Source organism: Mycobacterium asiaticum, assembly GCF_001668675.1.
Classification (GTDB): domain Bacteria; phylum Actinomycetota; class Actinomycetes; order Mycobacteriales; family Mycobacteriaceae; genus Mycobacterium; species Mycobacterium asiaticum_D.
In genome coordinates, this window is sequence record NZ_LZKQ01000037.1 from 1 (window position 1) to 40,653 (window position 40,653).

Consider the following 40,653-nt stretch of genomic DNA (forward strand, 5'->3'; position numbering starts at 1 on the left):
CCCGCCTACCACAGCGAGGTCCACCACGTCACCGGCTGGACCACCACCGGGCGCACCGACATCACCGACCTCACCCTCGCGTGTGGACCGGACAACCGACTGGCCGAAAAAGGCTGGACCACCCGCAAAACCGCCCGCGGCTACACCGAATGGCTCCCACCGGCCCACCTCGACCACGGCCAACCCCGCATCAACACCTTCCACCACCCGGAGAAACTGTTCGCCCCCGAGGACGACGACGACGGGGACGCAGCTTGATTTCGCCCGGCGCCGCAAATTAGCCATTCGGCGCCGGGGGGATAACGGCGCATGGCAGGATCGAGCGGTCCTGACGGGGGTGACGTGCGCCAAGGAGTTGTCCATTGAATTTTGCGGTCCTGCCGCCGGAGATCAACTCGCTGCGCATGTTTCTCGGCGCGGGCTCCGGCCCGATGCTGCAGGCCGCGACCGCATGGGCAGGCCTGTCCGACGAGCTTGCCGGGGCGGCGAACACGTTCGCGTCGGTGACCGCCGGGTTGACGGGCCAAGCGTGGCAGGGCCCAGCCGCGAAAGCGATGACAGCCGCGGCCGCGCCGTACGTGGGGTTCCTGAATGCCGCTGCCGCACGAGCAGCCGACGCCGCCGGCCAGGCCGAAATTGCAGCCGGCGCCTTCGAAGCCGCCAAGGCGGCGACCATCCATCCGCAAGCGGTCGCGCTCAACCGCACCGCATTCGCACGGCTCATAAGGTCTAACTGGTTGGGCCTCAACGCCCCTGCGATCGCGGCGGCCGAAAGCGTCTACGAACAAATGTGGGCCGCCGACGTCGCGGCAATGGCCGCCTATCACGCCGGCGCGTCCGCGGCCGCGGCGCAGCTACGACCCTGGGCGGCAGCCATCGAAGGCCTCCCGGTCAACCTTGGCCTGGGCAACCGAGGCAATCTCAACGTCGGCTTCGGCAACCGGGGCGACACCAACTTGGGCAGCGGAAATACCAGCAGTGCCAACCTCGGCAGCGGCAACAACGGAAATGGCAATGCCGGTAGCGGCAACACGGGCAATCAGAACTTCGGCTCAGGAAACACCGGCAGCGGCAACATCGGCTCGGGCAATCAAGGCAGCACCAACTTCGGCTTCGGCAACACCGGCCACTTCAACTTCGGTAGCGGCAACTCGGGTAGCGACAATTTCGGCAACGGCAACATCGGCAGCGGCAATATCGGCAGCGGCAACTCCGGTGCCGGTGGCGTGCCGGGCAACAACAACGTCGGCTTCGGCAACACCGGGAACGGCAACGTCGGCTTCGGTAACACCGGAAACAACAACTTCGGCATCGGACTTACCGGCGACAACCAAGTAGGCATCGGACCGCTGAACTCGGGCAGCGGCAATATCGGCCTGTTCAATTCGGGCAGCGGCAACATCGGGTTCTTCAACTCCGGCAGCGGCAATGTCGGCATCGCGAACTCCGGCGTCGGAAACTTCGGCTTCGCCAACTCCGGCGACATCAACACCGGCTTCGCCAACTCCAGCCCGCTGAACTTCGGCGCGTTCAACTCGGGCACCGGCAGCAACATGGGCACGTTCAATTCCGGTGGGGGACACAATTTCGGTGACTTCAACTCCGGTGCCGGCTTCAATTTCGGAAGCGGAAACACCGGCGCCGGAGCCAACTTCGGCAGCTTCAACTCCGGTGCTGGATTAGGCGGCAACACAGGGCTTTTCAACTCGGGCAACGTCAACACCGGCTTCGGCAACGCCGGCGACACGAACACCGGTGCCTTCAACGCGGGCAACGTCAACACCGGCATCGGGATCGGGACCGACAGCGGCCAGCCCAATTCCGGCTTCGGCAACACCGGCACCGGCAACTCCGGGTTCAACAACACCAGCGCGGGCGGAAACAACTCTGGCGCCAACAACTCCGGTCCGGGCGGCCGCAACGCGGGCCTCTTCAACTACACCGGCAAGATCGGCAATGTGGGACTGCTGAACACGGGCTTGCGTAGCGTGGGCATTCTCAACCAGGGCTTCGAGCTGACCGGTCTGCGCAACTACGGTGGCCCCTTGACCGGCGACGGCAGCACGGTGGGGATCCTCAACACCGGATTGTTCAGTTCCGGGATCGCGAATTCCGGTGACTTCGTCTCGGGCATCAATCTCGCGAATCTGTTTGCGAGCCTGCTCCCTTAGGCAACGACAGCGGCGGCAGGTAGCTGCCGATCAGGGTGCGGTGCCACCACGCGTGGTCACGCCGCAATTCGGCCGGAGTAGTGAAACGGTATTCGTACAGCTGCGCCCGCACCTGTTGCGGCGGAGCATCGGGAAAAGGATTGTGCCGCAACAGCCGTAGCGTCGGCGCGTCATTGCGCAGCAGCCGGTGCAGGAACGGTGTCATCCAGCCCAGCGCGTAGCCGGGCGAGATCGCGGCGAACCACATCAGCCAATCAAGCCGCAGATGGTAGGGCGCCCACTGCCGCGGCATGCGACGCAGGCCGGTGGGCTTGCCCTTGAATTCGTACTCCTTCCACTCCGCAGGCTCGACATCGGCGGTGCCCTCGATCACCACCTCCCAGCGGGTGCGCGAGATGCTGCCGAAGGCGCCGTAGGTGTTGCACAGATGGAATGAGTTGAACGACGCGTTCATTCGCTGGTGCGGCGACAACATGTTGCGTGCCGGCCAGAAACTCAACACCACCATAACGGCCGCAAACAGCAGCACGACACCGACAAACCACAGCGGCGGAGATCCCGGGTGGGGCGTATCGATGCCCAGCCACGACTGGTCGACGGCGCTGAACGCCAACAGAATTGTCACCCAGTTCAGCCAGGCGAAATTCCCTGACAACACCAGCCACAGTTGCGTGACGATGATGATGCCGGCGGCGATCCCGGCCACCGGTTGCGGCGCGAACAGTCCGAACGGCACCACCAATTGCGCGAAATGGTTGCCCGCCACTTCAACCCGGTGCAGCGGTGTGGGCAGATGATGGAAGAACCAGCTCAGCGGGCCCGGCATCGGCTGCGTCTCGTGGTGGTAGTTCAGACAAGTCAGGTCCCGCCAGCAGCGATCACCGCGCATCTTGATCAGCCCGGCACCGAACTCGACCCGGAAAAGCAGCCAGCGCACCAACCACAACGTCAACACTGGCGGTGCCACCCGCGCGTTGCCGAGAAACACCATCAGGAACCCCGTCTCCAAAAGCAGGGATTCCCAGCCGAACCCGTACCACGTCTGACCCACATTGACGATCGAGAGGTAAAGGACCCACAACGACAGCCATATCAGCATGGCAACCCACAGCGGCACCAGATCTGCCGCTCCCGCCACTAACGCGGCCGACAGCGCCGCGCCGAACCAGCTGACGGCAGCGAACATCCGGTCCGAATAGTGGAGGTGAAAGATGCTCGGCGACCGCCAGAATGATCGCTTCGCCAGAAAACCAGGCACCGGCAGCATGCCGCGTTCTCCGATCAGGGGCCGGAATTGGCGCGCGGCCGCGACGAACGCAATCAGATAGATGAGCGCCACGCCACGCTCGAGCACGATTCTGCCGAGCCAGTATTCGGGTGCCGAAAACCATGCCATGGCGGTCAACTCCTCAGTAGCCAGTCAACCAGCCTCGGGCAGAACAGCCAACTACCGTTCTCCGTCCGACCGGGCCACCGCCCCGAACGCGACCACCGAGGCGCTCACCGCGGCAACCGAAATCAGCGCGAACAGTTGCACGCTTGCCGAATGCCCGGCATAGCCGTCCACCGAACGCCACGGATGCCGCGACAGCAGGGCACCGGCCAGGATCAAGCCGCCGGCACCCAAACCGACTGTCATCCGGTCCAGCAAGCGCGCACGGTCCCGCAGCGCGTACCGCAACCCCAACGCGGCCCCGACCACCACCAAACCGGGTGCACCCGCGATCAGCGCTCCGGCGCCCAGCACCGGCATCGCCACCCACGGCCCGGCCGGCCAGGCGACGGCGGCCGGATCGTCGCCGGCCACCCGGCGACGCCGCCAGAACGCGAGGAACGCCAGCAGCGGCAGCAGACAGAGCCCCACGGCCAGACCGGCCCGGTACACCGAGTTGGACGCAAACGTGAGCGTGATGGTGCCGGGGTCCCCGGCCGGCACGACGAACCCCTGCTGCCAACCGTTGACTGCTACCGGCGTCAGCCGGGTGCCGTCGCGGGCGCGTGCCACCCAGCCGGGGTTGATGCTCTCCGGTATCACCAGCAGTCGCGGGGTCGGCGATGAGGACGCGCGGACCTCGCGCCGGTCCGGCCCCCACATCCCGATATCCGCGGAAGTCATTCCCGCACTTGGCAATTCAGGTGTCGCGGAGAGTTGGGCGCCGTCCACGACGAACGCGGCGCCGGGGCTGATCAGCAACTCCTGCTGTCCCGCGGGCAGCGCGATCGGCTCGGCCTCGCACGGCATCGCCGGAATCGGCAAGCCGTCCAGCAGCGCACCCGCCGTCGTCCGGATCGCGGTGTGTACGAACCGACCCGCCACCGCGATCACCGGACCGCGGTCGCAGTCGATGGTGACCTCCCGACTGCGATTACGCGCTGCGTCGGCCGCCGCGATCGGGTTGCCGTCGGCACCCAGCGCCACGATCTCCGCCAGCCCTGGCGGCTTGAGCTGGTCGAAGCCCAGCGCGTTGCGGTCGATGATGTCCTGCCAGTCGAGCAGGCTGACCGTGACGGTGTCGGTCACACGCGGATGCAGGGGCAGCGTCTGCGCCTCCGAATCCGGCCGCACCGCCTGCACCTGCGGGCCGTCGCCCAAGTCCACCGCCACCATGGTCGGATGCGCGGGCAGCGACGAACGGCTGGGTGACAGCCGCAACCCGGCCACCTCGGTGGCGCGCGGCAGGTTCAGCGTGATCGTCGGCGGATCCTTGTGCTGCACCACCCGCTGCGGCGCCGTCCACGCGGTGGCCGGGTCACCGTCGCTAACCGCGAACGCCGAGCCGAGCACCTCGACCAGGTCCGCATCGCCGCGTGCCCGGGTGGTGCCCGGCTCGGCGATCAAATCCGCCAGCTTGGGACCCTGCCGCGGGCGGACCCATACCGCGGGGGTGACCGAGACCGGCGTCGGCACGGTCAGGGTGCGGCTGAGATTGACCGGCTCCTCCGGCGTGAGCGCCATCGAAGCCGCGCAGCGCACGTTGTTCGGCCCCTGCGCGCAGCCCGGCCGGCCCAGCAGTTCGGCCCCCAAGTCCCAGCGCGCGATCGCGGTGCCCGGCGGCGGACCCGGCACCGACACGGTGTGCCGCAGCTGCACGGGATGGGCGAACCCGGACGCGTCGTACTGGGTGACCGAGAGGTCGGTGATGCCGAATTGCACACCGGCCGAACCGTCGTCCGTGCCGGCCGCGGTGATCCGAACCCACGGCGATTCGCCGTACGGCAGGGCGGCGCTGAGGGGTTTGCCGTCCTCGTCGAACCGCAGCGTGGTGCTGCCGTTGACGGTTTCGATCAGGATGCGCCTGATCTGGGCGCCGACCGCGGTGGCACTGGGAGTCAGGGTCAGCACGGCGTTGGTGACCGGATGGTCGAAGTCCACTTGGAGCCACTGCCCGACGGCGGCCTGCAGCGCGTTGGACACCCACGCGGTGGCCGGGTCACCGTCGATCGCGGCAGCGGGCGACGTGGCCGGGGCGACGTCGGGCAGCGCGGTCGAGTCCGACGACGAACTCGAGACCGTGACCCGGCCGCCGGTCCAGCCGCCGTACACCAGGTCGGCGCCGGGCACGGGGTAATCGGCCACCCGGTTGTAGGTGTGCCGGGCGTCGCCGGGCGCGCGGATCGCCGACGAATGGTTGTCGACGCGCCCGTAGTCCGTTTCCCGCGCCAGCGGGGTGTCGGTGACGGTCACCAGCGGGGCCGGCAGTCCGGCGGCCAACGCGTCCTGGGTCATCAGCGCCGGCCCCAGCGCCGGTTGGTTCAGCAAACGTCGGCGTTCGTCGAGGCGCAGCAGCACCTCGGGTCCGCCGTCGACCCGCGTCATGCGGTCGGCGTCGACGAAGTACGGCGTTCCCGGGTCGGCGGCCTGGCCGACGTGATAGATCTCCACCGCCGGATACCGCGGCCGCAGGCCGCTGTCGTTGACGAAGCCCTCCAGTGAACCCGGGCCCACCGGCTCGCCGAACTCGGCGACCTTGGCCAGCCCGGGTGAGCCGGCGACGGTTCGGTGCACCAGGATCGGCCGCGCCGAACGCGACGTCTCGGGGTCCAGGTCATTGCGCACCACCAGATACGAAATGCCTTGTCGAGCAAGGGTATCGGCGAGGCCGGCGGACGGGCGGCCGGCCGCGAACAGCCGTTGGACCGAGTCCAGCGCACGGATGGTCTGGGGCGGCGTCAGCGGGATGGAGTCGCGCACACCCCACGGGCTGCTGCCCAGCACCTGTAGCGGTTCGTCGTGGCTGGTGCCCCACACCTGGGTCGCGAACGGCGCGCCCGGCACCACCAGCACCCGCCCATGCTGGTGCGCGCTCAGCCAGTCGGCCGCCTCGTGCCAGTAATCCGGAATCGCGCGGAACGTGCCGGGTGGGGTCAGCCGCGCGGTCCACGCCAACGACGTGCTCACCAGCAGCGCGGTGAGCGCGACGATCCCCACCGCGATCCGCCGGTCCCGCTCGGGATGGGTAAAGGCCTTCAGCCACAACGTCTTCGGCGCACTTCCCGGTAGCGGGATCCGGCCCAGCACATGTGCGAAGCCGAGCACCAGCGGAATCCGGATGACCGGTCCCAGCTTGTGCACGTTGCGCAGCGGGGTGCCGCCCGCGTCCAGGAACGCCTGCACCTGGTGGGCCACCGGTGAGCCCAGCCCGCCGCTATAGCCCACGGCCAGCAGCGTCACCCCGACCAGCAGCATGGTTGTCAACCGGCCCCGCGCCGGCATCGCGGCACTGGCCAGCCCGGCCAGACCCGTCGCGGCCACCAGGCAGGTGCCCAGGATTGCGACCGTCCCGGTGACCAGCGGCGCACCCGCGGTCGCGTTGGGCGCGACGAATGGCGTCCAACTATCGGTGCCGCGCAGCATCTCCACCAGCGACGACCATTGCGTTGTCACCCCGGAGGATTCGATGAAGTCCAGGAACGGCGGACTGACGTCGCGTAACTGGGCCAGCGCCACCACCCACCACAGCACCGCCACCACCGCGGCCACCAGCAGCCAGCCGGCGTATCGCAGCCACCGTCGATTGGGCCGGTGACAGGCCAGCCAGATGGCGGCGGGAAGGCAACCGGCGAGCGTCGCGATGGCGTTGACCGCGCCCATCAGCGCCGCCGCCAGCCCGGCCTGGCCGGCCAGCACCCGCACCGACCGGTCCGATGTGCCGCGCAACGCAAGGATCGTCGGCAGCAGCACCCACGGCGCCAGCATCATCGGCAGGGTTTCCGACGAGATCGACCCGAGCGTCGTCAGCACCCGCGGCGACAACGCGAATGCCACGGCCCCGAGCACCCGGGAGGTTGGGGTGCCGATACCCAATGCCTCGGCGACCCGCAGCAACCCCCAGAAACCGACCGTGAGCAGCACCGCCCACCACAGCCGTTGGGTGATCCAGCCGGGCACCCCGAGCAGGTGGCCGGCCAGGAAGAACGTGCCGTGCGGGAACAGGTAGCCGTAAGCCTGATTCTGCGACTGGCCGAACGGCAGCTCGCTGTTCCACAGGTTGGTGGCCCGGGCCAGGAAACGCAGCGGGTTCGCGGTCAGGTCGAGCTTGGTGTCCGGCGAGACCTGCCCGGGTGCCTGGACGAACGCCAGGACCAGCGAGACCGCGCCGACCAGCATCAACCAGCGGCGCGAGAGCGGTGTCACCAACGAATGCACGGCGGGTCTTGCGGGTCCGGCGGTCCGGACCGGCGTCTGGCTAGCTACGGTTGCCGTACTCGACCCGGTTGAGCACCGACGATCCCGGATCGCCCCCGGGCAGCGCCGGCTTGGTGTCCTGTTGAACCATCAGGGTGATCCCGAAGATCGCGGCCGCACCAAGCAACAGGCCGACGACGACACTCGCGGCGGCGGGCGCGACGATCCGGTTCATAGTCGCCCAACCTAGCAGAACGACGGCACCCGGCTTGAGTAGGTGTTTGGTCGGGCGAGGGTGAGCCAACCTAGCAGAACGAGCGTTAGGGCTTCAGGGAGTGCGGCTCGGGACCGAGCCGGTCGCCGTACTGCACCACGGTGGAGACCACCACCGGCGCCGGAGCTTTCCGCATCGCCGGCGGGGCACCCTGCGCCAGCAGCGTTGCCCCTACGGTCGCCACGGCGCCCAGCGATAGGCCGGCAACAATGCTGGCCGCGACGGCCGTCAGCGTAAACCCGGGCATGGAATGGGACATGGCAAGGGATTTGCCCCCCGAACCCAGGGCTGAAACGCCCCGTGACAGCATGTCCGGATGGCTTTAGCGCGCACACTGGCCGTCCTTGCCGCTGCATCGGCGCTGGTGGCGGGCTGTCACGGCGGCACCAAACCGGGCCCGTCGACGACCACGACCCCCAGCTCGTCGGCACCCACCTCCGCCCCCGCCGCGGCGACCGGCCCCCGTGTGTGCGCCGATCCGCCCGCGGTCCCGGCGGCCATCCCGAACCTGCGCGACAAGCTGGCCCAGCTGTTGATGGTCGGGGTGAAGAACGCTGACGACGCCCGAGCCGTCGTCACCGACTTTCACGTCGGCGGCATCATCATCGACAGCGACACCGACCTCACCATGCTGCCCGGTCCGCTGAGCGACATCGCGCACGCGGCCACGCCGCTGCCGCTCGCGGTGGGCGTCGACGAGGAGGGCGGCCGGGTGTCCCGCCTGCGCACCCTGCTGGGCGGTCGGGGACCCACCGCCAAGGAGATGGGTCAGACGATGACACCGACCCAGGTCCACGACCTGGTGGCCGAGCGCGGTCGCAAGATGAAGGACCTGGGCATCACCGTCGATTTCGCGCCCGTCGTCGATGTCACCGACGCGCCCGACGACACGGTGATCGGTGACCGTTCGTTCGGCCCCGATCCCGTCAAGGTGACGGCGTGGGCCGGCGCCTATGCGCAAGGCCTGCGCGATGCCGGCGTGTTGCCGGTGCTCAAGCACTTCCCCGGCCACGGCCACGGATCGGGCGACTCCCACACCGGTGGCGTCACCACGCCGCCGCTGTCCGAGCTTGTCGGCAACGACCTGGTGCCCTACCGCACCCTGCTGCAGACGGCACCGGTGGCGGTGATGATCGGCCACATGCAGGTGCCCGGGTTGACCGGCACCGATCCCGCCAGCCTGAGTCCCCAAGCAGTCGAGCTCCTGCGAACCGGAACCGGTTACGGCGGGCCGGCGTTCGACGGCGCGGTATTCAGCGACGACCTGTCCAGCATGGCCGCGATCTCCGACCGGTTCGGCGTGCCCGAGGCCGTGCTGAAAACCCTGCAGGCAGGCACCGATATCGCCTTATGGATCACCACCAAGGAAGTGCCGGCCGTCCTGGACCGGCTCGAGCAGGCGGTGAACGCCGGCGAGTTGCCGGTGCAGCGGGTCGACGAGTCGCTGGTGCGGGTCGCGGCGATGAAGCGGGTCAACGCGACTTGTGGCCGCTAGCCCCTTCCTTACCTTAGAGTCAGATAGACAGGCTAAGGGAGGCACACGATGGCTGGTGGTACCAAGCGGCTGCCGCGTGCTGTCCGGGAACAGCAGATGCTCGACGCCGCCGTACAGATGTTCTCGGTCAACGGTTATCACGAGACCTCGATGGACGCTATTGCCGCCGAGGCGCAGATTTCGAAGCCGATGCTGTACCTCTATTACGGCTCGAAGGAGGATCTGTTCGGTGCGTGCCTGAACCGGGAGATGAACCGGTTCATCGATGGGGTGCGCGCCGAGATCGACTTCACCCAGAGTCCGAAAGACATGCTGCGCAACACCATTGGTGGGTTCCTGCGGTACATCGACGAGAACCGGGCATCGTGGATCGTGATGTACACCCAGGCCACCAGTTCGCAGGCCTTCGCCCACACGGTTCGTGAAGGCCGCGAACAGATCATCGACCTGGTGGCCGGTCTGGTGCGGGCCGGCACCCGCAGCCCCCGGTCGGACGCCGAAATCGAAATCATGGCAGTGGCTTTGGTGGGCGCGGGCGAGGCGGTGGCCACCCGGCTGTCCGCCGGTGACATCGGGGTCGACGCGGCGGCCGAGATGATGATCGACCTGTTCTGGGTGGGTTTGCGGGGAGTGCCCGGAAGATAGCGGTGGGCCGCCCCGACGCCGTAAGGTCGGCAGGTGCGGCGCAACCCCAACCTCGACTTCTTTTGCGCCGTCGTCATCGTCGGTCTGCTGGCCGGTCTGGCCGGGTTGTGCACCACACTGGTGCTGCGGTCGGTCGAACACCTCACGTACCACTACAGTTTCGGCTCGCTGCTGGCCGGTGTGACCGGCGCCAGCCCGCTGCGGCGCGCGTTGGCGCCGGCCGTGGGTGCCGCGCTGGCCGGCGTGGGCTGGTGGCTGCTGCGACGCCGGACCGAGGTGCCGCCGTTGGCCGGGACCATCGCCCGACACGAACGCATACCGCGACTGGCGTGGAGCATCGACGCCCTGCTGCAGATCGTGCTGGTCGGCTCGGGCGCATCACTGGGACGAGAAGGCGCGCCTCGCCAATTCGCTGCTGTGCTAGGCGATTTCAGCACTGGATGGCTCCGGCGGCTCTCCCCGGCCGAACGGGAGATCCTGCTCGCCAGCGCGGCCGGCGCCGGGCTGGGTGCCGTCTACGCGGTCCCGCTGGCCGGTGCCATGTTCACGCTGCGGATTCTGCTGAACACCTGGCAGCCGCGCGCGGTGGGGGCGGCGTTGATCACCTCGAGTCTGGCGGTTGCCGTCGGTTCGGCGGTCACCCATGACCGGCCCGAACTGGCCTGGCCCAGCCTGGAATCGACGTACCTGCTGACCGCGCACGGGTTGATCCTGGCGCCGGTCGCCTGCGCGGTGGGCATGGCGTTCAACCGCATCATCAGCGCGGCGCAGCCCCGACACCAAATCCGTAGCTGGCTGCTGATCCCAGCGCTGGCGGCCGCGGCGCTGACCACCGGGGTCTGTGCGCACTGGTGGCCCGAACTGCCCGGCAACGGCAAGAGCATTCTGACCGTCAGCCTCGCCAGCGGTATGACGCTGACGGCCGCGGCGGCCATCCTGCTGCTGAAACCGCTTCTGACCGCGCTGTTTCTGCGCGCGGGCGGCGCCGGCGGGCTACTCACCCCGTCACTGGCCACCGGCGCGGCGGCCGGCTCGCTACTGGTGCTGGCGATCAACGCGGCCACCGGCACGCACCTGCATGTGCCGACGGTCTCGCTGGCCGGTGCCGCCGGGGTGCTGGCCGTCACGCAGGGTTCGCCGATCTGGGCCGCCCTGTTCGTGTGGGAGCTGGCCCGCCCGCCGATCTGGTTACTGCTGCTCTTCCTGCTCACCGCCACCGCGGCACACGCGGTGAACCGCTGGGTGCAGCGCCGGGCGAACTCATAGCGCCCGTAGCGTCCCGGTCAGGTGCGGATACCCCTTGGCGATGTGGCGCAGCGCGATATCGAAGCCGTCGCCGACCTCGTCGACGTACAAACCAGCGCTGGCCGGCAGCACCAGCGGCTTGCCGAACCGCACCGAGTACCGCACGGCATCGGGCAATCGACCCTCGATGTTCGCCAATACCGCTGCCGCACTGAACATTCCGTGTGCGATCACGGTCGGGAAGCCGAACAGCCTGGCGGCGATCGGGTTGGTGTGAATCGGGTTGTGGTCACCGCTGACGCCGGCGTAGCGGCGGATCCGGCTCGGACTGACGCGCAGGATCGTGCTGGGCGGCGGCAGCTTGGGCTGCTTCTGTGGCGGCGGTTTGGGTTCGTCGGACAGGCTGGTGCGCTGCTGGTGCAGGAAGGTGGTCACCTGGTGCCAGGCGAGATCGTTGCCGACGTTGACGTCGGTGACGATGTCGGCCAGCAGTCCCTTGCGGTGCTCACGCAGGTTCTCCGCATGCACCTGAACGCTCACCGTGTCGGTGACGCCGATCGGCCGGTGCTGGGTGATGTGGTTCTCCATATGGATGGAACCCATTGCGGCGAAGGGGAAATCGAAGGACGTGACCAAGGACATCACCGACGGGAAGGTCAGCGCGAACGGGTAGGTCAGCGGCACCTGGTTGCCGAAGCGCATCCCGGTGACCGCCGCGTAGGCGGCCACGTTGGACTGGTCGATGGTCAGTTCGTCGACTGTCACCGTGCGCTTGGGCAGCTGGTCGCCGCGCGGTACCACGGGCAGCGCGCCGGCAGCCGCCCGCAGCAGATTTTTCAGGCCGCTTGGTTGGTTCACTGCTTCCCTCTCACTCGATGACTAGGCGCCCAGCATGGCCTGGCCGCAGACCCGCACCGTATTGCCGGTCACGGCGTTCGACGCCGGATTGGCGAAATAGGCAATGGTTTCGGCGACATCGACGGGCTGGCCGCCTTGGTACAACGAGTTGAGCCGCCGCGCCACCTCACGAGTGGCCAGCGGGATCGCGGCGGTCATCTCCGTCTCGATGAACCCGGGGGCGACCGCGTTGATCGTGATGCCCTTCTCGGCCAGCTCCGGCGCCAGAGCCTGGGTGAGCCCGATCATGCCGGCCTTCGTGGTGGCGTAATTCGTCTGACCGCGGTTACCCGCAATGCCGGCCATCGAGGACAGCCCGACCACCCGGCCGCCTTCGCCAATGGTCCCGTTGCTCACCAAGCCCTCGGTAAGGCGTTGCGGGGCAAGCAAGTTCACGGCCTGAACGGCGTTCCACCGATCGTCGTCCATGTTGGCCAACAACTTGTCGCGGGTGATGCCGGCGTTGTTCACCAGGACGTCGGCCCGGCCGTCGTGGTGGTCGCGCAGGTGCGCGGTGATCTTGTCCACGGCGTCCTCGGCGGTGACGTCCAGCCACAGCGGGGTGCCGCCGACGCTGCTGGCGGTCTCGGCCAGGGTGTCCCCGGCGGACTCCACGTCGATCGCCACCACGCGTGCGCCGTCGCGGGCGAACACCTCGGCGATGGTCCGGCCGATACCCCGCGCGGCGCCGGTGACGATCGCGACCTTCCCCTCCAGCGGGCGGTCCCAGTCGGCCGGCGGCGCCGCGTCCTCGGCCCCTACGTACAAGACCTGACCGTCGACGTAAGCCGACTTACCCGACAGGATGAACCGCGCGGTCGATTCCAGGCCCGTCGCGGCCGGCTTGGCGTCCGGCGCCAGGTACACCAGGTTCACCGTGGTCCCATTGCGCACTTCCTTGGCCAGGGAGCGGGTGAAACCCTCCAGCGCGCGCTGGGCAATCCGTTCGTCGGTGCTGCCGGCGGCCTCCGGGGTGGTTCCGATCACCAGCACGCGAGCGTTGTGCTTGAGGTTGCGCAGCAGCGGGTTGAAGAAGTCGTGCAACGCCTTCAGGCCGTCCGGAGCCGTGATCCCGGTGGCGTCGAAGACCAGGCCGCCGAACGAGTCGGCCCAGCGGCCACCCAGGTTGTTGCCGACCAGGTCGTAGTCGGCGTCCAGGGCGGCCCGCAGCGGCTCGACGACCCGGCCTTCGCCGCCGATCAGCAGCGATCCGGGCAGCGGCGGCTCATCGGGGCTGTAACGGCGCAGCGGCTCGGGCTGGGGGATGCCGAGTTGCTTCGCCAGGAACGAGCCGGGAGCAGAGTTGACAACCTGCGTGAACAGATCGGACGAGCGCTTGGGGGCCACTGATCCTGCCTTCCATGTCGAGCGGGCCGGGTATAGGCACCGTATCCGGGGACGAACTTACTTCAGAGTAAGAACAGTGGGTAGTATTGCCGTCATCGCGGGTACCCCAAAATGACCCTCACAACTGACTAGCGGAGACAAAAACGTGGCCCCTGCAAGCTCTGAGCCGAAGACCAAAGCTTCTCAGAAGAGTTCCCCGGGCCGGCGGCGGGTCGCCGTGCTTGGCGGCAACCGGATCCCGTTCGGCCGGTCCGACCGAGCCTATGCCGACGCGTCCAACCAGGACATGTTCACCGCCGCGCTGAAAGGCCTGGTTGACAGGTTCGGGCTGGCCGGGGAACGGCTGGACGCAGTGGTCGGCGGTGCCGTGCTCAAACACAGCCGCGACTTCAACCTGATCCGGGAATGCGTCCTGGGCTCCGAACTCTCGTCCTACACGCCGGCATTCGACCTGCAGCAGGCTTGTGGCACCGGGCTGCAGGCGGCCATCTCGGCGGCCGACGGCATCGCCGCGGGACGCTACGAGGTGGCCGCCGCCGGTGGCGTGGACACCACGTCGGATGCGCCGATCGGGCTCGGCGAAGACTTGCGCCGCACCCTGCTGAAGGTGCGCCGGTCCAAGTCGAACCTGGAGCGGGCGAAGCTGCTGGGCGCCCTCCCCGCCAACCTCGGGCTCGACCTGCCCGCCAATTCCGAGCCCCGCACCGGCCTGTCGATGGGCGAGCACGCCGCGATCACCGCCAAGGAACTCGGGATCAAGCGCGTCGATCAGGACGAGCTGGCCGTGGCGAGCCACCGCAACATGGCCGCCGCCTACGACCGAGGCTTCTTCGACGACCTCGTCACCCCGTTCCTCGGCCTCTACCGCGACGACAACCTGCGTCCCGACGCCACGGTGGAGAAGCTGGCCAAGCTGAAGCCGGTCTTCGGCGTCAAGAACGGCGACGCGACCATGACGGCGGGCAATTCGACGCCGCTGACCGACGGCGCCTCAGTGGCGCTGCTTTCCACCGAAGAGTGGGCGTCGGCGCACTCGCTGTCACCGTTGGCCTACTTCGTCGACGCCGAGACCGCCGCGGTGGACTACGTGAACGGCAGCGACGGGCTGTTGATGGCGCCGACGTACGCCGTTCCGCGGCTTTTGGCCCGCAACGGCTTGACGCTGCAGGATTTCGACTTCTACGAGATCCACGAGGCGTTCGCCTCGGTGGTCCTGGCCCACCTGCAGGCTTGGGAATCCGAGGAGTACTGCAAGGAGCGGCTGGGCTTGGACGCCGCTCTGGGTGCCATCGACCGGTCCAAGCTCAATGTCAACGGATCGTCGCTGGCAGCGGGGCATCCGTTCGCTGCCACCGGCGGACGTATCCTCGCCCAGGCTGCCAAACAGCTTGCCGAAAAGAAGCGCGAGGCCAAGGGTTCGGGCACGGTGCGGGCGCTGATCTCGATCTGCGCCGCCGGCGGCCAAGGCGTGGCGGCGATCCTCGAGGCCTGACCGGCCGGATCAAATCAGTCGAGAGAATTTTCAATCGGGTGGTTATTCGAGGGAGCATCTGGGTACTCGCTAGTCCGGATAGCCCCGTGTTGGTGTCTGACCCCCCGACCCCGACGGCAACGCGGGGCAATCCCTAGATCGACCGCCGGTCAGCGGAGACGGGCGTACGAGAAAGGCCGCCGCTGGAGTGAGGGGATCCAGCGGCGGTCTTTTGCATGTCGGGGTTATGCCACTGGCGTGCGCCGTTCGGGCGTCGCGGGCGCAGTGGGCGTCGTTATCGAGACGGAAACGTCGCACACGTCCCGCGGCGTGTCGAGTACAAATCTTCAGTGTCGAGGGCCCAAGGTCGAGGGCCCAAGTAAAAAATCCCCCGCCTCCAACAGGAAGCGGGGGATTTTTGTGCTGATCTTTAGAAGGCAGCCTCGTCGAGCTCCATGATCTCGTTGTCCAGCGTCTCGATCACCTCGCGGGTGCTGGTCAGCAACGGCAGGAAGTTCTTCGCGAAGAACGACGCCACCGCGATCTTGCCCTCGTAGAAGGACCGCTCGGCACCGGTGGCACCGGCATCCAGCGCCTCGATGGCCACGGCGGCCTGACGCTGCAGCAACCAGCCGATGACCAGGTCGCCGACGCTCATCAGGAACCGCACCGAGCCCAGGCCGACCTTGTAGAGGCTGGTGACATCTTCCTGGGCGGCCATCAGGTAGCCGGTCAGGCTCGCAGCCATCGCCTGGACGTCGGTCAACGCCTTGCTCAGCAGCGCGCGCTCGCTCTTCAGCCGCCCGTTGCCGGACTCGCTGTCGACGAACTGCTGGATCTCGTTGGACACGTGAGCCAGCGCTACACCCTTGTCGCGGACGATCTTGCGGAAGAAGAAGTCCTGCGCCTGGATGGCGGTGGTGCCTTCGTACAACGAGTCGATCTTGGCGTCCCGGATGTACTGCTCGATCGGGTAGTCCTGCAGGAAGCCGGACCCACCGAAGGTCTGCAGGCTTTCGGTGAGCTTGGCGTAAGCCTGCTCTGAGCCGACACCCTTGACGATCGGCAGCAACAGGTCGTTGATCCTGGCGGCCAGCCCCGCGTCCACGCCGTGCACCGTCTCCGCGACCGCCGCGTCCTGGAAGGTCGCGGTGAACAGGTAGAGAGCACGCAGGCCCTCCGCGTACGCCTTCTGGGTCATCAGCGACCGGCGGACGTCGGGGTGGTGCGTGATCGTCACCCGCGGCGCGGTCTTGTCGGTCATCTGGGTGAGGTCGGCACCCTGAATGCGGGACTTGGCGTATTCCAGCGCGTTGAGGTAGCCGGTCGAGAGCGTGGCGATGGCCTTGGTGCCGACCATCATGCGGGCCTGCTCGATGACCTCGAACATCTGCGCGATGCCGTCGTGCACCTCGCCGACCAGCCAACCCTTGGCGGGCACGCCGTGCTGGCCCAGGGACAGCTCACAGGTCGCCGAGACCTTCAGGCCCATCTTGTGCTCGACGTTGGTGACGAAGACGCCGTTGCGCTCGCCCAGCTCGCCGGTCTCGGGGTCGAAGTGGAACTTCGGCACGAAGAACAGCGACAGACCCTTGGTGCCCGGGCCGGCGCCCTCGGGGCGGGCCAGGACCAGGTGGAAGATGTTCTCGAACAGGTCACCGGAGTCACCCGAGGTGATGAATCGCTTCACCCCGTCGATGTGCCAGGTGCCGTCCTCTTGCTGGACGGCCTTGGTGCGCCCGGCGCCGACGTCCGAACCGGCGTCCGGCTCGGTGAGCACCATGGTCGAACCCCAGCCGCGCTCGGCGGCCAGAACGGCCCACTTCTTCTGCTCCTCGGTACCGAGGTGGTACAGGATCTGGGCGAAACCGGCACCGCCGGCGTACATCCACACCGCCGGGTTGGCGCCCAGCAGGTGCTCGTGCAGCGCCCACATCAGCGCGCGCGGCATCGGCATGCCGCCGAGTTCCTCGTCCAGGCCGGCCTTGTCCCAGCCGGCCTCGATGACCGCGTTGACGGACTTCTTGAACGACTCGGGCAGGGTCACCTCGTGCTTGGCGGGGTCGAACACCGGCGGGTTGCGGTCGCCGTCGACGAACGAGGCGGCAACGGGACCCTCGGACAACCGGCTGATCTCGGCCAACATCTCGCGGGCAGTGTCGACGTCCAGTTCGCTGAAATCGCCTTGACCTAATGCCTTGTCAACGCCCAGTACCTCGAAAAGATTGAATTCCTGGTCGCGGACGTTGCTTTTGTAGTGGCTCACTTAGGGTCCTCCTCATTGAGAATGCCACTTGTGGTTGGGTACTAGGGCTAAGTTACCCACCAGTAACACAGTTAAAATATACCGATCGGTAACTTCAACGCAAGCGAGTGTGAGCTATATTTCACTGGCTAACTAACCAACTGGTTGGGATGGCGGTCACACCAGTCCCAAAACACCACCTCACCTGCGGCGATGACCTACTCCGAGGAGCGATGTGGGGACCGTCACGACACTTCCGATAGTGGATTTACGGGCCGATCCGGCCCTGCTCCACACCCGCCTGCGCGAGGCCGCGCACGAGGTGGGTTTCTTCTATCTCACCGGCCACGGTGTGCCCGAAGCGCTGACAGCACGCGTCCTCGATGCCGCCCGCAAGCTGTTCGCGTTGCCGCAGGCCGCCAAGGACGCCATCGCGATGGTGCGCAGCCCCCATTTCCGCGGGTATACCCGGCTCGGCGGTGAGTTGACCCGTGGCCGGGTCGACTGGCGCGAGCAGATCGACATCGGACCCGAGCGTGCGTCCATCGGCGGTCCCGGCCGTCCCGATTACCTGTGGCTGCAGGGACCCAATCAATGGCCGGCGGCCCTGTCCGACCTGCCCGGCATTGTCGCGGAATGGGACGCCGCGCTGTCCGAGGTCTCGCGCCGGTTGTTGCGGCACTGGGCGGCGTCGCTGGGCAGCCCGCCGGAGGTGTTCGACGAGGCGTTCGCCGAAACGCCCGCGACGCTGATCAAGATCGTCCGGTATCCCGGCCAAGCCGCCGGCCCCCAGGGCGTCGGCGCGCACAAGGACTCCGGGGTGCTCACGCTGCTTTTGGCCGAGCCGGACAGCCGCGGGCTGCAGGTTCGGCTACCGCAGGGCGATTGGATTGACGTGCCGGCGCTGCACGGCGCGTTCGTCGTCAACATCGGCGAATTACTCGAGGTCGCCACCGGCGGCTACCTACGCGCCACCGAGCACCGGGTGGATCTGAGCGCCGCGACCTCGGACCGCATCTCGGTGCCCTACTTCTTCAATCCGCGTCTCGACGCGCAGCTGCCGGTGCTGTCCCTGCCGGCCAAGCTAGTGGGCGCCGGGACCGCCCGCACCGAGGATCCGGCTGACCCTATCCACACTGTCTATGGCCGGAACGCGTGGAAGAGCAGGCTTCGCGCGCACCCGGATGTGGCTGCCGCACACGGATATGCACCGGGTACGCTCGAAACGGAGAATCCCGTTCTCGGCGCGAGGGGCGAATGAAGTCGGTGAGTTCGAATAACAATCTGACGCCACTGTCACTGCGTGAGGCCTTCGGTCATTTTCCGTCCGGTGTGGTGGCGATCGCCGCCGAAGTCGATGGTGTCCGGGAAGGACTCGCGGCCAGCACGTTCGTGCCGGTCTCCCTGGAGCCGCCGCTGGTGTCGTTCTGTGTGCAGAACACCTCGACGACCTGGCCGAAGCTGAAAGGCGTGCCGACACTGGGAATCAGCGTGCTCGGCGAAACCCACGACGCGGCCGCACGCACCCTGGCCGCCAAGACCGGGGACAGGTTCGCGGGCTTGGAGACGGTGTCCAGCGAGACCGGGGCCGTGTTCATCAAAGGCACCGCGCTATGGCTGGAGAGCGCGATCGAGCAAATGATTCCCGCGGGGGACCACACCATCGTGGTGCTGCGGGTCAGTGAGGTCACCGTCGACGCCGAGGTGACACCGATCGTGTTTCACCGCAGCGCCTTCCGCCGGCTCGGCGTCTAGGGGCGCTCGCTCAGTTTCTGTTGGTACATCCGGATACGCTGCTCGATCTCGGCGGCGTCGGCAGCCCGCCCTTCTTTGCGCGCCAGGTCGGCGCGGACGGACAACTCCCGGATCGCCTTTCGGATCTCGTCGATGCTGGTTGTTGCTCGCATACCCCTCGGGTACCCGCAACGGTTGGTGCTTACCGCCGGAAAAGCTTGTTACCCAGCCACACGATCGGGTCGTACTTACGGTCCGCGACCCGCTCTTTCATCGGGATCAGCGCGTTGTCGGTGATCTTGATGTTCTCCGGGCACACCTCGGTGCAGCACTTGGTGATGTTGCAGTAGCCCAGGCCGTGCTCCTCCTGCGCCTGGTCGCGCCGGTCCAGAGTGTCCAGTGGGTGCATCTCCAGCTCAGCGATCCGCATCAGGTATCGCGGCCCGGCGAACGCCTGCTTGTTCTCCTCGTGGTCACGGATGACGTGGCAGACGTTCTGACACAGGAAGCACTCGATGCACTTGCGGAACTCCTGCGACCGCTGCACGTCGACCTGCGCCATCCGGTACTCACCCGGCTGCAGCTCCTTCGGCGGGGCGAAGGACGGGATCTCGCGTGCCTTCTCGTAGTTGAAGGACACGTCGGTCACCAGGTCGCGGATCACGGGGAACGTACGGATCGGGGTGACGGTGACGACCTCGTTCTCCTCGAACGTCGACATCCGGGTCATGCACATCAGCCGTGGCTTGCCGTTGATCTCCGCCGAGCAGGATCCGCACTTGCCCGCCTTGCAGTTCCAGCGCACGGCGAGGTCCGGTGTCTGGGTCTGCTGCAGACGGTGGATGACGTCGAGCACCACCTCGCCCTCGTTGACCTCGACGGTGAATTCCTCGAGCGCACCGCCGGTGTCGTCGCCGCGCCAGACCCGCATGCTCGCGTTGTAACCCATTACGCTCTCCGTTCCGGATGCTCGGTGAGCTCTTCGTCGGTGTAGTACTTCTCCAACTCCGAGATTTTGAAGAGCTCAAGCAGGTCTTGCCGCATCGGCACTTGCGGCTGGCGGCTGATGTCGATGTGCGGGCCGTCCACCTCGGCGTTGTTGAGCCGGCACACCAGCAGCGTGTTGCGCCAGCTGGAGTCCATGCCGGGGTGGTCGTCGCGGGTGTGGCCGCCCCGGCTTTCGGTGCGCTCCAGCGCAGCCCGGGCCACGCACTCGCTGACCAGCAGCATGTTGCGCAGGTCGATCGCCAGGTTCCAGCCGGGGTTGTACTCGCGACCGCCCTCGACCTGCACGTTCTGGTAACGCTTCCAGAGCTCGTCCAGCAGTGTCAGCGCCTTGGTGATCTCGTCTTCCTTGCGGATGATGCCGACCAGGTCGTTCATCACGTGCTGCAGGTCCAGCTGCAGGGCGTACGGGTTCTCCGGCGCGGCGCCGTCAGCCGGCGGGTCGAACACCTTGAGGGCCTGCTTGGCGGCGTAGTCGACGGCCTCCTGCGAAACGGCGGGACGGTTGGCCAGCCCCCGCACGTAGTCAGCGGCGCCCAGGCCGGCGCGCCGGCCGAAGACCAGCAGGTCGGACAGGGAGTTGCCGCCCAGCCGGTTGGAGCCGTGCATACCGCCCGAGCACTCGCCCGCGGCGAACAGCCCGGGCACCTTGGCCGCGCCGGTGTCGGCGTCGACCTCGACCCCGCCCATCACGTAGTGGCAGGTGGGTCCGACTTCCATCGGCTCCTTGGTGATGTCGACGCCGGCCAGCTCCTTGAACTGGTGATACATCGAGGGCAGCCGACGCTTGATCTCCTCGGCCGAGAGCCGGGACGCGATGTCGAGGTAGACACCGCCGTGCGGCGTACCGCGGCCGGCCTTGACCTCGGAGTTGATGGCGCGAGCCACCTCGTCACGGGGCAGCAGGTCCGGGGTACGACGGGCCGAGTCGTTGTCCTTGAGCCACGCGTCGGCCTCTTGCTCGTCCTCGGCGTACTGGCCCTTGAACACGGCCGGGATGTAGCCGAACATGAACCGCTCGTCGTCGCTGTTCTTCAGCACGCCGCCGTCGCCGCGAACACCCTCGGTGACCAGAATCCCCTTGACGCTGGGGGGCCACACCATGCCGGTGGGGTGGAACTGGACGAACTCCATGTTGATCAGCGTCGCGCCGGCCCGCAGTGCGAGCGCGTGCCCGTCGCCGGTGTACTCCCAGGAGTTGGAGGTCACCTTGAACGACTTACCGATCCCGCCGGTGGCCAGCACCACCGCGGGGGCCTCGAACAGGATGAACTTGCCGCTCTCCCGCCAGTAACCGAACGCACCGGCAATCCGCCCCTCGTCCCCTGAGCCGTCCTTGATCAGCTCGGTGATCGTGCACTCGGCGAATACCCTGATGCGTGCGTCGTAATCGCCGAACTCGGCGAAGTCCTCCTGCTGCAGCGAGACGATTTTCTGCTGCATGGTGCGGATCAGTTCCAAGCCGGTGCGGTCGCCGACGTGGGCGAGCCGCGCGTAGGTGTGGCCGCCGAAGTTGCGCTGGCTGATCCGGCCGTCCTTGGTGCGGTCGAAGAGCGCGCCGTAGGTCTCCAGCTCCCAGACCCGGTCGGGGGCTTCTTTGGCGTGCAGCTCGGCCATCCGCCAGTTGTTGAGGAATTTGCCGCCGCGCATGGTGTCGCCAAAGTGGGTCTGCCAGTTGTCTTTCGGGTTGGCGTTACCCATCGAGGCCGCGCAACCGCCTTCGGCCATGACGGTGTGCGCCTTGCCGAACAACGACTTGGAAACCACCGCCACCTTCTGACCGCGTTCGCGCGCCTCGATGACGGCACGCAAACCTGCGCCGCCGGCACCGATCACGACCACGTCGTAGGCGTGCCGTTCGACCTCAACCATGAAACCTCACTCAGCTTTTTGTCCGAATCGATGAATTGGCTCAGTGGCCAATGAATCTCAAGTCAGAGATGGTGCCGCTGGCGACCAGCGCAACGTAGAAGTCGGTCAGCATCAGCGTGCCCAGCGTGATCCAGGCGAATTGCTTGTGCCGGACGTTGATCTTGCTGATCTGCTCCCAGATCCAATACCGCACAGGGTGTTTGGAGAAGTGCTTGAGGCGGCCGCCGGTGACGTGCCGGCAGGAGTGGCAGGACAGCGTGTAGATCCAGAGCATGATGACGTTGCCGAGCAGGATCAGATTGCCCAGGCCGAAACCGAATCCGCCCGGTCCGGTTTCGGAATGGAACGCCACGATCGCGTCGTAGGTGTTGATCACCGAGATGATGCCGGCGATGTAGAAGAAGTACCGGTGCGAGTTCTGGATGATCAGCGGGAATCTGGTCTCACCCGTGTAGTGCACCCGCGGCTCGGCCACCGCGCACGCCGTCGGCGACTGCCAGACCGTGCGGTAGTAGGCGCCGCGGTAGTAGTAGCAGGTAAGCCGGAACAACAGCAGGAACGGCAGCGTCAGTGCCGCATACGGCAGCCACCACACGTCCGGCAGGATCTGCGGCCAGAATTCGCTGGCCTTGCCGCAGGCGGTGCTGACGCAGGGGGAGTAGAAGGGCGTCAGGTAGTGGTACTGCGGGACGTAGAAGTACTGCTGCTGGAACGCGCGCGCCGTCGCGTAGATGACGAATGCTGCAAAGCCCAGATTGATCCGCAGCGGCTGTAGCCACCACTTCTCCGGGCGGAGCGTCTTCTGCGCGATTTGGGCGCGCGTAGGTGAAAAGACGCCGGACTCAGAACGGCTCGCCGCTGGTGCGCTCATCTAGATGTGTTCCTCTTCGAACGGGCTGTTAGTCCGAAGGTTACACAGGGGAACCGCCTGTTCTTGAGGCGGGCGTCGCCGTCAGTACCGGCTGTGACCTCCGACACCCTCGTCGTCGACATCGCGCCAGAAGTCGCTGTCGTACTGGGTGTCGGGGATGGCGATCTTCTCGCCGGACTGCTGAACCGTCGCGCGGGCGAGGTCCAATTCGGCCACGTCCGTGTCGAGTAGCTGAATATCGCTGAGAATCCGGTCGGCGTCGATGATGATGCGCCGGGTGGCCGGGTTGTCGCCGTACCGTGCTTTCAGCGAGGTGACGCACCGCCGCAGGCCCCGCATGAGGTCGTGCAGTTCGGTGAGTTCGGTAGTCGTGGACAATGCGTGCTCCCTGTGGCTGAAGGTGTTACGGATCACAGTACGTCAACCGATAATATCCGCTTCTTCGCATACCGCACGGGGAGAAAGCAGCGCGCCATGCCGCAAGTACCTGGCCAGTCCGAACGCGCCCGGGCGCTGCTGGATCTGCACCAGCGGGGGAACCCGGTGGTGCTGCCGACGGTGTGGGACGCCTGGTCGGCCCGGCTGGCGGTGCAGGCCGGGTTCGTCGCCCTGACCGTGGGCAGCCATCCGCTGGCCGATTCGATCGGCAAAGCCGACAACGAGGGCATGTCGTTCGATGATGTGCTGGCCCGCGTCGCTCAAATCACCGCGGCCGTTGCGGAATTGGGGTCGGTGCCGGTGTCGGTCGACATCGAGTCCGGCTACGGGCTGCCGGCGGCACGCCTGATCGAGGGTCTGGTGGGCGTCGGCGCGGTCGGACTCAACATCGAGGACACGGTGCATTCCGAAGGCGGGCGGTTGCGGTCATCCGCCGAACACGCCGAACTCGTCGGCGCATTGCGCGCAGCGGCGGACGCCACCGGCGTGCACGTGGTGATCAACGCCCGCACCGATGTGTTCCTGCGCAACGGCGCTCTGCAGGACGCCGGCCCCGACACGACTGACCTGGTGGATGTGGCCGTCGCGCGGCTGACCGAGGCCGCCGGCGCGGGAGCCGACGTGCTCTATCCCGTGGGGCGCCACGAACCGGAAACGTTGCGCCGCTTGGCAACCGAGCTGCCTCTGCCGGTCAACGCGATCGCGGCGCCGGACCAGGACGACCCCGCCGCTTTCGGTCCGCTGGGCGTGGCCCGCATCAGCTTCGGGCCGTTCCTGCAATACGCGCTGTCGGCCAGGGCGAACGAGCTGCTCGCCCGCGGGCGCTGACACGGCTGACAAAACGACGCCGCCGGGCGTGGTCGGCCCGTAGGCGCCCCGCCCGGCGGCTCGGCTCGGTTACTTGGTGATCGCGATGCGTTTTGGCTCAGTGCCCGCGTAGGCACCGGCCACCCGTACGGTCAGCACGCCCGCGTCATACGACGCCGCGATGGCCTCGCTGGTGACGTGAGCCGGCAGCTGGAACGACCGGCGGAACGAGCCGTAACGGATCTCCCGCAGGGTGCGTCCGTCCCGGTCCTCGGAATGCTCGTCGCGGTGTTCGCCATGGATCACCAGGCGACCGCCCTCGACCTCCACGTTGACGTCCTTTTCGACGTCGACACCGGGCAGCTCGAGGCGGACCACGGCGTCCTCGCCGTCCTTGACGATCTCAGCGGCGGGGGTAAAACCCATGTTCACCGGCTTGAACCAGTCCGCGGAAGCCGGACCGAAAAAGTCCCGCAGCCATCGGTCGGTGTCCCACGCCGGTCGCGACCACAAGGCGAGATTGCTCATGGATAACTCCTTATTCTTCGTTGTGAGTTTGCTGAACCCGACGCTGTGTTGGTCGGCTACCCAGTAAAACCTGAGTCGCCTACGCTAAAGTTCCACTTGGGCGTTCGCCGCAAGCGAACGGGGTCACACAGACAATTGACAGGTGTGATGTCGGCGTGATGCACGTGTCACATTTCGCGTCATTTTCGGCAACATCGCCTTCGTAGTCTCTTGGCATGTCTTCTGCCGGAACTACTACTCGTGCGCGCCCGGATGTCCGGCGCGTCGTCGTGGTCGGTCACGGCATGGTCGGTCACCGGTTCGTCGAGGCGCTGCGTGCCCGGGATACCAGCAACAGTTGGTTGATCACCGTGCTGGCCGAAGAGGCCGACGCAGCATATGACCGCGTCGGCCTGACCTCCTACACCGAGAGCTGGGACCGCACCAAGCTGGCGCTACCGGGCAATGACTACGCCGGTGACGAACGGGTCGAGCTGCTACTGGACACCCGCGTCGTCGAAATCGATCGCGAGACAAAGGCAGTGGTGACTGCCGACGGTGACCGACACGCCTACGACGTGCTGGTCCTGGCCACCGGCTCCTACGCCTTCGTCCCGCCCGTGCCCGGTCACGACCTGCCGTCGTGCCACGTCTACCGGACCCTGGACGACCTCGATGCCATCCGCGCCGGAGCGCAACGCACGGTGGAGGGCGGTCGCGGCGCCGGAGTGGTGATCGGTGGTGGGCTACTGGGTCTGGAAGCGGCGAATGCACTGCGTCAATTCGGATTACAGACGCACGTCGTCGAGATGATGCCGCGGCTGATGGCCCAGCAGGTCGACGAGGCCGGCGGTGCGCTGCTGGCCAGGATGATCGGTGACCTCGGCATCGCCATCCACGTCGGAACAGGCACCGAATCCATTGCTGCCGTGGCTGATTCAGACACAGTTCAGGTGAGCCTCTCCGACGGGCAGATGATCGACGCCGGCGTGGTGATCTTCGCGGCCGGTATCCGCCCACGCGACGAGTTGGCGCGTGCGGCCGGCCTGGCTGTGGCGCCGCGCGGCGGTGTCATGACCGACTTGTCCTGCCGCACTAGCGATCCCGACATCTTCGCGGTGGGTGAGGTGGCCGCGATCGAGGGCCGGTGCTACGGATTGGTCGGGCCCGGCTACACCAGCGCCGAGGTGGTGGCCGACCGCCTGCTCGACGGAGTCGCGGAATTCCCCGAAGCCGACCTCTCCACCAAGCTCAAGCTGCTCGGCGTGGACGTGGCCAGCTTCGGCGATGCGATGGGCACCACGGCGAACTGCCTCGAGGTCGTCATCAACGACGCGGTCAACTGCACCTACGCCAAGCTGGTGTTGTCCGACGACGCCAAGACGCTGTTGGGCGGGGTGCTGGTGGGCGACGCCTCGTCCTACGGAGTGCTGCGGCCGATGGTCGGCAGCGAGCTGCCGGGCGACCCGCTGGCGCTGATCGCGCCGGCCGGTGACGGAGCCGGCGCCCTGGGCATCGGCGCGCTGCCGGATTCCGCGCAGATCTGCTCCTGCAACAACGTCACCAAGGGCGATTTGAAGTGCGCCATCGCCGACGGGTGCGCCGACGTGCCCGCGCTGAAGGCGTGCACCTCGGCGGGCACCTCGTGCGGGTCATGTGTTCCGCTGCTCAAGCAGCTGCTCGAAGCCGAGGGCGTGGAGCAGTCCAAGGCGCTGTGTGAGCACTTCTCGCAGTCGCGGGCGGAGCTGTTCGAGATCATTTCCGCCACCGAGGTCCGCACCTTCTCCGGGCTGCTGGAGCGCTTCGGCCGCGGGAAGGGCTGCGACATCTGCAAGCCCGTCGTCGCCTCGATCCTGGCGTCCACCGGATCGGACCACATCCTGGACGGCGAGCAGGCCGCGCTGCAGGATTCCAACGACCACTTCCTGGCCAACATCCAGAAGAACGGTAGCTATTCGGTGGTGCCGCGGGTGCCCGGTGGCGACATCAAGCCCGAGCACCTGATCCTGATCGGGCAGATCGCGCAGGACTTCGGCCTCTACACCAAGATCACCGGCGGTCAGCGGATCGACATGTTCGGTGCCACGGTGGATCAACTGCCGGCGATCTGGAAGCGGTTGGTCGACGCCGGGATGGAGTCGGGCCACGCCTACGGGAAGGCGTTGCGCACCGTGAAGAGCTGCGTGGGCAGCGACTGGTGCCGGTACGGGCAGCAGGACTCGGTGCAACTGGCCATCGACCTCGAGCTGCGCTACCGCGGGCTGCGGGCGCCCCACAAGATCAAGCTGGGCGTGTCCGGCTGCGCGCGGGAATGCGCCGAGGCGCGTGGCAAGGACGTAGGCATCATCGCCACCGAGAAGGGCTGGAACCTCTACGTCGGCGGCAACGGCGGGATGACGCCCAAGCATGCGCAATTGCTGGCCGGCGACCTGGACACCGCGACGCTGGTCCGCTACATCGACCGCTTCCTCATGTACTACATCCGCACCGCGGACCGCCTGCAGCGCACCGCACCGTGGGTGGAGTCGTTGGGACTGGACCACGTGCGGGAGGTCGTTTGCGACGACTCACTAGGGCTGGCCGAGGAATTCGAGGCCGCCATGGAGCGCCACGTCGACAACTACAAGTGCGAATGGAAGGGCGTGCTCGAGGACCCCGACAAGCTGTCGCGGTTCGTCTCGTTCGTCAACGCGCCCGACACCGCCGACCCCACCGTTACCTTCACCGAACGTGCCGGACGCAAAGTTCCTGTGCCCATTGGCATTCCGCGCGTCCGATCCTAACCAAGGAGGAACCATGACACTTCTCAACGACATTCAGGTTTGGACCACCGCCTGCGACTACGACCACCTGATCCCGGGCCGTGGTGTCGGCGTCCTGCTGGACGACGGCTCTCAGGCCGCGCTGTTCCGGCTTGATGACGGCTCGGTGCACGCGGTGGGCAACATCGATCCCTTCTCCGGGGCCGCGGTGATGTCGCGGGGCATCGTCGGCGACCGCGCCGGCCGGGTCACGGTGCAGTCGCCGATCCTCAAGCAGGCCTTCGCCCTCGACGACGGAACTTGCCTGGACGACCCGAAGGTGTCGGTGCCGGTGTACCCGGTGCGCCTGACCGCCGACGGACAGGTTCAGGTCGGTCGGTACGACCTCGAACGGATGGCTGCCTAATCGATCTTGCCGACGAGGTAGCGCTGCATCGTCGGACCGATCGCATCAACCAGTTGTTCGACTGTCATCGAGTGCAACGGTTCGGAACGGACCCCGTAACGCATGATGCCCAGCCCAACGAGCTGAGAAGCGCACAGTGACGCCCGAACAGCGATCTTGTCGGCGCCCAGCATCTTGAGCAGCGGGTTGAACACCGGACCGATGAACATCGACTGCACGATTTCGGCGGTCTTGGACAGGCCGGTCGAAGCGATCGCGCTCGCGGCAAAAGGCCCACCACCGGCGGCATCCCAGGTGGTGATCAGCATGTACAGCGTACGGCGGCCCACCTGATTGACACTGCCGGTGAAGATGCGGTCGATGAACTCTGGTGTGCTGAAAGGCAAACGCAGCATCTTTGCCACATCGTCGAGGAGTCCACGCGAGGGCTCTTCGTTACGGGCCATGTTGCCAGGATTACCCCGGATGCCCGCAAACATCAAGTGTCGTTGGTCACGCCGTCCGGGAATAGCGCCCGGTGACCGCAGGTATGGCGGCGCTACGGAAGCGGTTCGCCACCAAGCGCGCCATGCCCGGATCGGTGCCCAACGGCGGCGTCACCAGGTCGGCCCCGGAATCACGCAGCCGTTCTTGAAACAGCCCGTCGGCCAGCAGGTAGGACGCGATGACCACGCGGCGCGCACGCCGGCGCCGAGCGTCGGCCACTGCCTGCGCCACCGTCGGAGAACTGGTCGAGGCAAAGCCGAGATCGACTCGGGATCCGGTCAATGCGGACAGCGCTGCCGCAGCGCTGTGTAAGTCGTTGCGCGCACATGGATCCGAGGTGCCGGCAGCGGCCAGGATCACCGAATCGCCTGGGCGCCAACCGGATGTGAGAAGGTTCTGGCCCAGTATCCGGGTAACTTCCGGGCTGGGTCCCAACGCCCGGGTGACGGTGACGTCCGGGTGCCCGCTGGCCTCGATGTGTGCGGGCAGGTCGGTGCGGACGTGATAGCCGCGAGACAGGAACGCCGGCACCACAATTGCGGGCCCGTCGTGGCCACCTGCGGACAGGCCGGAAAGCACCTCGCTCGGAGTGGGTCCGAGCACGTCGACGAACGCGACATGGACGGCGCGGTCGAGCAGCTCACTGACGAGGGCGGCGAGGTCACCCACCATTGCGACGCCCGACGCGCGGCGGGTGCCGTGCGCGGTCAAGATCAGGCTCATGCGGCGTCCGGACCGGTATCGAGGGCCAGCCGATATCCGCGCTTGACCACCGTTGCGACGATGTTTCTGTCGCCCAGGGCGGTTCGGAGCCGCAGTACGGCGGTGTCCACGGCGTGTGTGTCATCGCCGTTGCCGGGCAGCACCCGCAGCAGTTCGTTGCGCCCGACGACGTCGCCGGGTCGGTGGGCCAGCGCGCGCAGAATCGACATTCCCGATCCCGACACCGTCTTGACCGATCCGTCCACCAGGACGCAGGTTCCCCTGATCTCCAGCAGGTGGCCGGCCGCTTTCACGCTGCAGGAGCCCAGCAGTGGCAGTTCTTCGGCGATGTGACGGGCCAAGGCCCCCAACCGCATTCGTTCGGGAGCAGAGGTGGGTACGCCCCGCCGGATCAGTGGGCGGGACGTCACCGGGCCCACACACATCGCGTGTACGCCGGTGCGCAGTGCGTCGAGCACCTGGTCTTCGAGGTCCAGTTCGCGGCTGCGTTCCAGCACCGCCACCGCCGCGGGCGCGGATGTGAAGGTCACCGCATCGAACTGGCGACGGGCGATGCCGGTGACCAGCTGATCGAACTCACCGCCCAAAGAAACTGGCATCCAACGGTATACCCGGATGGGGACCACCTCGGCGCCGGCGGAACGGAGCCCGGCCATGAATTCGGGGAACGGATCCCAACCGTCGGCGGCGCCGTGCAATTGGATCGCGATGCGCTTGCCCGAAAAATCAGACTGAAGCAGGTATTCCAGCACCTCCTGCGAGGATTCCGATTCCGGGGACCATTCCTCGCGTAATCCGGCGGCACGCAGAGCGCCGGTCGCTTTCGGCCCACGCGACACGACCCGAGCGGACGACAACGCATCGATGAGTTCGGTGGCCAAGCCCCATCCCTCGGCGGCGGCCACCCAGCCGCGAAACCCGATGCCGGTGTGGGCGACCAGAATATCCGGCGGGTCGGCGATCAACGCCTCGGTGTTACGGTGCAGTTCGTCGTCGTCGGGCAGTGCGATCATGCTGATCGCGGCGGCGCTGAATACCTCGGCACCGTGTCGGCGCAGCAGGGCACACAGCTCCTCGGAACGACGAGCTGATGTCACTGCGATCCGGTAACCAGTCAGTGGCGCAGACGGTGGCTGGGCCATACCACTTGTGTATGCCTGACACATTTCCATCGCGTTACCTGGCAATTGCCGCCGCATTGCTGTCGGCTGCGTTCTTCGTCACAGGGGTGGTGGGCCGGCGTACGTACATCACCCAGGTGAGCCACGCGGCAACGACATAGGACGCCAGGAAGGCCCAATATGCGGCTGTCTCAGTGCCGCTGCGCAGGTAGGACTCCCGCAGGGCCAGGTTGATGCCGACGCCACCGAGTGCGCCCACCGCCGCGCAGAATCCGATCAGCGAGCCCGACATCGCGCGTGCCCATTGCCGCTGCTGCGCCTCGGTGAGGTCCAGCGATCGGCTGCGTGCTTCGAAGATCGACGGGATCAGCTTGAACACCGAACCGTTGCCCATGCCGGCCAGGATGAACAGCGCGATGAAGCCGACGACGTAACCGATCAGCGAGGCGCCGCTGGTACCGGGCCGGTTGTCGTCATGGGTGCTGATGCCCACCAGCAGGCCGGCGGCCACGATCATGCCGGCGAGTACGGCCAGGGTGACCCGGCTGCCACCGATGCGGTCGGACAGCCGGCCGCCGTAGATCCGGGCCAGTGAACCCAACAGCGGTCCCACAAAAGCGATCTGGGCCGCGTGCAGGGACGCGTGCGCAACGGTTTCGCCGTGCGCCTCGAAGTTGACCAGCAACACCTGACCGAACGCGAAGGCGAATCCGATCCAGGAGCCGAACGTGCAGATGTAGAGCAGCGATATCGCCCAGGTGTGCGAGACAGAAAGGATGGCGCGCATGGCATTCGGCGGCGTGGCGTGATCGAGGTTGTCCATGAACAACGCGGCCGCGACCCCCACGACCGCGAGCAGCACCAGGTAGATCGCGCACACCCAGTACGGCGCTTGATGTCCGGCCGTGGCCAGAGCCAACAACCCGATCAGTTGGATCACGGCCACACCGAGGTTGCCGACGCCGGCGTTGATGGCCAGGGCGGCGCCTTTGAGCCGTTGCGGGTAAAAGGCATTGACGTTGGCCAGCGACGCCGCGTAGTTCCCACCGCCCAGGCCGGTGAGTGCCGCGCACACCAGGTACGGCCACAGCGGCAGGCCCGGGTTGGCCAGCAACACGATGGTGCCGGCGGTGGGAATCAGCAACACGAAGGCCGAGAACACCGTCCAGTTGCGGCCACCGAATCGCGCGATGCCCAACGTGTACGGGATGCGCGCGCAGCCGCCGGCCAAGGTGGCCACAGCGCCCAGCAACAACTTGTCACTGGCCGAGAAGCCGTACACCGCTGCCGGCATGAACAGTGTCATCACCGACCACAGTGACCAGATCGAGAACGCGACGTGATCACCGGCGGTGGTGCAGAGCAGATTTCGGCGCGCAATCTTATTGTTGCCGGCCTCCCAGGCCGCTACGTCCTCGGGATTCCATTCGGTGATGTGATGGTTACGGCCCACTCGACTGCCCAACCTTTCTGGGCACCTCAGCGGCACCTCGATGTCCAAGAGGCTTGCGCCGCGGTCTGTTTCGATGCTCACATCGATAATGGACGGCAGTCAACTCGAGAGGGCCGATATCGGCTGTAAGTTGAATTCCAGTTGTCTGCAAAGTCGCTGACAACTGGAATTCCAGTGAGATCCGTTACATCCGCATCTACACCCGGATCTATACGTAAGCCAGACCCGGGCTCGCCGCACCGCTTGCCGGGCTGACTGCCCGAAGTGGCCTGCGCACGTACACCGCCCACGTCAGCAGTGCAGCGGCCACGTAGAACCCGACGAACACCCAGAACGCTGACGTCGCATTGCCGCTGGCCAGGTAGGACTGGCGCAGCGCGAGATTGACGCCGACGCCACCCAAAGCGCCGATCGCTCCGGCGAATCCGATCAGTGCACCGGACATGGAACGCGACCACTGCCGGCGCTGCGTCTCGTCGAGTCCGAGGCCGTGGCTGCGAGCCTCGAAAATCGACGGAATCATCTTGTACACCGAGCCGTTGCCGATGCCGGACAGAATGAACAACGCCACGAATCCCGCGATGTAGCCGATCATCACCGTTGTCGGTGCCGGTCCGTGGTGGTGCTCGGCGAAAGTGCTTCCGCTGACCAGGATTCCGGCCGCAATGATCATGGCGCAGAAGACACCCAGGGTGACGCGGCCGCCCCCGATCCGGTCGGCCAGCCGGCCGCCGTACACCCGCGACAACGAGCCCAGAAGTGGCCCGAGGAAGGCGATCTGCGCGGCGTGCAGCGCGGCGTGCGCGGAGGACTGGCCGCTGGCCATGAAGTTGATCTGCAACACCTGGCCGAACGCGAACGAGAACCCGATGAACGAGCCGAAGGTGCCGATGTAGAGCAGCGAAACCACCCAGGTGTGCGGCTCGGCCAGCACCTTGACCATGGTGTTCATTTCGATGCGGTATTGCGGCAAATTGTCCATGTACAGCGCGGCGCCGACCCCGGCGACGGCCAGCAGCACCAAATAGATGGCGCACACCCAGTACGGCTGACGATCACCAACGGTCGCGATCACCAGCAGCCCGACCAGCTGGATCATGGGCACTCCGAGGTTGCCCCCGCCCGCATTGAGCGCCAACGCCCAGCCCTTGAGCCGTTGCGGGTAGAAGGCGTTGATGTTGGTCATGGAGGAGGCGAAGTTACCGCCGCCGAACCCGGCCAGCGCGGCGCACCCCAGGTAAGGCCACAACGGCAGACCCGGATGTGCCAGCAGATACAGGGTCAAGACGGTGGGGATCAGCAGGACCGTCGCGGACAAGATCGTCCAGTTGCGACCGCCGAACTTCGCGGTGGCGAAGGTGTACGGAAAGCGCAGGCAGCCGCCGACCAGTGTGGCGGTGGCGCCGAGCAAGAACTTGTCGCCCGCCGAGAAGCCGTAGACCGATGCGGGCATGAACAGCACCATCACCGACCATAGGGACCAGATGGAGAACCCGATGTGTTCGGCGATCACCGACCAGATCAGGTTGCGCCGCGCGATGTTCTTGTTGCCCGCTTCCCAGGCCACCACATCCTCGGGGTCCCAGTCGGAAATCACGTGCGAACGGCCCCTCAGTGACCTCCGAAACTCGGCGAACATGCAGACTCCTTACGTCATCGATTGCCGATCACGCTAGGAATGCTTTGTTGCGCGAGCGCTTCTGGCAGTGACCCGGGGATGAATTTCGGATCACCGAACCGCACTGCGGTGTGTGAGGGGCTCGACTACCGTCGGGCTACCAGACGTCTCCGTCGCGCCAATCGCATGTCAATTCCGCAGAGGTGTCCAGCCGGACGCTCACCGGGAGGACGAACACCGTTCCATCGTCCTCGGGTGTGCGGGTCCTTCCGGTGGGGGTCAGCACCGACGTCGGACCGAGCCAGGGCAGCCAGCCGCGGGCGGCATAGAGGCGGCGGGCCTGCACGGTGGAACTGAGCGCCCCGAGTTGGTAGGCGCCGCGCATCACCTGCTCGACGCCGTCGAGGAGCGCGTGTACCAGCCCTTGTCCTCGCCAATCTTCGCGCACCGCAACACCTTCGACGTAGCCGCAGCGTAATGCCCGGCCCTGGTACAGCAGTCGTCGCTGCACCACCGAGGCGTGCGCGATGATCGCGCCGTGGTGCCAGATCAGCGCGTGCATCCCGCCCAGCGCGTGGTCCCAGTCGGTATCGGCGAAGTCGCCGGCGAACGCCCCAGTCACCATCTGGCAGATCCCGCGTCGCGTCTCGCCGTCGAGATCCGCGGTGTGTACCAGCCGTGCGGTGTGCACGATCCTGTTCTACCAGCCCGGGTTCATCACGCCCGACGGGGTCGCGCCCAGTGCAGTCGCACGTGCTGACCCGGCCGCACCTGCGCCAATTTGTCGATGTCTTCGTCGATCACCACGCCGATCACCGGGTAGCCGCCCGTGATCGGATGATCGGGACCCAGGACCACCGGTAATCCGTTGGGCGGCACTTGAATTGCACCGCGCACCACACCCTCGCTGGGCAGCTGCCGGTCCGGGTTGCGGTGCTGCAGCGGTCGCCCGGTCAGGCGCATGCCCACCCGGTCGCTGCGGTCGGATGCCACCCAATCGGTATGCACCAGGGCGTCGGGATCGACGAACCAGTCGTCGCGTGGCCCCGGGATCGCCAGCAACTCCACCGCATCGTCGGTGATCGCGGCGACCGGGGCCTGCTCGAGTTCCGGGAAGTCGGCGGTGTGTTCGCCCACCGGCAGTACATCGCCGGGTTGCAGTGGCAGCGGCCCGATCTCCGACAGCACGTCATAACTGCGCGAGCCCAGAACCGGTGTGACACCGATGCCGCCGCGTACCGCCAGATACGACCGTAGGCCGGCTCGGGGCGTGCCCAACGAAATCACCTGACCATCCCGCACGTGGTGAATGCTGTTTGTGCCGAACATGATTCCGCTCACAGTCGGATCCGTATCGGCTCCGGTGACCGCGATGTCGAGGTCGCCGCCGCGGACCCGGACCGACAGACCGCCGAACGTCACTTCGACGGTGGCCCAGTCGTCAGGGTTGGCGACCAGCCGGTTGGCCAGCGCGTGCGAGCGACGGTCGGCGGCGCCGGACCGGCCGACACCGAGGTGGGCCAGTCCGGCCCTGCCGAGGTCCTGCACCAGGGCGAGCGGTCCGCTGCGCAGCACTTCCAGAGTCGTCATGGCCAGCCTCCTAATGCGCCCGGAACCGGACCGATGTGCCCCGGGTCAGCAACGCGGGGTCCGGTCGGTCGACATCCCACATCACCGCGTCGGTGTGCCCGATGATCTGCCAGCCGCCGGGTGACCGGCGCGGGTAGACCGCGCTGAACTCACCGGCCAGGCCCACCGACCCGGCCGGCACCGACGTGCGAGGTTCGGTTCGGCGCGGCACCCGAAGCCGCTCGTCACCGCCGATCAGATACGCGAATCCCGGGGCGAACCCGCTGAATCCGACGCGCCACGGGGTGCTGGTGTGCGCATTGATCACCTGCGCGGTGCTCAGGCCGGTAACTCGAGCGACCTCGGCCAGATCGGGACCGTCATACACGACGTCGATCACCACCTCCCGGGCCGGCTCGCTCAGCGACTCGGCGGATTCCGGCGCCACCCGGAGCTTGCGCAGGCGTTGGCGGGTCATGCCCTGAAAGCGCGGGCCGTGCAACTTCACCAGGACGGTGCGGGACGCGGGGACGATGTCGACGACGCCGGGCAGGGCGGCGGCGCGCAGCGCATCGCCCCACGCCAGTACTTCGGCGGTGCTGCCGCACTGCAGCAGCAAAGCCTGGTCCCCATAGTCGACGACATCACAAGCCAACTCGGTGATCTCCGTCACATTCATAATTCACGGTAGCCCCGGAATTGCGGCGTAAGCCATCAACTTTCGAGCTCTGCCAGAGGTGCCTTAGCAAACGCTCATGCTAGGGCGGCTAGCCCAGGATTTTGGTGATCTGCGGCGGGAGTTGGTCGGCCACCACCGGATAGCTCAGTGGTGACGCGAAGGCGATGGCTCCCGCCAGGTCCTTGGTGGTGAAGATGTGCCGCTTCTGGGCGGTTGCCACCGATCCGGCGACCTCCGGGTCGGCCAGCAGCGCTTGCTCGTCCTCAGGACTCTCGGTGGACCAGATCAGCACATCGGCGGAGTCGAGCACGTCTTTGATGCGGTCGCGCGGGATGACCGCGCGCTGATCGGTGGCGTAGGCCTTGATGCTGTCGGAGATGACCAGGCCCATCTGATTCAGGAAGTCGGTCCGCCAGCCCGCCACGGTGGCAACCACCGTGCCCTGCCAGAGCCTGCCCTGCATAAGCAGCGCCTTCTTGCCCTTCCACTGCGGATTCTTCTGGCTGACATCGGTGAACCTGCCGTCGACAGCCGCGATCAACGATTTCATCTGGTCGGCCCGAAACACCGCCTGCCCGATGGCGGTGGCCTGGTCCTTCCACGGTTCGAAGAACGCGTCGCCGCCGGACTGAGCGATCGTCGGAGCGATCGCGGACAGCTTCTGATAGGTGTCGGCGTCGAGGCCGGCGTTGGTCGCCACGATCAGGTCGGGCTTCAACCCGGCGATCTGGTCGACCTGAATCCCGTTGTCCAGGTTGAGCACAACGGGTTGTGCCGGGCCTAGTTTGGGTTGCGCCCACGGCCACACCGCGAACGGTTGATCGCCGAACCAGTTGGTCACCGCGATCGGTACCACACCCACCGCGAGCAGGTCGTCCTGCTCGGTGTAGCCGGCGCTGACGACGCGCTTGGGTGGTTCTTTGACGACGGTCTCACCGAACAGGTGGGTGACCGTGACCGATCCGCCACCGGGCGACCCTGGCGGCGGCTTGTTCTCCGAGCACGCCGCCAGCAGCCCGGTGGCCGCGGCGACCTGCAGAAATCCCCGCCGACTCAACCCCTGTTGCACAGCGTGAGAGTATCGCGTGCTTTACCCGACCGTCAGTTGCGTGGCCGCGGCTTCGGCGTGTATCCGCGCCAAGGACTGTAGTCAGCGATCAATTCCTCCTGCGGCGGCCGTTCGTCGACAGGCACATGCTGCAGGTTTATCCGAATCCGGTACCAGATCGAACTCGGGCCTCGCATCCCGTCGACCAGGACGTCGGCGGGCTTCAGTCGCTCGGCCGCGGCGGGGTGGCGCTGCCGCCAAGTGTCCAGCGCGGTCATGGCCTCGTCCTTGGTTTTGGTGCGAGCCACCTCAATCAGCGGCATCACGGATTGTCTGCGGCCGTCGGCACTCTTGCCTGCGCCCTTGGGCGCCCGTTCCGGCGGGCCCATCTCCTCGGCCAGGGCCAGCAACGCGTCGAGGCCGCCCGTCGCGTCGTCCATGCCCTCCCACGGGTCGCCGATCTCGGCGAACCGGTCGGGAACCGTGTCGATGGTGAATTCCCCCGGGTTGCAGTCGGCGACCTCGTCCCAGCGCAACGGCGTGGACACCCGCGCATCCGGGGTGGCCCGCACCGAGTAGGCCGAGGCGACGGTGCGGTCCTTGGCGTTCTGGTTGAAGTCGACGAACACGCCCTCTCGCTCTTCCTTCCACCACCGACTGGTCGCCAACTCCGGTGCGCGACGCTCGACCTCGCGCGCCACGGTCTGCGCGGCCAGTCGCACCTTGGTGAACGGCCAGTGCGGGGCGATCCGGGCATAGATGTGGAAGCCCCGCGAGCCCGAGGTTTTCGGCCACGGGGTCAGGCCGTAATCCTCGAGGACGCCGCGGGCCACCAATGCCACGTCGACGATGCGTCGCCAGGAGACCCCGGGCATCGGGTCCAGGTCGACCCGCAGTTCGTCGGGATGGTCGAGGTCCTCAGCCAGCACGGGATGCGGGTTCAGGTCCACGCACCCCAGATTGATCACCCATGCCAGCCCGGCGGCGTCGTGGATGACCGCCTCGTCGGCCGAGGTGCCCGAGGCGTACCGCAAAGTGGCGACGTCCACCCAGTCTGGCCGCTTGGCCGGCGCTCGCTTCTGGAAGACCGCTTCCTCGGTGATGCCCTTGACGAATCGTTTGAGAATCATCGGCCGGCCCGACACGCCGCGCAACGCGCCGTCGGCCACGCTCAGGTAATAGCGGACAAGATCGAGCTTGGTGGCGCCGTGATCAGGGAAAACGACCTTGTCGGGGTGGGTAATCGTGACCTCGCGTCCGGTCACGTCCAGCGACACGGGTTTGGTCATAGATGCCGATGGTAATTCGGTGGAAACCTACTGGTCGCATTGCGACCTCCGTCACATATGGTGAGGACTATGCCTAACCTCAGCGACCTGCCCGGCGTCGGAAAAATCCAGCAATACGTTGAACGCGGCGCCGCCGAACTGCACTACGTGCGCAAGATTTTCGAGTCCGGTGCGTTCCGGATCGAACCGCCGCAGAACTATGCCACTTTGGCCAGCGGCATCGTCAAATGGGGTGAATTCGGCATGCTGCCGGCCCTCAACGCCGCCCGCACCCCCGACCGCGCGGCGTGCATCGACGAAGAGGGCGAGTTCACCTTCCGGGAACTCGACGAGGCCGCCCACGCGGTAGCCAATGGGCTGATCGAGAAGGGCGTCAAGGCCGGCGACGGCGTCGCCATCCTGGCTCGCAACACGCGCTGGTTCCTGGTCGCTTACTTCGGTGCAGCCCGGGTGGGTGCTCGCATCATCTTGCTGAACAGCGAGTTCTCCGGCAATCAGGTCAAAGAGGTGGCCGAGCGTGAGGGCGCCAAGCTGATCATCTACGACGACGAATACACCAAGACTGTCAGCAAAGCCGATCCAGAACTGGGTTTCCTGCGCGCGCTGGGCACCAACCCGGACAGTGACGAAGACTCCGGCAGCAAGGACGAGACGCTTGCCGACCTGATCAAACGCAGCAGCAAGGATCCGGCTCCGAAGGCCGGCAAGCACGCGTCGATCATCATCCTGACCAGCGGCACCACCGGAACGCCGAAGGGGGCGAACCGCAGCACCCCGCCGACGCTGGCGCCGGTCGGGGGCATCCTGTCGCACGTGCCGTTCAAGGCCAACGAGATCACTTCGCTGCCGGCGCCGATGTTCCACGCATTGGGCTTCCTGCACGCCACGATCGCGATGTTCCTGGGCTCGACGCTGGTATTGCGCCGCAAGTTCAAGCCGCCGCTGGTGCTTGAGGACCTGGAAAAGCACAAGGCGACAGCGATGGTCGTGGTGCCGGTGATGCTGTCACGACTGCTGGACGCGATCGAGAAGATGGACAAGAAGCCCGACCTGTCGCACCTGAAGATCATTTTCGTGTCCGGTTCCCAGTTGGGTGCCGAGCTGGCATCGCGCGCTCTGAAGGACTTCGGACCGGTGATCTACAACATGTACGGCTCCACCGAAATCGCGTTCGCGGCCATTGCCGGGCCCAAAGATCTGGAGAAGGATCCCGCGACGGTTGGGCCGGTCGTCAAGGGTGTCAAAGTGAAGATCCTCGACGACAACGGCAAGGAGAAGCCGCAGGGCGAGGTCGGGCGGATTTTCGTCGGCAACGCCTTCCCATTCGAGGGCTACACCGGCGGCGGCCACAAGGAGATCATCGATGGGCTGATGTCCTCGGGCGACGTCGGTTACTTCGACGAGGACGGTTTGCTCTTCGTCAGCGGCCGTGACGACGAGATGATCGTGTCCGGTGGCGAGAACGTGTTCCCGGCCGAGGTCGAGGACTGCCTGAGCGGCCATCCCGAGGTCGTGGAGGCTACCGCGATCGGCGTCGAGGACAAGGAGTGGGGTCATCGGCTGCGTGCCTTCGTGGTCAAGAAGGAAGGCTCCGATGTCGACGAGGACACCCTCAAGAAGCACGTGAAGGAGGAGCTGGCCAGGTACAAGGTGCCGCGCGAGGTCATCTTCCTCGACGAGCTGCCGCGTAACCCCACCGGCAAGATCCTCAAGCGCGAGCTGCGCGAGCTCGATGTCGACGACAAGGAAGAAGCCAAGAGTAAGGCGAAGGACCTGGGCTCGAAGAAGGGGTCCGAGAAGGGCTCCGAAAAGGGTTCCGACCAAGGCTCTGAGAAAGGCTCCGAGAAAGGCTCCGAGAAGGCCGACGAGAACGGTGGCTCTGCGAAAGCTGACTCTGGCGACGGCGAGAAGGGCAGCGACAAGGGCGACGGGAAGGCTGACGCGAAAGCCGACGAGAAGAGTGGCGCCGCCGACGGGTAGGCGGTTCTAGCTCACACTCTTCGGGCTTGAATTGCCCGGACAATCTGGGCTGACAAGTTCGGGTCTACCAGAAGCTGCTCGATGAGCGCTGTGATCACGTCCTGGCCGGTCACCCGCGCCAGTCCAAGGCGGTCGGCGGCATCCCGTTGCCACATGTCCAGGGCCCGGTGGGTGGCGGGGGACAGGTCGACGGTCCGGCGGGTGCGCTGAATGCGGGCCGGCGGTTTTCGGGTGCGGTAGCCGACGGTTGGCTGCTCGCGGATCCGGGGCGCCTGGGCTTGCCGGTAGTTGGCGAAGCGCTCCGTCGGCACCCCATCCCCGATCGGTTCAATACTCACTGCGGCGACCTTCCTCCGAGGGCCAAGCAGTGAGTCAGTGTAGGGGTGTTACCTGAGCCTTTGCTGTACGCCCGTTAAACAAGTTTGCTATCTGGGCGCTGCGGCGCATTCATTTGAACTGAACTACTGAAAGTAGTCTCCGTATATCAGTACTTCAGCATTACAGTATGCGCAGTTCAGAGTGTTTCAGTAAATTGCATTCCAGTATTAATGACAAATATTGCCGATATATACAGCTAAATCAAATTAAATAACCATGGTTTGCCCAGGAAGTTATCAATAGCGTTGGTGGTGGCAATTCGAAGACTCTTGGGAGGAGTTCCAATGTTGATCACACCGCGTTGCGCCCGGATTGCGGCGGCCGGTGCGGTGGGCGCCGGTGCGTTGACTTCGGCACTGTTGTTCGGCGGCACCCCCATCGCTCAGGCGGCACCGCCCGCCACCGTCACCAGCTTCGCCGAGCGCCTGCGGGGCCTGCCCCGCGACCCGTACCGGGGAACGCGCCAAGGTGGCGCGAACAGACGCTAAAGC

General features: G+C 66.5%; 36 protein-coding genes and 1 pseudogene. 13 read left to right on the forward strand and 24 right to left on the reverse strand.

From position 1 onward, the window contains the following. Positions 1-258 (forward strand): HNH endonuclease signature motif containing protein (locus A9X01_RS03155; RefSeq protein ID WP_172832435.1); only part of this gene is annotated, 258 nt, incomplete at its 5' end. A 104-nt stretch (positions 259-362) separates the two neighbouring features. Continuing rightward, positions 363-2,171: a PPE family protein gene (locus A9X01_RS03160; protein ID WP_065119251.1), complete on the forward strand. Its 1,809-nt coding sequence runs from the start codon at positions 363-365 to the stop codon at positions 2,169-2,171. On the opposite strand, the gene A9X01_RS03165 is transcribed toward A9X01_RS03160, so the two are convergent. The 4 genes from A9X01_RS03165 to A9X01_RS29645 all read right to left on the reverse strand — a co-directional run bounded on the left by A9X01_RS03165 (position 2,134) and on the right by A9X01_RS29645 (position 8,318). Next, on the reverse strand, positions 2,134-3,567 hold the full coding sequence (locus A9X01_RS03165) for a lipase maturation factor family protein (protein WP_065119252.1): 1,434 nt from the start codon (positions 3,565-3,567) through the stop codon (positions 2,134-2,136). The two genes, A9X01_RS03160 and A9X01_RS03165, sit on opposite strands and share 38 nt — an antisense overlap. A gap of 51 nt (positions 3,568-3,618) precedes the next feature. Further along, positions 3,619-7,806: an alpha-(1->3)-arabinofuranosyltransferase gene (locus tag A9X01_RS03170; RefSeq protein ID WP_155771900.1), complete on the reverse strand. Its 4,188-nt coding sequence runs from the start codon at positions 7,804-7,806 to the stop codon at positions 3,619-3,621. Positions 7,807-7,858: 52 nt separating this feature from the next. Next, the gene (locus A9X01_RS03175; protein ID WP_065036638.1) at positions 7,859-8,032 is read right to left on the reverse strand and encodes a DUF2613 domain-containing protein; all 174 of its coding nucleotides are present in this window, start codon (positions 8,030-8,032) and stop codon (positions 7,859-7,861) included. A gap of 85 nt (positions 8,033-8,117) precedes the next feature. After that, positions 8,118-8,318, reverse strand: a complete 201-nt coding sequence (locus tag A9X01_RS29645; protein ID WP_155771901.1) for a DUF2613 domain-containing protein — start codon at positions 8,316-8,318, stop codon at positions 8,118-8,120. A 69-nt stretch (positions 8,319-8,387) separates the two neighbouring features. Here A9X01_RS29645 and A9X01_RS03185 point away from each other — a divergent pair, with 69 nt between their 5' ends. The 3 genes from A9X01_RS03185 to A9X01_RS03195 are packed head-to-tail and all read left to right on the forward strand — an operon-like array spanning position 8,388 to position 11,477. Further along, positions 8,388-9,566, forward strand: a complete 1,179-nt coding sequence (locus A9X01_RS03185; protein WP_065119254.1) for a glycoside hydrolase family 3 N-terminal domain-containing protein — start codon at positions 8,388-8,390, stop codon at positions 9,564-9,566. Between the two features lie 48 nt (positions 9,567-9,614). Beyond that, positions 9,615-10,211, forward strand: a complete 597-nt coding sequence (locus A9X01_RS03190) for a TetR/AcrR family transcriptional regulator (RefSeq protein ID WP_065033864.1) — start codon at positions 9,615-9,617, stop codon at positions 10,209-10,211. Positions 10,212-10,244: 33 nt separating this feature from the next. Continuing rightward, a complete protein-coding gene (locus tag A9X01_RS03195) occupies positions 10,245-11,477 on the forward strand; it encodes a chloride channel protein (protein WP_065119255.1) in 1,233 nt (410 codons plus the stop codon). Here A9X01_RS03195 and A9X01_RS03200 read toward each other — a convergent pair. Beyond that, positions 11,472-12,314: a MaoC/PaaZ C-terminal domain-containing protein gene (locus A9X01_RS03200; protein ID WP_065119256.1), complete on the reverse strand. Its 843-nt coding sequence runs from the start codon at positions 12,312-12,314 to the stop codon at positions 11,472-11,474. The genes A9X01_RS03195 and A9X01_RS03200 overlap by 6 nt on opposite strands. 21 nt (positions 12,315-12,335) lie before the next feature. Continuing rightward, positions 12,336-13,700, reverse strand: coding sequence for a 3-oxoacyl-ACP reductase (locus A9X01_RS03205; protein ID WP_065119257.1), 1,365 nt, complete (start codon positions 13,698-13,700; stop codon positions 12,336-12,338). Between the two features lie 145 nt (positions 13,701-13,845). Between A9X01_RS03205 and A9X01_RS03210 the strand changes: the two genes are divergently transcribed. Further along, positions 13,846-15,192, forward strand: a complete 1,347-nt coding sequence (locus A9X01_RS03210) for an acetyl-CoA C-acetyltransferase (protein ID WP_065119258.1) — start codon at positions 13,846-13,848, stop codon at positions 15,190-15,192. A 409-nt stretch (positions 15,193-15,601) separates the two neighbouring features. Here the strand turns inward: A9X01_RS03210 and A9X01_RS03215 are convergent, their stop codons facing one another. Continuing rightward, the gene (locus tag A9X01_RS03215; RefSeq protein ID WP_065119259.1) at positions 15,602-17,437 is read right to left on the reverse strand and encodes an acyl-CoA dehydrogenase; all 1,836 of its coding nucleotides are present in this window, start codon (positions 17,435-17,437) and stop codon (positions 15,602-15,604) included. A gap of 214 nt (positions 17,438-17,651) precedes the next feature. Here A9X01_RS03215 and A9X01_RS03220 point away from each other — a divergent pair, with 214 nt between their 5' ends. Both A9X01_RS03220 and A9X01_RS03225 read left to right on the forward strand, forming a co-directional pair. After that, positions 17,652-18,677, forward strand: coding sequence for an isopenicillin N synthase family dioxygenase (locus A9X01_RS03220; protein WP_065119260.1), 1,026 nt, complete (start codon positions 17,652-17,654; stop codon positions 18,675-18,677). A 5-nt stretch (positions 18,678-18,682) separates the two neighbouring features. Further along, on the forward strand, positions 18,683-19,171 hold the full coding sequence (locus A9X01_RS03225) for a flavin reductase family protein (RefSeq protein WP_065119277.1): 489 nt from the start codon (positions 18,683-18,685) through the stop codon (positions 19,169-19,171). Here the strand turns inward: A9X01_RS03225 and A9X01_RS30325 are convergent. From A9X01_RS30325 to A9X01_RS03245, 5 genes are all read right to left on the reverse strand, one after another. Beyond that, complete coding sequence (locus A9X01_RS30325; RefSeq protein ID WP_172832436.1) at positions 19,168-19,323, reverse strand: hypothetical protein; 156 nt, start codon at positions 19,321-19,323, stop codon at positions 19,168-19,170. The genes A9X01_RS03225 and A9X01_RS30325 overlap by 4 nt on opposite strands. Positions 19,324-19,352: 29 nt before the next feature. Continuing rightward, positions 19,353-20,099: a succinate dehydrogenase/fumarate reductase iron-sulfur subunit gene (locus A9X01_RS03230; RefSeq protein ID WP_065119261.1), complete on the reverse strand. Its 747-nt coding sequence runs from the start codon at positions 20,097-20,099 to the stop codon at positions 19,353-19,355. Next, complete coding sequence (locus A9X01_RS03235; protein ID WP_065119262.1) at positions 20,099-22,027, reverse strand: fumarate reductase/succinate dehydrogenase flavoprotein subunit; 1,929 nt, start codon at positions 22,025-22,027, stop codon at positions 20,099-20,101. The genes A9X01_RS03230 and A9X01_RS03235 overlap by 1 nt, the downstream gene beginning before the upstream one ends. A gap of 40 nt (positions 22,028-22,067) precedes the next feature. Continuing rightward, a complete protein-coding gene (sdhC, locus tag A9X01_RS03240) occupies positions 22,068-22,898 on the reverse strand; it encodes a succinate dehydrogenase subunit SdhC (RefSeq protein ID WP_065119263.1) in 831 nt (276 codons plus the stop codon). 81 nt (positions 22,899-22,979) lie between these two features. After that, a complete protein-coding gene (locus A9X01_RS03245) occupies positions 22,980-23,276 on the reverse strand; it encodes an Rv0250c family protein (RefSeq protein WP_065036141.1) in 297 nt (98 codons plus the stop codon). Positions 23,277-23,372: 96 nt separating this feature from the next. On the opposite strand from A9X01_RS03245, the gene A9X01_RS03250 reads away from it, so the two are divergent. After that, positions 23,373-24,164 carry an isocitrate lyase/PEP mutase family protein gene (locus A9X01_RS03250; RefSeq protein ID WP_065119264.1) on the forward strand — a complete coding sequence of 264 codons (792 nt, stop codon included), beginning with the start codon at positions 23,373-23,375 and terminating at the stop codon, positions 24,162-24,164. Positions 24,165-24,233: 69 nt separating this feature from the next. Here the strand turns inward: A9X01_RS03250 and A9X01_RS03255 are convergent, their stop codons facing one another. Then, positions 24,234-24,671: an Hsp20/alpha crystallin family protein gene (locus A9X01_RS03255; protein ID WP_065119265.1), complete on the reverse strand. Its 438-nt coding sequence runs from the start codon at positions 24,669-24,671 to the stop codon at positions 24,234-24,236. A 215-nt stretch (positions 24,672-24,886) separates the two neighbouring features. Here A9X01_RS03255 and nirB point away from each other — a divergent pair, with 215 nt between their 5' ends. Then, positions 24,887-27,433: a nitrite reductase large subunit NirB gene (gene nirB, locus A9X01_RS03260; RefSeq protein WP_081282188.1), complete on the forward strand. Its 2,547-nt coding sequence runs from the start codon at positions 24,887-24,889 to the stop codon at positions 27,431-27,433. A 13-nt stretch (positions 27,434-27,446) separates the two neighbouring features. After that, positions 27,447-27,818 carry a nitrite reductase small subunit NirD gene (gene nirD / locus A9X01_RS03265; protein WP_065119266.1) on the forward strand — a complete coding sequence of 124 codons (372 nt, stop codon included), beginning with the start codon at positions 27,447-27,449 and terminating at the stop codon, positions 27,816-27,818. On the opposite strand, the gene A9X01_RS03270 is transcribed toward nirD, so the two are convergent. The 10 genes from A9X01_RS03270 to A9X01_RS03315 all read right to left on the reverse strand — a co-directional run bounded on the left by A9X01_RS03270 (position 27,815) and on the right by A9X01_RS03315 (position 37,804). After that, positions 27,815-28,264: a TetR/AcrR family transcriptional regulator gene (locus A9X01_RS03270; RefSeq protein ID WP_036351527.1), complete on the reverse strand. Its 450-nt coding sequence runs from the start codon at positions 28,262-28,264 to the stop codon at positions 27,815-27,817. The two genes, nirD and A9X01_RS03270, sit on opposite strands and share 4 nt — an antisense overlap. 46 nt (positions 28,265-28,310) lie before the next feature. Beyond that, on the reverse strand, positions 28,311-29,027 hold the full coding sequence (locus A9X01_RS03275) for a sirohydrochlorin chelatase (RefSeq protein WP_065119267.1): 717 nt from the start codon (positions 29,025-29,027) through the stop codon (positions 28,311-28,313). Beyond that, the gene (locus A9X01_RS03280; RefSeq protein WP_065119268.1) at positions 29,024-30,169 is read right to left on the reverse strand and encodes a uroporphyrinogen-III synthase; all 1,146 of its coding nucleotides are present in this window, start codon (positions 30,167-30,169) and stop codon (positions 29,024-29,026) included. Before A9X01_RS03280 ends, A9X01_RS03275 begins: the two co-directional genes overlap by 4 nt. 34 nt (positions 30,170-30,203) lie before the next feature. Then, positions 30,204-31,601 carry a nitrate/nitrite transporter gene (locus tag A9X01_RS03285; protein ID WP_065119269.1) on the reverse strand — a complete coding sequence of 466 codons (1,398 nt, stop codon included), beginning with the start codon at positions 31,599-31,601 and terminating at the stop codon, positions 30,204-30,206. Between the two features lie 208 nt (positions 31,602-31,809). Beyond that, the gene (locus A9X01_RS03290) at positions 31,810-33,240 is read right to left on the reverse strand and encodes a nitrate/nitrite transporter (protein ID WP_065119270.1); all 1,431 of its coding nucleotides are present in this window, start codon (positions 33,238-33,240) and stop codon (positions 31,810-31,812) included. A gap of 136 nt (positions 33,241-33,376) precedes the next feature. Next, complete coding sequence (locus tag A9X01_RS03295; protein WP_065119271.1) at positions 33,377-33,913, reverse strand: GNAT family N-acetyltransferase; 537 nt, start codon at positions 33,911-33,913, stop codon at positions 33,377-33,379. Positions 33,914-33,936: 23 nt separating this feature from the next. After that, positions 33,937-34,809, reverse strand: coding sequence for a 5-oxoprolinase/urea amidolyase family protein (locus A9X01_RS03300; RefSeq protein ID WP_065119272.1), 873 nt, complete (start codon positions 34,807-34,809; stop codon positions 33,937-33,939). 10 nt (positions 34,810-34,819) lie between these two features. Next, positions 34,820-35,467, reverse strand: coding sequence for a 5-oxoprolinase subunit B family protein (locus A9X01_RS03305; RefSeq protein ID WP_065119273.1), 648 nt, complete (start codon positions 35,465-35,467; stop codon positions 34,820-34,822). An 88-nt stretch (positions 35,468-35,555) separates the two neighbouring features. Further along, positions 35,556-36,536: an ABC transporter substrate-binding protein gene (locus A9X01_RS03310; protein ID WP_065119274.1), complete on the reverse strand. Its 981-nt coding sequence runs from the start codon at positions 36,534-36,536 to the stop codon at positions 35,556-35,558. A 32-nt stretch (positions 36,537-36,568) separates the two neighbouring features. Next, on the reverse strand, positions 36,569-37,804 hold the full coding sequence (locus tag A9X01_RS03315) for a DNA polymerase domain-containing protein (protein ID WP_065119275.1): 1,236 nt from the start codon (positions 37,802-37,804) through the stop codon (positions 36,569-36,571). A gap of 69 nt (positions 37,805-37,873) precedes the next feature. Here A9X01_RS03315 and fadD2 point away from each other — a divergent pair. Next, positions 37,874-39,535, forward strand: a pseudogene (fadD2, locus tag A9X01_RS03320) (long-chain-fatty-acid--CoA ligase FadD2); the annotation flags it as partial. 260 nt (positions 39,536-39,795) lie between these two features. Here fadD2 and A9X01_RS03325 read toward each other — a convergent pair. Next, on the reverse strand, positions 39,796-40,047 hold the full coding sequence (locus A9X01_RS03325) for a hypothetical protein (RefSeq protein WP_065119279.1): 252 nt from the start codon (positions 40,045-40,047) through the stop codon (positions 39,796-39,798). 399 nt (positions 40,048-40,446) lie between these two features. On the opposite strand from A9X01_RS03325, the gene A9X01_RS03330 reads away from it, so the two are divergent. Further along, positions 40,447-40,650 (forward strand): hypothetical protein, encoded by a 204-nt coding sequence (locus tag A9X01_RS03330; protein WP_065119276.1) that lies wholly within the window; start codon positions 40,447-40,449, stop codon positions 40,648-40,650. Positions 40,651-40,653: the final 3 nt, after the last annotated feature.

Coding starts and splice junctions, on each gene's coding strand:
- A9X01_RS03165 (WP_065119252.1), bottom strand. CDS start 3,567: ATGGCATGGTTTTCGGCACCCGAATACTGGCTCGGCAGAATCGTGCTC.
- A9X01_RS03175 (WP_065036638.1), bottom strand. CDS start 8,032: ATGAACCGGATCGTCGCGCCCGCCGCCGCGAGTGTCGTCGTCGGCCTG.
- A9X01_RS29645 (WP_155771901.1), bottom strand. CDS start 8,318: ATGCCCGGGTTTACGCTGACGGCCGTCGCGGCCAGCATTGTTGCCGGC.
- A9X01_RS03185 (WP_065119254.1), top strand. CDS start 8,388: ATGGCTTTAGCGCGCACACTGGCCGTCCTTGCCGCTGCATCGGCGCTG.
- A9X01_RS03190 (WP_065033864.1), top strand. CDS start 9,615: ATGGCTGGTGGTACCAAGCGGCTGCCGCGTGCTGTCCGGGAACAGCAG.
- A9X01_RS30325 (WP_172832436.1), bottom strand. CDS start 19,323: ATGCGAGCAACAACCAGCATCGACGAGATCCGAAAGGCGATCCGGGAG.
- A9X01_RS03230 (WP_065119261.1), bottom strand. CDS start 20,099: ATGGGTTACAACGCGAGCATGCGGGTCTGGCGCGGCGACGACACCGGC.
- A9X01_RS03235 (WP_065119262.1), bottom strand. CDS start 22,027: ATGGTTGAGGTCGAACGGCACGCCTACGACGTGGTCGTGATCGGTGCC.
- sdhC (WP_065119263.1), bottom strand. CDS start 22,898: ATGAGCGCACCAGCGGCGAGCCGTTCTGAGTCCGGCGTCTTTTCACCT.
- A9X01_RS03250 (WP_065119264.1), top strand. CDS start 23,373: ATGCCGCAAGTACCTGGCCAGTCCGAACGCGCCCGGGCGCTGCTGGAT.
- A9X01_RS03255 (WP_065119265.1), bottom strand. CDS start 24,671: ATGAGCAATCTCGCCTTGTGGTCGCGACCGGCGTGGGACACCGACCGA.
- nirB (WP_081282188.1), top strand. CDS start 24,887: ATGTCTTCTGCCGGAACTACTACTCGTGCGCGCCCGGATGTCCGGCGC.
- nirD (WP_065119266.1), top strand. CDS start 27,447: ATGACACTTCTCAACGACATTCAGGTTTGGACCACCGCCTGCGACTAC.
- A9X01_RS03270 (WP_036351527.1), bottom strand. CDS start 28,264: ATGGCCCGTAACGAAGAGCCCTCGCGTGGACTCCTCGACGATGTGGCA.
- A9X01_RS03275 (WP_065119267.1), bottom strand. CDS start 29,027: ATGAGCCTGATCTTGACCGCGCACGGCACCCGCCGCGCGTCGGGCGTC.
- A9X01_RS03280 (WP_065119268.1), bottom strand. CDS start 30,169: ATGGCCCAGCCACCGTCTGCGCCACTGACTGGTTACCGGATCGCAGTG.
- A9X01_RS03290 (WP_065119270.1), bottom strand. CDS start 33,240: ATGTTCGCCGAGTTTCGGAGGTCACTGAGGGGCCGTTCGCACGTGATT.
- A9X01_RS03300 (WP_065119272.1), bottom strand. CDS start 34,809: ATGACGACTCTGGAAGTGCTGCGCAGCGGACCGCTCGCCCTGGTGCAG.
- A9X01_RS03305 (WP_065119273.1), bottom strand. CDS start 35,467: ATGAATGTGACGGAGATCACCGAGTTGGCTTGTGATGTCGTCGACTAT.
- A9X01_RS03315 (WP_065119275.1), bottom strand. CDS start 37,804: ATGACCAAACCCGTGTCGCTGGACGTGACCGGACGCGAGGTCACGATT.
- A9X01_RS03330 (WP_065119276.1), top strand. CDS start 40,447: ATGTTGATCACACCGCGTTGCGCCCGGATTGCGGCGGCCGGTGCGGTG.